The following is a 57,671-nucleotide window of genomic DNA, read 5'->3' as shown; positions in this document are numbered from 1 at the left end:
CGACGAGTCGTGGGCCGAGCACATCGGCAAGCCGCTCACGAGCGTGCCGCCGCCCCCCGGCAGCACCGCCGACTCGTGGGCCGCGCACTTCCGCAGCGCCGCGGAGGCGTCGTTCGCCGAGGTCGGCATCCGCTACCGCGGCATCAGCCAGACCGAGCAGTACCGGGCGGGCGCGTACACCGAGCAGATCCTGCACGCGATGCGCCACCGGCGCGAGATCGACGCGATCCTCGCGCAGTACCGCACGCTGCCGGCCGCGAAGGACGAGGACGAGGCGCTGCAGGCCGCGCTCGATGCCGGCTCCGGCGCCGCGAGCGAGGACGACGGCTCGGCGGGCACGCAGTACTACCCGTACAAGCCGTACTGCACCTCGTGCGGCAAGGACCTCACGACCATCGAGGCGTACGACGACGACTCGACCGAGCTGACCTACTCGTGCCAGTGCGGGCATCGCGAGACGGTGCTGCTGCGCGAGTTCCGCTCCGGCAAGCTCGTCTGGAAGGTCGACTGGCCGATGCGCTGGGCCTTCGAGCGGGTCGTGTTCGAGCCCTCGGGCGTCGACCACCAGTCGCCCGGTTCGTCGTTCCAGGTCGGCCTGCAGCTCGCGCCCGTGTTCGGCTGGGAGCGCCCGCTCGGCCCCATGTACGCGTTCGTCGGCTTCGGCGGCGTCGCGAAGATGTCGTCGTCGCGCGGCGGCGCGCCGATCCCGGCTGACGCGCTCGCGGTCATGGAGGCGCCGGTGCTGCGCTGGCTCTACGCCCGCCGCCGCATGAACCAGTCGTTCGACGTCGCGTTCGGCTCCGAGCTGCAGCGCACCTACGACGAGTGGGATGCGCTGCTGCGCAAGGCGGACGCCGGCACCGCGCAGGCGGCCGAGCTCGCCGCGCTCGAGCGGGCCACCGCCACGGCGCACGAGCGGCTGCCCGAGACGCCGCGCCGGGTCGCGTACCGGACCCTCGCATCCGTGGTCGACATCACCTTCGGCGACGAGGCGCAGATCCTGCGCATCCTCCGCGGGCTCGACGCGGATGACCCCATCGTCGAACTCGACCCGCTGCGCCCGCGGCTCGACAAGGTCGAGGCGTGGGTCGCGACGCACATGCCTGCCGACGAGCACACGGCGGTGCGCGAGACGCCCGACCGCGAGGCGCTCGACGACCTGACCGAGGTCGAGCGGGAGGCGCTGGGGCTGCTGCTCGAGGGCGGGATGGGCCTGCCGCCGATCGAGGAGGCGTGGACCCTCGACGGCCTCACGCACCAGACCTACGGCGTCGCGAAGGTGCAGCGCGGGCTCGAGCCCGACGCGATCGTCAAGGGCGACAAGCAGCTCTCGGCGGCGCAGCGCGCGTTCTTCGCGCTGCTCTACCGGCTGCTCGTCGGCCGCGAGACCGGTCCGCGGATTCCCACCCTGCTGCTCGCGATCGGCTCCGAGCGGGTGCGCTCGCTGCTGACTGCCTGAGCGGGACTGGCGCCAGCCGGGAGACGGCTGCGCGCGTCGCGTGCGAACGGAGAGCAGGATGAAGGGATGCTGACCCCGATCGTTCCCGTTCCCCGAGTGCTGGTCGTCGAGGACGAGGAGCAGCTCGCCCGGCTGGTCGCGGCCTACCTCCGGAGGAGCCGGTTCGACGTCCGGACCGCACGAGACGGCGCCGAAGCCATCGCGGTGGCGCGACAGTGGCATCCAGACGTCGTGGTGCTCGACGTCGGTCTTCCGGGCGCCGACGGCATCGAGGTGTGCCGCACGCTTCGAACGTTCTCCGACTGCTACGTCGTGATGCTGACCGCCCGCGTCGAGGAGGTCGACAAGCTGGTCGGCCTCTCGGCCGGCGCGGACGACTACGTCACCAAGCCGTTCAGCCCACGCGAACTGGTCGCCCGCGTGCAGACGATGCTGCGTCGGCCGCGTGTGCGGGCTGCGGGGACGGCGGGTTCGCCGCTGACTGTCGGTGCGCTCGCGCTGGACCCAGCGGGACGGGAGGTCCTCGTCCACGGCGAGCCGGTGCAATTGACGAGGACGGAGTTCGATGTCCTGCTCGCGCTCGCCAGTCATCCCGGGCTGGCGCTCTCCCGCAGACAGATCATCGATGCGGTGTGGGGGCCGGGCTGGGTCGGAGACGAGCGTCTCGTCGACGTGCACGTCGGCCATCTGCGCCGCAAGCTCGGCGATGCCACCGCCTCGCCCCGTCTCATCCTCACCGTGCGCGGTGTGGGCTACCGGATCGGCGCGGGTCGGTGAGCGATTCTGCCTTCGACGGTGGCGCGGCGCAGCGACGCGCGCCGGGGCTGCGCGCTCGATTGCTCGCGGCGATCGCCCTCGCCGTGCTCGTCGGCTTCCTGACGGCGTGGGCCGTCGCTTCGGCGATCGGGCCGCCCATCTTCCACGCGCACCTGCTCGAGTCGGGCACGGCAGACCCAGTCGTGAATCAGCACGCGGAAGCAGCGTTCCGGACCGCCTCCGGGTTGAGCCTGGCGCTGGCGCTGGTCGCGGCTGCCGTCAGCTCGATCATCGTCAGCGCATCCATCGCCCGACGCATCGAGCGGCGGCTGGCCGGGGTGCGTCGCGCCGCCGAACAGGTCGCGGTAGGCGACTACGCGGCTCGCGCCCCGCTGCTCGGCATGGGCTCGGAGTTCGACGAGCTGGCCGGCGCCTTCAACACCATGGCGGCCGACCTGGCCGGGATCGAAGCCGCCCGCACGCGCATGCTCAGCGAGCTGGCTCACGAGATGCGGACGCCCGCTGCCGTCTTGGAGGCCTATCTCGAGGCCATCCGCGACGGCGTCGTGCACGCCGACGAACCCACCATCGAGATGCTGCGAGCGCAGGTCGCGCGACTCACCCGCCTCAGCCACGACATCGCTCTGGTCACCACCGCCGAAGAGGGGCGGCTCGCCATGCGGCGGGCGCGCCTGCCCGCACGCCGGCTCCTCGAGGGTGCTGCCGCTCAGGTCGTCGGTCGCGCCGCCGACGCCGACGTCCGGTTCAGCGTCGACGTCGCTCCCAGCGCTGAGGGGGCCCTGCTCGACGCAGACGTGGACCGGCTGGGCCAGGTCCTCACCAACCTGCTGGACAACGCGCTGCGCCATACACCGGCGGGAGGCCACGTGCGCCTCGGTGCGGACCGCGTGGGCGACCGGCTTCGGATCACCGTGTGCGACGACGGCGAGGGCATCCCGCGGGAGCACCTGCCGCGCATCTTCGATCGCTTCTACCGTGTCGATACGGCACGCGATCGGGCGCACGGCGGCTCGGGCGTCGGGCTCTCGATCGTCCGGTCGATCACAGAAGCCCACGGCGGCTCTGTCAGCGCCCGCAGCGACGGTCTCGGTCGAGGGGCCGTGTTCGCCGTCGAGCTGCCCGTGGTGACCGACCGCCACGGAGCGGGCGGAGCCGGCGGGACCGGATCATGAAGGTCCTGTGAAGACCGTACCCCGGGGGACCGCTGGCTCCCGATCCGCGATAGACATGACAGCGAAGCTCAGTGCGGGCGCCTCGGGCTCGGTGCGGCGGACCACGGTCAGACACGCCGCGAGCCTCGGTGGCGCACACAGCCGCTCTGCGAATGCGTCAAGGAGAGATGAAGATGATGAAGAACATGCGCAAGCTCGGTGTCGTCGCCGGTACCGCCATCGCGGTGAGCCTCACACTCGCCGCGTGCAGCGGCGGGGGCAGCACGACGCCGAGCCCGGCACCGACGAGTGCCGCGTCGACGGCGCCGGCGACTGGGGACGCCAGCGAGACCCACAACGACGCGGACACGATGTTCGCCCAGATGATGATCGTCCACCACGAGGGTGCCATCGAGATGGCCGACCTGGCCGTCGAGCAGGCGGAGAGCGAAGAGGTCCGTTCCCTCGCGGAGGGCATCTCCGCGGCCCAGGGGCCGGAGATCGAGAAGATGACCTCCTGGCTCGAAGCCTGGGGCGAGGAGACCGCGCCCATGGGTGGGATGGATCATGGCGGCATGGACATGGACGGCATGAGCCAGGAAGAGGCCATGGCGGACCTTGAGAGCCTCTCAGGAGGCGAGTTCGACCGCCGCTTCCTCGAGCTCATGGTGGCGCACCACAAGGGCGCCGTGGAGATGGCCCAGACCGAGCTGCAGGATGGCGAGAACCCCGAGGCGCTCGAACTCGCCGAGCAGATCATCGCGGACCAGGAGGCTGAGATCGCGGAGATGGAGCAGCTGCTGACGACGCTCTGACGCGACAGGGCGATCCCTCGGCCTGTCGCGCCATCCGAGCCGCCGCAGGCTGAGCCGGCCAGCAGCAGTCCACCGCCCACGGCCGACTGCTGCTGGCATAGCGACATTTAGGGCGCCAGGCCTGGATGATGCAGGACCTCACGACCGATGCTGAGGGGAACGAGACGGCATGAGTGACAAGACGCAGACCGCCGTGATGGAGGTGGCCGGTGTCCACTGGGCGTCGTCGAAGTCGATCGCGGAGGCGAGCCTGTCTCGCCGGCCGGGTGTGGTGAGCGTGGAAGCGAATCCCGTCTCGCAGAGCGCGAACGTCACCTTCGACCCGAAGGTGACGTCGATCGCTGACCTGACCGAGTGGATCCGCGACTGCGGCTATCACTGCTCAGGCCGGTCCGTGCCCGACCACATCTGCGATCCGATGGACGCCGTCGCCGGCGCTGAGGGGGCCGACGCCTCGGCCCACACCGGTCATGCCAGCACCACGTCGGCTGGCCAGCGCCAGCCCGTCACCCGCGACGCGCAGGAGGTCATGGGTCACGGAGGCGGTCACGGCGTGTCGATGGAGTCGATGATCCGCGACATGCGGAACCGGTTCCTGGTTGCGGCGCTCCTCTCGGTGCCGATCACGCTGTGGTCCCCCATCGGTCGTGAGGTCTTCGGCTTCACCCTCCCTGCCCCGTTCGGTCTGCGCGACGACGTCTTCGCGCTCATCCTGTCGCTGCCGGTGATCTTCTACTCGGCCTGGATCTTCTTCGACGGGGCCTACCGGGCGCTGAGAGCCCGGACGCTGGACATGATGGTCCTGGTCTCTGTCGGTGTGGGGGCCGGTTGGCTCTACAGTCTCATCGTCACCTTGACCGGCGGGGGCGAGGTCTTCTATGAAGCCGCCACCGTCCTGGCGACGTTCGTGCTGCTGGGCCACTGGGTGGAGATGCGAGCCAGGGGCGGCGCCAATGACGCGGTGCGGACGCTGCTGGAACTGGCGCCCTCGAAGGCTGTGGTGATCCGCGACGGCGAGACCATCGAGCTTCCCACCGCCGAGGTGATGCCGGGGGACCTGATGCTGGTGCGCCCTGGCTCGAAGATCCCCACGGACGGCGTGGTCGAGACGGGCGAGTCCGAGATCGACGAGTCCATGGTGACGGGCGAGAGCCTGCCGGTCGCCAAGTCTGCGGGTGCCGAGGTGATCGGCGCCTCGGTGAACACCACCGGAACTCTGAGAGTCCGGGCGACCAGGGTCGGGGCGGACACCGCGCTGGCGCAGATCGTCGCCCTCGTCCAGGAGGCCCAGAACTCGAAGGCCCCGGGCCAGCGGCTGGCGGACCGGGCAGCGTTCTGGCTCGTGCTCGTGGCGCTGATCGGAGGGTCGGCCACGTTCCTCGCGTGGTGGCTCGCAGGCGCGGACGTTCCGCAAGCCATCCTCTTCGCCATCACCGTCGTGGTCATCACCTGCCCGGATGCCTTGGGCCTGGCCACGCCGACGGCGATCATGGTCGGCACGGGACTCGGTGCCAAGCGCGGCGTGCTGTTCAAGAACGCCACCGCACTGGAGACCGCGGCAGGCATCGACACCGTCGTGATGGACAAGACCGGCACGCTGACCAAGGGTGAGCCGGAAGTCACCGACTTCATCGCCCATGGCATCGACGAGGACGAACTGCTGGCACTCGTCGCCGCCGTGGAACGGGAATCAGAGCACCCGCTGGCCGGTGCTGTCGTCGACTACGCCGTTGCCCGCGGCGTCCGCTCGGTGGCGGCCACCGCATTCCGGAACGTCCCCGGTCACGGCGCCGGGGCGACCGTGGACGGAAGGAAGGTCTTCGTCGGCAACCGGAAGCTGATGGTCGCCGAAGGCATCGACATGGCACCCGTGGCCGACGAGCGGGAGGTCCTCGCCTCGACAGGCCGCACCGCGGTGCTCGTCGCTGTGGACGGCAGAGCCGTCGGCGTCATCGCCCTGGCCGATGCCGCGCGGAACACCGCCGCCCCCGCTGTGGCGGCCCTGCACGAAGCCGGCATCGAGGTCGTCATGCTCACCGGCGACAACGAGGCGACCGCGAAGCGGATCGCCACCCAGCTCGGCATCGACACCGTCATCGCAGAGGTGCTGCCTGGCGACAAGTCCGAGAAGGTGAAGGAGCTGCAGAAGGCCGGCAAGCGGGTCGCCATGGTCGGGGACGGCGTGAACGACGCCCCCGCGCTCGCGCAGGCCGACCTGGGCATCGCCATCGGCGCCGGCACCGACGTGGCGATCGAGACGGCCGACGTCGTGCTGATGCGCTCCGACCCGCTGGACGTCCCGATCGCGCTGACCATCGGCAAGGGCACGGTGCGCAAGATGCGGCAGAACCTTGCCTGGGCGATCGGGTACAACGTCATCGCGCTGCCGATCGCCGCCGGCGTCTTCTACCCGGCCTTCGGGATCATGCTCAGCCCCGAGATCGCCGCGATCTCGATGTCCGGTTCCAGCGTCATCGTCGCCGTGAACGCCCTCCTGCTGAAGCGCTTGCGTCTTCCGGAGCCGGGGGGAGCCGCCGAGAGCGCGGAGCACGGCGATCCGCTCCGTCAGCCCAGCGGCGTCCGGTAGTCGTCGCGGCACCGTGGCGGACCAATGCCCCTAGAAGCAGGAGATCTCATGAGCGCTCAGAGCCAGCCCGGTCCGGTACCCGTCCTCGACCCCCAGCAGCCGGATCGCATCCACGCCTGGTGGCGGGCGGCCAACTACCTGTCGGTCGGCCAGATCTACCTCATGGACAATCCGCTGCTCCGCGAGCCGCTGCTGCCGGAGCATGTCAAGCCTCGACTGCTGGGCCACTGGGGAACGACCCCCGGACTGAACTTCATCTACGCGCACCTGAACCGGGCGATCATGGAACGCGACCTCGACACGATCTACGTCATGGGCCCGGGGCACGGCGGACCAGGACCCGTGGCGGCGGCTTGGCTCGAAGGCACCTACAGCGAGATCTACCCGAATGTGTCGCAGGACGCGGTCGGGATGCAGCGGCTGTTCCGTCAGTTCTCGTTCCCCGGCGGCATCCCGAGCCACGTCGCCCCCGAGACCCCGGGCTCCATCCACGAGGGCGGGGAGCTGGGCTACGCCCTGTCCCACGCGTACGGGGCGGCGTTCGACAACCCGGACCTGATCGTCGCCGCCGTCGTCGGAGACGGCGAGGCGGAGACGGGTCCGCTCGCTGCGAGCTGGCACTCGAACAAGTTCATCGACCCGGCCCGCGACGGCACCGTGCTCCCGATCCTGCATCTGAACGGCTACAAGATCGCCAACCCGACGGTGCTGGACCGGATCGACCGGGATGAGCTGGACGGCCTGCTGCGGGGCTACGGGCACACGCCGTACTACGTGGAAGGGGATGATCCCGCTCAGATGCACCAGGACTTCGCCAGGATCCTGGACGCCAGTCTGGACGAGATAGCGGAGATCAAGCGTCGAGCCCGGGAGGACGGCAGGAACGAGCGTCCCCGCTGGCCGATGATCGTGCTGAGGTCCCCGAAGGGCTGGACCGGACCCGCCGAGGTGGACGGGAAGAAGGTCGAAGGCTCCTGGCGCTCCCACCAGGTGCCCTTCAGCGCCGCACGCGAGAACGACGACCACCGACAGGTGCTGGAGGACTGGCTCCGCAGCTACCGGCCTGAGGAGCTCTTCGACGAGAGCGGCGCTCCGGTGGAGGCGATCCGCACGCTGCACCCGGAGGGCATCCGGCGGATGAGCGCCAACCCCCACGCGAACGGCGGCCTGCTGCTGCGCGAGCTGCGGATGCCGGCGTTCCGCGACTACGCCGTCCCGGTCACGGAGCCCGGCACCGGTGCGGTCGAATCCACGCGCGTGCTCGGCCAGATGCTGCGAGACGTCATGGCCTTGAACTCGGACAACTTCCGGGTCTTCGCCCCGGACGAGAACAACTCCAACCGGCTGGATGCGGTGCTCGATGCGACGGACCGGACCTGGAACGCGCGGACGGTGCCGGAGGACGATCACCTCTCCCGGGACGGTCGCGTCATGGAGATCCTGTCCGAGCACACCTGCCAGGGCTGGCTCGAGGGCTACCTGCTGACCGGGCGACACGGGTTCTTCTCGTGCTACGAGGCGTTCGTGCACATCGTCGACTCCATGTTCAACCAGCACGCCAAGTGGCTCGACACCGCGAACGGCATCGCCTGGCGCCGGCCAGTCGCATCGTTGAACTACCTCCTGACCTCGCACGTGTGGCGGCAGGACCACAACGGCTTCTCGCACCAGGATCCGGGATTCATCGACCACGTGATCAACAAGAAGCCCGAAGTGATCCGCGTCTACCTCCCGCCCGACGCCAACACGCTGCTCTCGGTCGCCGATCACTGCCTGCGGAGCCGCCAGTACGTCAACGTGATCGTGGCCGGCAAGCAGCCCCAGCTGCAGTACCTCGACATGGACGCCGCCATCGTGCACTGCACCAAGGGAATCGGCATCTGGGATTGGGCGAGCTCGGACGCGGACGCCGAACCAGACGTCGTGATGGCCTGCGCGGGGGACGTGCCGACGATGGAGACATTGGCGGCCGTCGACATCCTGCGCACGCGCTTCCCCGACCTGCGGATACGTGTGATCAACGTCGTGGACCTGATGCGCCTGCAGGACGACGCCGAGAATCCGCACGGACTGACGGACCGCGACTTCGACGCGCTGTTCACCACGAGCGCGCCGGTGATATTCGCCTACCACGGCTACCCGTGGCTGATCCACCGGCTCACCTACCGGCGCACCAACCACCACAACTTCCACGTCCGCGGATACAAGGAGGAAGGCACCACCACCACGCCGTTCGACATGTGCGTGCTCAACCAGATCGATCGATTCAACCTGGCCATCGACGTCATCGACCGGGTGCCGCGGTTGCGCGGCACCTCCGCGCACGTGCGCGAGGAGCTCAAGGGCAAGCTGCTCGAGCACCGCCAGTACATCCGCGTCCACGGTGAGGACATGCCCGAGATCACGAGCTGGCAGTGGTCGCAGATTCCGGGTCCTGCGAGCCAGCCGCTGGAGGAACCCGTCTAGCATGCATGCGTCCAGCCGAGCCGACGACGCGAGCGAGCCGGAGCAGACCGGCCACGGTGCCGCGGTGCCCTACGAGGCGGTCCTGTTCGACATGGACGGCGTGGTCACGCAGACCGCAGCCGTTCACGCGGCCGCGTGGAAGCAGCTCTTCGATGAGGTCCTCCAGGATCCGCGCATCTCCGGAGCTGACGTGCTGCAGCCGTTCGACGAGGACGCCGACTACCGCCGCTACGTCGACGGCAGGCAGCGCGAGGACGGGGTGGTGGCATTCCTCGCGTCGCGTGGCGTCCGGCTGCCCGCAGGCAGCCCGGACGACGCACCGGATGCGTGGTCGGTCTTCGGGCTCGGGGCCCGCAAGAGCGCACTGTTCCTCGAAGCAGTCCGCCGCGACGGCATCGCAGCCTATCCGGGCACCGTCGCCCTGCTACGACGGCTGCGGTCGGCAGGGGTGCCTGTCGGTCTGGTCACGGCCAGCCGCAACGCCCTCGCCTCGCTCGCCGCTGCGGGGCTCGATGTCGCGTTCGACGTCATCGTCGACGGGCGGACCGCGGCGGAGGAGCAGCTGCCCGGCAAGCCGGATCCGGCGATGTTCCTGGAGGGCGCACGCCGCCTGGGTGTGCAACCGCGACGCGCGGTCGTCGTCGAGGACGCGGTCTCCGGTGTCCAGGCGGCCCGCCGTGGCGGCTTCGGCATGGTGGTCGGCATCGAGCGGACGGGGGATCGCGAGCAGCTGGAGCTGGCGGGTGCCGACGTCGTGCTCGGCGACGTCTCGGAGCTGGACCTGGGCGCCGCCCACACCGATCCCTGGACCCTGGTCTACGAGGGGTTCGACCCGGCGCACGAGGGCCACCGGGAAGCCCTGACGGCTCTGGGCAACGGATACATGGCCACCCGGGGCGTGCGCCCTGAGCGCCGCGATGACGGTGTGCACTACCCAGGCACGTACTTGACCGGGGTCTACAACCGGGCGGTCGGCGTGATCCATGGTCGCGAGCTGGAAGAGGAGCACCTGGTCAACGTCCCCGACTGGCTCCCGCTGGACGTCCGCATCGGCGACGCCCCGTGGTGGTCGACTGGTGAGGTCGGGGTCTCGGACGAGCGGAACGAGCTCGATCTGCGCCGGGGTGTGCTGACGCGCCGCGCCACCCTCGTCGGTCAGCACGGGGAGCGTCTCACTGTCGTCCAGCGGCGGCTCGTCGCCATGCACAGCCCCCACCTCGCGGGCCTGGAGACCACCATCACGGCCGATGGCTTCAGCGGCACCGCCAGCATCCGCGTCGGCATCGACGCATCCGTCACGAACCGCAACGTCAGCACCTATGCCGGCACGCGGCACCTGACCGATCCTGTGTTCGCCGAGACGGCCGACGACACCGTCCTGTGCGAGGTGACCACGCGACAGAGCCGGATCGGCATCGCTCTCGCAGTCCGGACGACGTTCGACGACGCCGCAGCCGTGACGCCCCACGATGTCGAGCTCGATGGCGGAGGCCATTGGCGGCGGTACGACCTCCGACTCGCCGATGGACGGCCGGTGACGATCGACAAGACGGCGGCCGTGGTGACGTCGCGCGACCGAGCGATCACGGCTCCGGGCACCGCCGCGCTCGCAGAGCTCGCGCGGCACGACGGCGGCTTCGGAGCGCTGCTGACGGAGCACGAGGCGGCATGGCGGCGCCTGTGGAACGGATCCGCGGTCAGCTTGGATTCCGACCGGCACTCCCGCCTGATCCTGAACCTGCACGTGTTCCACCTGCTGCAGACGATCTCCGCGCACAGCGCGGCCCTGGACGCCGGCGTCCCTGCCCGGGGCCTGCACGGGGAGGGCTACCGCGGGCACGTCTTCTGGGACGAGCTGTTCGTCCTGCCCGTCGTCGGGATGCGGCACCCCCGGCTCAGTCGGGCTCTCGTGGAGTACCGCTGGCGGCGGTTGCCCGCCGCCAGGGCGGCCGCCCGCGCGCAGGGCCTCGAGGGGGCGCTCTTCCCGTGGCAGAGCGGCAGCGACGGGCGAGAGGAGACACCTCGCCAGCTGTACAACACCCGCTCCGCCCGATGGATGCCGGACAACTCAGCGCGTCAGCGCCACGTCGGAATCGCCGTCGCCCTCAACGCGTGGCAGCACTTCCAGGCCACCGGCGACCGGGACTGGCTCGCCGCTCGCGGCGCGGAGATCATCGTCGAGGTCACCCGGATGTTCGCGTCGTCGGCGCGCTGGGACCCGGCCACCGACAGGTACCACCTCGACGGCGTGATGGGACCCGATGAGTACCACGACGGCTACCCGGAAGCCCCTGGAGCGGGCCTGCGAGACAACGCGTACACCAACGTGCTGCTGTCCTGGCTCTGCGACCGGGCGGCCGATGTCCTGAGCGAGCTGCGGGGCCACCCCGGCGACGACGTCGCCGACCGCCTGCGCATCGCCCCGGAGGAGATCCGCCGGTGGGCCCGGCTCGGCAGCCGTCTCGCGGTGCCCTTCCACGCCGACGGCGTGATCAGTCAGTTCGACGGCTACGAAGACCTTCTGGAGCTCGACTGGTCCCGCTATCGCGCCACGTACGGCAACATCGGGCGGCTCGACCTGATCCTCGAGGCCGAGGACGACATGACCAACCGGTACAAGCTGTCGAAGCAGGCGGATGTCCTGATGCTGATCTACCTCCTGGGTCCGGCAGGCGTGATCGAGCAGCTTCGTCGCCTCGGCTATCGGTGCACCGAGGAGGAGCTGGAACGCACGGTCGACTACTACCTCCCCCGCACCGCGCACGGCTCGACGCTCAGCCGAGTCGTGCACGCCTCCGTGCTGTCGCGCTTCGATGAGGTCCGGGCCTGGTCGACGTTCCGGGACGCCTTGGTCGCGGACCTGGACGACACGCAAGGCGGCACGACCCGGGAGGGGATCCACCTGGGAGCCATGGCCGGGACGATCGACATCGTGATGCGCGCCTTCGCGGGCCTGCGGGTCGAGGCGGATGCGCTGACCTTCGACCCGAGGCTGCCAGCCCACCTCGGACGAGCAGGCTTCCAGGTCAGGTACCGGGGCCATCGGATCGACGTGTCTCTGCGCGCCGATCTCCTGTCGGTCTCCCTGCAGCCATGCCGCGCGGCGCCCGTCCGGATCGGCGTGACGGGACGCTACGCGCTGCTCGCGGGCGGCGAGGCGCGGGAGTTCCCGCTGGCACGCCCATCCGCGGAGGACGCAGCGGCCCGACCTGCGTGACGCGCCACAGATCACGAACCGGAGGGATCGGCAACGAGCGGGACGACACCGCCGGGACGGTGCAGGACTCCATGGGCGGTCTCGACATCGAGGTGGACACGACGAGGTCTGCGCCGCTCGCTCTCGATCGCCGAGCCCGCGGCGGGGCGGTAGGCTGAGTGCATGCCTGAGAGCTGGTGGGGGAACGCGATCTTCTCGCTCGTCCCGACGATCGTGCTGGGGCTGATCTTCTGGATGATCATGCGGATGATCATCCGCGGCGATCGCACCGCCCGCCTCAAGTACGACCAGGTCGAGGCAGAGGAGCGCGCGAAGGCCGGCCTGCCGCCCCGAACCATCCATCGCGGGCAGACGGCTGACGAGACGACGGCGGATCCGCTCGCAGTCCGCGCGGCGGACGACCCGCCCGGTGCTGTGCCCGACGGTCGCTCGCGCGCGTAGGACACACCGGCTGACGGTCGCGATCGCCGGTACGAGTCGCGCGGCCGCGCGCGCCTGACGGTGCTCGACCTCCCGGCGACGGCCCCGGCCGCACCGCGGTGCGGCTCGGTTGCCGCTCGTTCCCCGATCGAACCCGCGGTGCAGCCCGAGCGGTGCGCCGGCGCCGGTGCAGCTCCGGGAACCAAGCCCAGTTCGCCCGGCTCGTCGAGCGCGCGGAGCCGACCCCGCTCAGCCGGCGGCGACCGGCTCGCGCGAGGGCGTCGCGAGCGGCGCCCGCGGCTCCAGCAGTTCCGCCCCCGGCGCGCCGATGGTCGACCGCTGCTGCTGCGCGAGCAGGAAGTGCACCGCGAGGTAGGCGATGCCGAGCGCGAGCGCGGTGATGCCGAACGAGAGCCAGTCCTCGCCGGCGACCGGCTGCGCCGACGCGAATGCCGACGTGCCGGTGAGCGCGAGCGGCACCATGATGAAGACGTTGTTCGCGGTGTGCAGCACCGAGGCCGACTCCAGCCCGCCGGTGCGGTAGGTCAGCATCGAGCAGGTCAAGCCGACGAGCGAGAGCTGCAGCGTCGCGGAGATCGACGGATGCGTGTGCAGGGCACCGAAGAGCAGTCCGGTCGCGAGACCGGTCCAGATGGCGTTGCCGAGCGGGCCGCGCAGCAGCCACGGACCGACCGCCGTCGAGACGAGCGCGAGCAGCGACAGCCACCAGGTCGCCGGCTGCAGCAGCATGACGGCGAGCACCGGCAGCAGCATGACGAGCGCCGGCACGTAGCGGTGCCGCAGCCAGCCGCCCATCATCTGCGGCAGCAGCCCGCGGAACGTGAACTCCTCGCCGGTCGCCTGCAGCGGAGTGGTCAGCAGCACGACCGCCACGAGCCCCCAGTTGGGGTTCCACTGCCACTCGACGCTCGGATCCATCGCGAGCGAGATGCCGATGTAGACGGCGAAGATGGGCACGATCACGATCGCCGATCGAGCGACGGCGCCCCAGCGCCAGCGCCCGGCCACGCTCGAGGCGAAGCCCGCTGCGCCCTTGCCGAACGCCGCCATCGCGACGATCGCGCCAGGGATCATCGCCGCCCACGCCATGTTGACGCCGGCCATGCCGAGCGGCGAGCCGATGATCTCGCCGAGCGCCTCGGCGGCGATCTCCGGGTCTGCGGCGGTCGAGGGGTCGAGCTGCGAGAAGAACTCCACGAAGCCCGGCATGAGCAGCGCGAGCGACACGACCTGGCCGCCGAAGAAGAACCCGATCGCGATCGCCCACGCGAGGAACCAGCGGCCCACCCGTCGCTCGAGCGGCTGGAACGCCATCGCGTAGGGCTGCCCGTCGACCGGGAGCGCGGCGGGAAGCAGCGCGGGCTTGGAGGGCGGCGGAGGCTGCGGCGCGAAGCCCGGCTGGCCGTACGGCGCCGGATACGACGGATGCCCGTAGCCCGGCTGGCCATACGGCGGTTGGCCGTACGCCGGCTGGCCGTAGCCCGGCTGGCCATACGGCGGCTGGCCGTAGCCCGGCTGCCCGTACGCCGGCTGGCCGTAGGAGGGCTGCCCGTATCCGGGCTGCTGCCCGTAGCCCGGCTGCTGCCCGTAGCCGGGCTGCTGCTGCCCGTACTCCGGCTGCTGCTGCGGCGTGCCCGACGGGCCCCCGTAGCCCTGCTGCGGCTGCTCCGGCCCGCTCCAGCTCATGTCTCGCGCTCCTCGTGTCCTGCGTCCTGGCGAGGCTATCCGGCGTTCCCATGCGCCACCTTCGGATGCGCCGCCCGCGTCGCGATCGGAGCGCATCCGAACCGTCGCGCCTAGAGCGAACACGGCCCATCGCGCAGAGCCGCGCGGCTACGCTCGCAGTCAAGGAAGGGAGCCAGCGATGTTCGAGAGATTCACCGACCGCGCTCGCCGCGTCGTGGTCCTCGCCCAAGAAGAGGCGAAGCTGCTCAACCACAACTACATCGGCACGGAGCACATCCTGCTCGGCCTCATCCACGAGGGTGATGGCGTCGCCGCGAAGGCTCTCGAGCAGCTCGGCATCTCGCTCGATGCCGTGCGCGCACAGGTCCAGGACATGATCGGCACCGGCAGCCAGCAGACGACGGGGCACATCCCGTTCACGCCGCGCGCCAAGAAGGTGCTCGAGCTGAGCCTCCGCGAGGCGCTGCAGCTGGGCCACAACTACATCGGCACGGAGCACGTGCTGCTCGGCCTCATCCGTGAGGGCGAGGGCGTCGCCGCGCAGGTGCTCGTCAAGCTCGGCGCCGACCTGAACCGCGTGCGGCAGACGGTCAACCAGCTGCTCGCCGGCTACCAGGGCAAGGAGACGACGGCTGTCGGCGGCGAGCAGACGCAGCAGCCTGACGCCAAGGGCTCGCAGATCCTCGACCAGTTCGGCCGCAACCTCACGCAGGCCGCGCGCGACGGCAAGCTCGACCCCGTCATCGGTCGCGAGAAGGAGATCGAGCGGGTCATGCAGATCCTCTCGCGCCGCTCCAAGAACAACCCGGTGCTGATCGGCGAGCCCGGCGTCGGCAAGACCGCTGTCGTCGAGGGCCTCGCGCAGGCGATCGTCAAGGGCGAGGTGCCCGAGACGCTCAAGGACAAGCAGGTCTACACGCTCGACCTCGGCAGCCTCATCGCCGGCAGCCGCTACCGCGGCGACTTCGAGGAGCGCCTCAAGAAGGTGACGAAGGAGATCCGCACCCGCGGCGACATCATCACCTTCATCGACGAGATCCACACGCTCGTCGGCGCCGGCGCCGCGGAGGGCGCGATCGACGCGGCCAACATCCTGAAGCCGCTGCTCGCCCGCGGCGAGCTGCAGACGATCGGCGCGACGACGCTCGACGAGTACCGCAAGCACTTCGAGAAGGATGCGGCGCTCGAGCGGCGCTTCCAGCCCATCCAGGTGCAGGAGCCGTCGGTCGCGCACACGATCAACATCCTCAAGGGGCTGCGCGACCGCTACGAGTCGCACCACAAGGTGACGATCACCGACGGCGCGCTCGTCGCGGCCGCGAACCTGGCCGACCGCTACGTGCAGGACCGCTTCCTGCCCGACAAGGCGATCGACCTGATCGACGAGGGCGGCGCCCGCCTGCGCCTGTCGATCCTCTCGGCCCCGCCCGAGCTGCGCGAGTTCGACGAGCGGATCGCCGGCGTGCGCACCCGCAAGGAGTCGGCGATCGACGGCCAGGACTTCGAGGCGGCCGCCCGTCTCCGCGACGAGGAGAAGGAGCTGCTCGGTGAGCGGCTCCGCACCGAGAAGCAGTGGCGCAGCGGCAACGGCGGCCCGACCGGCGTGCTCGACGAGGGCGTGATCGCAGAGGTGCTCGCGAACGCGACCGGCATCCCGGTGTTCAAGCTCACCGAGGAGGAGTCCGCTCGCCTCGTCTTCATGGAGAAGGCGCTGCACCAGCGCGTCATCGGCCAGGAGGAGGCCGTGAGCGTGCTCGCGAAGACGATCCGCCGCCAGCGCGCCGGCCTCAAGGACCCGCGCCGCCCGTCGGGCTCGTTCATCTTCGCCGGCCCCACGGGCGTCGGCAAGACCGAGCTCGCCAAGGCGCTCGCCGAGTTCCTGTTCGACGACCAGGACGCGCTCATCTCGCTCGACATGTCGGAGTACAGCGAGAAGCACACCGTCTCGCGGCTGTTCGGTGCCCCTCCCGGGTTCGTCGGCTTCGAGGAGGGCGGCCAGCTCACCGAGAAGGTGCGCCGGAAGCCGTTCTCGGTGGTGCTGTTCGACGAGATCGAGAAGGCGCACAACGACATCTTCAACTCGCTGCTGCAGATCCTCGAGGAGGGTCGACTCACCGACGGCCAGGGCCGGGTGGTCGACTTCAAGAACACCGTCATCATCATGACGACGAACCTCGGCACCAAGGACATCTCCGGCGGTCCCGTCGGCTTCGTCCTCGAGGGGTCGAGCCATGGCGACTACGAGCAGATGCGCGCCAAGGTCCGCGAGGAGCTGAAGCGCAACTTCAAGCCGGAGTTCCTGAACCGCGTCGACGAGACGATCGTCTTCCCGCAGCTCAGCAACGACGAGCTGCTGCAGATCGTCGACCTGTTCATCAACCGCCTCCGCGAGCGCCTGCTCGACCGCGACATGACGATCGAGCTGACCGAGGCGGCCAAGCGCCGGCTCATCCAGGTCGGCCACGACCCGGCGCTCGGCGCCAGGCCGCTGCGTCGCGCAGTGCAGCACGAGATCGAGGATGTGCTGAGCGAGAAGATCCTGCACGGCGAGCTCGGTTCCGGGGAGCACGTCACGGTGGACTTCGCCGACAACGAGTTCGTGTTCACGCACACGAGCCCCGAGCCGCACACGCCGGAGCTCGCGCCCGCCGACGCCTGATCGGAACGCACGAAGAGGGGACCCCGCGAGGGGTCCCCTCTTCGCGTGTCACCGCGAGTTCACCGGCCGGTCACGATTGGGGCTCGCCACGGGCAACCGGGCTCCATAGAGTCGGTCCTGGTGCGACGGATGCACCTCCCCCCTTGTTCCCCTGCACTCGGAGATCCTGTGAACAACAAAGCGAAGCGCTCGCTCGCGGCCGGAACGGCCTGCGCGCTGAGCCTCGGGCTGCTCGTCAGCGGCCCGGCGGTCGCGACGGCCGCGCCCATCGTGGTCGACCCGGCGACCACCGCGGTCGTCAACCTGCTGCACTTCAACGACTTCCACGGTCGCCTCGACGCTGCGACGACGGTGCAGTTCGCCGGCACGATCGAGCAGCTGCGCACCGACTACCCGACTTCGACCGTGCTGCTCTCCGGCGGCGACAGCATCGGGGCCTCCAACTTCACCTCCGCGTCGCAGGACGACGAGCCGACGATCGAGGTGCTCAACGCCATGGGCGTCGACGCGTCCGCGGTCGGCAACCACGAGTTCGACAAGGGTGTCGACGACCTCACCGGTCGCGTGGCCGACCTCGCCGACTTCAGCTACCTGTCCGCCAACGTGACGCTCGACGGCGCACCGATCGGGCCGGCGTACGAGCTGCTCGAGATCGACGGCATCACGGTGGGCGTCGTCGGCGCCGTCACAGAGCAGACGCCGAGCCTCGTCGACGGCTCCGGCATCGTGGGCGTCGAGTTCGGCGACCCGGTCGCCGCCGTCAACGAGGTCGCTGCCGCGCTCTCGGACGGCAACGCCGCGAACGGCGAGGCCGACGTCATCGTCGCCGAGATCCACGAGGGCTCCCAGCTCACCCTCGCGCCGAACGCGCCGCAGGCGGAGCAGCAAGCGCTGCTCGGGCCGGACGCGGCCGCCGGCGGCGTCTTCGGCAGCATCGTCAACGGCCTCTCCGCTGAGGTCGACGTGATCTTCAACGGTCACACCCACCGCACCTACTCGTGGCTCGCCCCCGTCCCCGGCGCGCCCGGCGAGACCCGCCCCGTCGTGCAGTCGAACGAGTACTCGAACCTGCTCGGCCAGGTCGTGCTGGCCGTGGACCGCGCCACCGGCGACGTGTCGGTCGAGGGCCTCACGAACCACGCGCGCACCGCGACGCCGGCCGCCGAGCTCGTCGCCACGTACCCGCGCGTCGCCGAGGTGAAGACGATCGTCGACCAGGCGGTCGCGGAGGCCGCGATCATCGGCAACGTCGAGGTGGGCACGATCAGCGGCCCGATCACCGTGCCGGCACTGTCGAACGGCAACCGCGGCGAGGAGTCGACCGCCGCCCAGATGGTCGCCGACATGTACCGCGACCAGCTCGCGAGCGACGCCCGCGGCGGCGCCGAGATCGGCATCGTCAACCCGGGCGGGGTGCGCGACAGCTTCCTGTACGAGCCGACCGCGCCCGAGACGGAGCCCGGCGTCGTGCGCCTCGCCGAGGCCGACACGATGCTGCCGTTCATCAACAACCTGTGGACGATCACGCTCACCGGCGCGGAGCTCGACGCCGTGCTCGAGGAGCAGTGGCAGCGCTCGATCGACGGCGTGCCGTTCACGTCTGGCCGCACCTACCTGCAGCTCGGCCTGAGCGACAACGTCACGTACGTCTCCGACCCCTCCCGGCCGCTGGACGACCGTGTCAGCGACATCGCGATCGACGGCGCGTTCATCACGCCCGAGCAGGAGATCCGCGTCGCCAGCTCGTCGTTCCTCGTCGGCGTCATGGGCTCGAACCCCGGCGACAACTTCTGGTCGTTCGCCGAGGGCACCGATGAGCGCGACTCCGGTCTCGTCGACCAGGATGCGCTGCTCGCGTACCTCGCGGACAACCCGGGTCTCGCTCCCGACTACTCGGTGCGTCACGTCGACCTCGTCGGCCTGCCCGAGACCGTCGCCCCTGGCTCGGAGCAGACGGTCGAGGTGCGGCAGGTCGACCGCATCCGCTCGCTCGGCGCGGAGGCGTCCACGACGGTGGAGATCGTCGACGGAGCGGGCACCGTGCTCGGCTCGGGCGACGTGGTCGTCACCAACGATGCGAAGGGCGCGCCGCTGACGACCTCGGCGACCGTGACCTTCACGGTGCCGCCGGCGGCGCCCGGTGCGCTCGCTCCGGCCGTCCAGACGCTCGCGGTGCGCGCCGACAACGGCACGTCGATCCCGTTCGAGCTCGAGGTGCTGCCGACCGATCGCATCGCGGGAGCGGACCGCTTCGAGACGGCGGTCGAGATCTCCGAGGCCGGCTACCCCGACGGCGCACCCGTCGTCTACGTCGCGAGCGGCGAGGTGGCGCCGGACGCGCTCACCGCGGCGCCCGCCGCGGCGCACGAGGGCGGCCCGCTGCTGCTCGTCCGCAAGGGCGAGATCGCGGAGGGCGTGCTCGCTGAGATCGCGCGCCTCGGCGCAGAGCGGGTCGTGATCGTCGGCGGCGAGCCCACGGTCGGCGGCGCGGTCGAGGACGCGATCGCAGGGCTCGAGTCGGTCACGACGGTCGACCGCGTCGGTGGCGTGGACCGCTTCGAGACGAGCCGCATGGTGGCTGAGTACGCGTTCGAGTCGGCCGAGGGCGCCTTCGTCGCCACCGGCCTGCGCTTCCCGGACGCGCTCTCGGCCGGCGCGGCGGCGGGTCACCTCGACATGCCGCTCCTGCTGGTCGACACCCGCACGGCCGTCCCGGCTGCGGCGGTCGAGACCCTCAGCGACCTCGGGATCCGCAAGGTGCGCATCGTCGGCGACATCAACGCGGTGCCGTCCGCGAACGCCGGTCAGCTCGTCGACGCCGGCTTCACCGTCCGTCGCCTCGGCGGTGCCGACCGCTACGCCACGAGCGCGATCGTCACGATGTCGGCGTTCGACGCAGCGCCGAACGGCGCGTACCTCGCCTCCGGGACGAGCTTCCCCGACGCCCTCGCGGGCAGCGCGGTCGCCGGTGCGCAGGGTTCGCCGCTGCTGATCAGCGTCAGCACGTGCGTGCCGCAGCGCATCCTCGACGAGCTCGAGCGCCTGCAGCCCGCGTCGGTGACGCTCCTCGGCGGCGAGCCCTCGCTGTCGATGGACGTCGCTCGGCTCTCGGCGTGCAGCTGATCGACTGATCGCCCGAACGGCGGTGGGGCGGGGCTTCGGCCTCGCCCCACCGCCGTCAGCGCGTGTGGGCGGCTGCGCCTAGCCTCCCCGCATGAGCCGGATCATCTTCGACACCGCGACGACCCTCAACGGCTTCCTCGCCGACGACGAGCACTCCCTTGCCTGGCTGTTCGCCGTCGACGGCGGCGACGACCCCGATGAGACGCTGCTGCCGCAGGGCGCGACCGTCATGGTCGAGGGCTCCCACACCTACGAGTGGGGGCTGCGCGCATGGGCCGAGTCCGACCAGCGGGAGGATTGGCAGGCGTTCTATGGCGACCGTCCGGTGTTCGTCTTCTCGAGCCGTGAGCTGCCGGTGCCGGAGGGCGCCGACGTGCGCTTCCTGCGCGGGACGGTCGCCGAAGCGCTCCCCGAGCTGCGCGCGGCGGCAGGCGACGGCGACATCTGGGTGGTGGGCGGCGGCGACCTCGCCGGCCAGTTCCTGGATGCCGGCGCCCTCGACGAGATCGCCATCTCCATCGCACCGGTGGCGCTGCCGAGCGGTGCGCCGCTGCTGCCGCGCCGCGTCGAGTCCGACCGCCTCACGCTCATCGAGACGCGGCAGGTCGGGCAGTTCGCTCGCTTGGTCTTCGCGGTCGACAGGACGCGGTGAAGCGTAGGCTCGACAACCGTGACCGTCGACGCACCCGCTCCCGATGCATCCGCTCGCCATCGCTCCGACCTGGTGGTCCGGCAGGCCCGCACCGGTGACGTGCGCGCGATGCGCGACCTCATCGAGCCCTATGTGCGCCGGCGCATCCTGCTCGGCAAGGAGCTCGTCACGCTCTTCGAGGCGGTGCAGGAGTTCGTCGTCGCCGAGCGCGACGGCCAGGTGGTGGGATGCGGTGCCCTCCACGTGCTGTGGGAGGACCTCGGCGAGGTGCGCACGATCGCCGTCGCCGAAGGCGCGCTCGGCAAGGGTGTCGGCCACGCCATGCTCGCGGCGCTGGAGGAGCGGGCCGTCGACCTGGGGCTCTCGCGGCTGTTCTGCCTGACCTTCGAGACCGAGTTCTTCGGGCGGCACGGATTCGAGGAGGTCGCCGAGCAGGTCGTCGGCCCCGACGTGTTCGCGGAGCTCGTGCGCTCGCCTGACGGCGGCATCGCGGAGTTCCTCGACCTGGCCCACGTGAAGCCGAACACGCTCGGCAACACGCGCATGCTCAAGCAGCTCTGAGCCGCCGCTCGCCTACCCTGGATCCGTGGGCCAGGCGACGAGTGCGAAGCGACGTGCGGCCGTCCGCCGACGCCGCACGCTGCTCGTCCTCCTCGCGATCCTCCTCGCCGTCGCGATCGCGCTGCTCGTGTGGCGGCCGTGGGAGGCGCCCGAGACCGAGCTGCCGCCTGCGCCGAGCGAGACCGCGGCCGCAGCCACGCCGACGCCCTCGGCGACCGAGTCGCCGACGCCCAGCCCGACGCCGAGCGGGCCGTTCACGCCCGTCGGCGACGAGACCGGCGAGCCCACCGAGCCGTGCGCGCCCGAGCAGATCGCGCTCACGCCGGCCGTCGACAAGCCCTCCTACGCCGCCGACGAGCGCGTGCAGCTGTCGCTCACGATCGAGAACACCGGCGAGGGCGCCTGCTCGCTCAACGCCGGCACGACCGTGCAGGAGTACGAGATCCGCACCGGCGACGAGGTCGTCTACCGCTGGTCGGACTGCGCCGCCGATGTGCAGGACAACGTCGTGCAGCTCGAGCCGGGCGTCCCGCAGTCGACCGTGCCGATCGAGTGGGACCGCACCGCCTCGTCGATCGAGACCTGCACGGCCGAGCGGCCGCAGGTCGACGCCGGCGGCGCGACCTACAGCCTCTCCGTGCGAGTCGGCGACTACGCGAGCCGGCAGGGTGTGCAGTTCGTGCTGGAGTAGGGGGCGCGGGGGCGCTGGCCGGGCTTCGGCTGGAGTCAGGCGGCTGGGTCTCGATACGCGCGCGGCTTCGCCGCGGGCTACTCGACCTTGAGCCCTGCGGCCGCAACGCCGCTCCGCGGCATTGCGGCCTGCGGGCTCAAAACTCCGGCACGCCGACCGGCTCGCGCGTCGCCGACTGGCGTCGGCCCTCGCTGATCGTCTCGGGGATGGCGTTCCGCACGAGCGCGACCGACTCGTCGACGACGCGGTTGTAGCCGAGTCGACGGGCCTCCGTCACCCGCCGCTTCGCCGCAGATGCGGCGCGGATCTCGCCGGCGAGCGAGATCTCGCCGATAGCGGCGAGCCGGTGGGGGAGCGCCACGTTGCGCTCGGCGCTCGCGATGGCGAGGGCGATCGCGAGGTCGGCGCCCGGCTCGGTGAGGCGGATGCCGCCGACGGTCGAGACGTAGACGTCGGAGCCGCCGAGGTGCAGCTCGGCGTGCCGCTCGAGCACCGCGAGCACCATCGCGACGCGCGAGGCGTCGACGCCGTTCACGACCCGGCGCGGCTGCGCGGTCGACGCCTTCACCACGAGCGCCTGCACCTCCACCGGGATGGCGCGCCTGCCCTCGAGGGCGACGGTCACGCACGTGCCCGCGAGCGGCGTCGCCGAGCGCGAGAGGAACAGTCCGGAGGGGTCCGGCACCTCGACGATCCCGTCGCCGGTCATCTCGAAGCAGCCCACCTCATCCGTGGGCCCGAAGCGGTTCTTCGACGCGCGCACGAAGCGCAGCGCCGTCTGCCGGTCGCCGTCGAAGTGCGCGACGACGTCGACGAGGTGCTCGAGCAGGCGAGGGCCCGCCACCGAGCCGTCCTTCGTGACGTGGCCGACGAGCAGCAGCGGCACGCCGGCATCCTTCGCAGCGCGCGTGAGCGCCGCCGCGACGTCGCGCACCTGGCTGGGCCCGCCGGCGAGCGCCTCGTTCTCGGCGTTCGCGACGGTCTGCACCGAGTCGATGATGACGAGCTCCGGGGCGGTGTCGCGGATCTGGCCGAGGATCGTCGCGAGGTCGGTCTCGCTCGCGAGGTAGAGCTGCGGCTCGAGCGCGCCGGTGCGCTCCGCGCGCAGCCGCACCTGCGCGAGCGACTCCTCCCCGGAGACGTAGAGCACGCGCCTGCCGGAGCTCGCCGTCTTCGCGGCGACCGCGAGCAGCAGCGTCGACTTGCCGACGCCAGGCTCGCCCGAGCACAGCACGACCGCGCCGGGCACGATGCCGCCGCCGAGCACCCGATCGAACTCCGCGACCCCGGAGGGCCAGCGCGGCGCGTCGGCCGTGCGCAGCTCGGTGATGGGGCGCGCGGCCCGGTCGGCGGCGACCGCGGCAGGGGTCACGCGGCGCGCCTGCACGCCCGCCTCGCCGACGGTGCCCCACTGCTGGCACTCGCCGCAGCGGCCCACCCACTTCAGGGTCGTCCACCCGCACTCGGAGCAGCGGTACGCGGATGGTTTGGCCATGCGAGCGAGGCTATCGGCCGCCACCCACTGCGCCTCCGCGGCGCTCCCCAGCGGGCACATCCCCGCCGGCGACACGCCGGGACCGACCGGCGGGCGCGTGCTCTCGCCTCGTCGATCCCAAGGATTCCGCCAGAACCGGCGGTCGACCGACTAGCGTGACCCCATGCTCACCGTCGGCTCGATCGTGATCCGCTGCTCCGACCTCGAGCGCCAGCTGCTGTTCTGGACCGCTGCGCTCGACTACGAGCCGCGCGTCCCGCTCGACGACGACTTCGCCCTGCTGCGGCCCCGCTCGGGCACCGGCCCCAACGTCTCGCTCGACCTCATGCGGGCCGAGCGAGTGCTGCCGCCGCGCATCCACCTCGACCTGTACGCCGACGACCAGGCCGCCGAGGTGGAGCGCCTCGAGGCGCTCGGGGCGCAGCGCGTGCACTGGCCGAAGCGGCCCCCGGACGCCGACTACCTGATCATGGAGGACCCGGAGGGCAACCGCTTCTGCGTCGTCGACGCCTCACCGGGGGTCGCGGCATGACCGCCCACGTGCGCGAGGCGACGGTCGCCGACTCCGCCGGCATCGCGCGCGTGCGCATCGAGACGTGGCGCGCCGCCTACCGCGGCCTCGTGCCGCAGGAGGTGCTCGACCGCTTGAGCGTCGAGCGCGAGACGATCCTGCGCATCGAACGCTGGGACGAGCACCACGCGCACGAGGGCGCGCACGACCTCGTCGCCGTCGCCGACGGCGAGGTGGTCGGCTGGGCGTTCGCCGGGCCGGCGCGCGACCCCGATCCGCCCGCCACGGGCGAGCTGTACGCGATCTACGCGATCGCCGAGCGGTGGTCGCGGGGCGTGGGGCACGCGCTGCTCGCCGAGGTCGAGCGGCGGCTCATCGCCGACGGGCACGAGGGCGCCTATCTGTGGGTCCTCGACGGGAACGCTCGCGCAGCGGCCTTTTACGAGTCGCACGGCTGGCATGCCGACGGCGGCCGGAAGGTCGAGGAGGGGATGCACGAGGTGCGGCGGATCCGCACGTTCAGCGAGCGGTTGGGATCGGCCCCCTCGCTCGTGTAGGATCGTCCCTTGGTGACGTGTCCGAGCGGCCGAAGGTGCCACTCTCGAAAAGTGGTGTGGAGTAACCCTCCACCGTGGGTTCAAATCCCACCGTCACCGCCATACGGCTGAGGCCCCGACGCTCCCGAGGAATCGGGGGAGCCGGGGCCTCCGTCGTGCGCGGTCGACTACAGCGCCTCGTAGGAGCTCGACGCGCCTCGCGCGGCCCCCGCCGTCTCGATCTCGGGATGGCGGCGGAGGATCACCCATCGCATGACGCGGACGGTGATCGCGACGAGCAGGACGAACATCGCGGCGGCGGCCGCGACGAGCAGGATCGCTGGGAGGTCGGCGAGGATCTCGTCGAAGGCTCCGGCGGGGTGGGCGACGTTCGGGAGCGAGTGCTTCGTGATGATGCTCAGAACGTACCCCATCCGCGCCGCGTCGGAGCCGACGAGGTCGGAGTCTGGGGAGCGATGGGCGCCGCCACCTCGTCAGGCGGAGGGCGCGTCCCGGCGGTCGAGCAGCATGAGCTCCTCAGGGGCGGGCACCGGCACGAAGCCGACGCGCTCGTACACGGCGTGCGCGTCGTGCGTCGCGAGCATCACGCGCTTCAGCCCCATCGGCGCGAGCGTGTCGACGACCGTCCGCGCGAGCAGCTGGCCCACCCCCTTGCCGCGATGGGCACGATCGACGTAGACGTCGCACAGCCAGCCGAACGTCGCGCGGTCCGTCACGACACGGCCGTAGGCGCACAGCGCGCCGCCGCCGTCGAAGACGCCGAAGTTCAGCGACCCCTCGGCCGCGCGCTGCACCGTCTCCCGGGAACGGCCCATCGCCCAGTACGCGTCGGTCGAGAGCCAGCGGTGCACCGTGTCGAGATCGATGCGCGCGAGATCGGTGTCGACGGTGAAGGGCTGCTCAAACGTCACGCCAGGACTATACGCACGGGGCGGCGGCGGGGTGCGTACGGGTGCTCGAATGGATGATCCACCTGTCTGCCGGAGCCACATTTGCTTTGGTCAATCGGACCGGTTCAGTGGGTCGCATCATCGACTCGTTCAGGGAGCAGTCACGCGGTACAGGAAGCGAGTAGACCTATGGCGCCGTTTCAATTAGTGTCTGCCTAGCATCGGTCCGCGCCGATGCTAGAGCGGATATCTCAATGACGGAGCCCGACCTGTCGTCCGACCCCAATAAAGCAGCGAACGAGAAACCCGAGTTGGTGACCCTCATTGTGTCCGCGCTCGGCACCGATGTAGCAGGGGTCCTCGCTGAGCTTGAGGTCGCGCTGCGTTCCGTCAGCTATCGCCCCGAGCAGGTGCGGGTGAGCGACCTGCTACGCAGGAACCCGGCGGAGTTCGGAGCCAAAGAGCGCGAACCGGAGCAGTCGGAACCCGAATGGCTCATGAGCCTTGGTGACCAACTCCGCTTGAGCTGGGAACGAACGGACGCAGCCGCGCTGATGGCGATGATCGAGATGCGCCGGATGCGAGAGGTCGCTGTAGGAGGTGACGACGGCTCGGCGCTGCCCGAGCGGGCGGGGGTCGCAACCATTCTGCTGTCGGCCAAACGCCCCGAAGAGATCAAAACACTGAGACTGGTTTACGGGTCACGGCTGTTTGTGATCGGCGTATCGTCTCCGGAGCGCGATCGACGCAAGTACCTGCTGCGGAGGCTGGCTGAGCAAGGTTACGGAGAGTCCAACGCCGACCAAGTGGCCGAGGCCGAACGACTTCTTAGCCGTGATGAGGCGGACGAAGACAACCTCGCATGGGGGCAAAGCTTGCGCAAGGCATTTGCCAAGTCCGACGCGTTCGTGCGCCTGCGGCATGGAAGTCCCGCGAGCGGCGCGGTGCAGCGACTTGTCGACCTTTGGTTCGGGAAGGCGTTCGAGACGCCTTCTCGCGACGAGCAAGCGATGTTCCACGCGTACGCTTCGCGATTTCGCTCGGCCGCGACCGGTCGACAAGTGGGCGCGGTCGTCGTTGACGCCGAAGGGGAAGTGTTGGTTACGGGAACTAACGACGTACCAAAGCCCGGAGGTGGGCAGTACTGGAGTGGCGATGAACCGGACCACCGCGACTTCAAGCTTAGGTACGAGACGAACGATGTCGGCAAGCGAGGTGTCCTGCGAGACGTCCTGGATCGGCTTGCCTTGAGCGGATGGTTGTCGCAAGAGCGGTCCGCAACTCCTTCGGCCGAGCGCGCAGATGCTGCCATTTCCGAGGGGGGTCCGCTCGAGGGAAGTAAGATTACCGACCTCCTCGAATTCGGCCGCATCATGCACGCTGAAATGGCGGCGATTTGTACCGCAGCTCGAAGGGGCACGGCGATCGGCCGGGGTGTGCTGTATACCACGACGTATCCGTGCCACGAATGTGCCCGCTTGATCATTGGTGCTGGTATTACGAGGGTCGTCTACATCGATCCCTACCCGAAGTCTCAGGTTGAGCTGATGTATGAGCACCTGATTGCTGAGGCGCCAGATGCCGACTCTCCCGATCGCGTGACCTTCATGCCGTTCGAAGGCATCGGTCCCGCTCTGTTCCCACGGGTGTTCCAGATGCGTCAGCGGGGGCGCGACCTCAGGGGAGCGTTCGAGGCTTGGAAGCCCTCACCGTTGGCCGTATGGGGTCCCGACGTGCCCCCGGGTATCGAGCTGGAGGCCTTGGCACTCAACGAGCTGGCAAGGGTGGCGGTCGACGGGGACGACACGGCGTCCGATGACGGTTCTGCGAGCATGTCACCGGCTCAGACTTGACTAGAGTCGTAACAGCGGCTGGCTGGAGCGGCGGCTGCGGCAACAGATTCGGAGAGATGACATGCCCGAACGACCCGAGTTAAGTCTTCGCCGAGAGCTGGCCAAGGTGGTCAAGGAAAACACGCGTCGCAGCGAGGCTGAGAAGCGCCAGATGTCGATGATTGCCTCGCGGCTAACTTTTGCTTCGACAGCACGTCGCGACTCGAAGTAGCCACCCACTTAGGTTCGATTAGCGGCGGCGCCCGGGACCCGGCCGGCCGGACCTGCCCGGTCCACCGGGCCGGCGCGGCCGATCCGGTCGAGCCGGCTGCCTCGGCTTCGACGAGGGCGGCTTCCCGCCGGTGGCCGACTGGCCCGGTTCGACCCTGTGCTCGCGATCGGCGCTGTGCTCGCGGTCGGTGCCGCGCGACGAGCCCGCCCTGCGGCCGCGGGCGATGCCGATGAGCTCCTGGTGGAGTGGGGAGTCTGCCGCCTGGAGCCAGGCGAGCGCGATCGTCGTGGACGGCAGGTCGGTCACGACGCGGTGCCGCGTCTGGTCGCCGCCGAGGGCGCGCGCGACGGACATCGGCAGGATCGCCAGCCCAGCACCGGTCGCGACGACCTCGAGCAGCTGCGCGGAGGTCATGCCGTCGGCGGTCAGCATCGTCTCGCCCGCGAGGTCGGCGATCGTCACGCTCTCGAACGCGACGATCGGGTGCCCCTTCGCCGAGACCACGACCGGCAGCTCCTCGTAGAGCTGCACGACGTGGAGCTGCGGCGCGTCCTCGGGCGGCAGCGGCAGCCGCGCCAGCACCGCGTCGACGCGGCCGTCCCGCAGCGCGCCCACCGCATCCGCCTCGTCGACGGCCACGAGGTCGATCGGCACGTCGGGCATCCGCTCGCGCCACACGCGCATCCACTTCGCGGGCGTGACGCCGGGCACACCGCCGAGCCGGAACCGATCCATGCGCCCAGTCTGACGGGTCGAGCGGCCGTCATCCCGCTGGAGGGCGCTCGCAGCCGCGCATTGCGCCTGCGTGAGCGCTCGAGCGGGGCGAGCGCGCGGGTCAGACGCGCTCGAGGAAGGCGACGACGTCGGCGAGCTCCTCGGCGACGATCGAGTGCGCGCGGTGGTAGGTGCGGCGGTCGACGTCGAAGTGGGCGTCGAGCCAGGGGGCGGAGCGCTCGATCTTGTCGCGGTGGATGACGTCGTCGAGGTCGCCGATCGTCGTCAGCAGCGGGATGCGCGGCTCGCGAGCGGCGAGCTCGGCGTCGCCGGGCAGCTCGCCGTCGTGCACGAAGGAGGCGAGGTGCACGATCGACGAGAACCGCTGCGGCGCGAGGCGCGCGAGCTGCACGGCCATGGCGCCGCCCTGCGAGAAGCCCAGCAGGTGCACGCGCTCGAAGCGGCGATCGAGGCCATCGAGCCACCGCAGCACCGCCTCGGCGGAGGCGTCGATCAGCGAGTGGTCGTCGCTGTCGACCGGCGAGAAGTCGAACCAGGCGAAGCCGCCGCCGTAGGGGAGCGGGGCGCGCAGCGACGCGATCGTGAGCGCCGACGGCAGGTGCGGCGCGAGGCCGAACAGGTCGCCCTCGTGGGAGCCGATGCCATGCATGACGACCAGCAGCTCGCCGGCCCCGGACTGCGGCTGGCCCTCGCGCCAGCGCACCGCATCCGCGTCGATCTGCTGCATGGGAGCTCCCTCCGGCAGGCGGAGCCCGACTGCTCGCGCCATCGTGAACACCGTAGCCTCGAAGCATGGAGCAGGGCACATGACGAGCACCTCGGCGACCACCCGGGTCATGCCGTCCGCGCGCGCACAGGGCGGCTCCCGTCCGCCCGCGCGAGCACGCGGCGGCGCCCGGCCCGTGGCGCGCGGCAAGCGCATCGGCCGCGTCGTCTCGCTCGACGCCGCCCGCGGCCTGCTCGTGCTCGCGACCGTCGCCTGGCTCGCCGCGCCGCGCCGGCCGTTCCCCGCCTCGGAGCCGTGGGGCGCGGTCGGGCTCGACGGCATCGCGCTGCCCGCCTTCGCGGTCATCGCGGGCTGCGCGTTCGCGATGGCGCAGCACCGCCAGTGGACGAGCGGCGGCCGCGTGCTCGGCCGCGCGGCGCTGCTGCTGATCGCGGGACTCGTGATCGCCGCTGTGGCGGCCCTCATCAGCGGTGCCGCGGCGGGCATCCCCTTCGACGCCGCAGCAGGCACGCTCGGCGGCCTGGAGCGGCTCCGCGTCGTCGGGCCGCTGCTGCAGCTCGGCATCGCGACCGCGGTGCTCGGACTGCTGGGCCTGCTCGCGAGCACCTGGGTGGGCTGGGCGTGGGCCACCGTGGTCGCGACGGCCATCGGCGCCGGCACGCTGTGGCTCACCACCGGCCTGTGCGGCGAGCTGAGCGACGCGTGCAGCCCGGCGACGCTGCTCGTCGGCGGCGTGGCGGATGCGGCGGGCGTCCCCGCGGACCCGCAGATCACGCAGGCGGTCACCACCGTCGTCGCCGGGCTGGGGCTGTCGCTGCCCGCCGCCGCAGGCGCGGCGCTCGTGCACGCGCTGCTGCGGGCCCGCAGCGTGAACGCGCATCAGCGGGCGCGCGTCGTCGGCTACGGGCTGCTCGCCGCAGTCCTGTTCGGCGTGCTGGGCATCCTCGCCTACTTCACGCCCACGGTGTGGGGGCAGCAGCCGCTCGAGCCGGCGACCGCCCTGTGGACGCCGCCGCTGACGCTCGCCGTCGCGAGCCTCGCCTCCGTGCTCGCGGCCGCGGCGCATCCGTCGGTCGACACCGACCTCCGCGGCGGCACCTCGGCGCTCGGCGCGTTCGCCGAGCCGTTCGCAGCCGTCGGGCGCATCAGCCTCCTGGCCGTCGGCACGACGCTCGCGGCGCGCACGCTGCTCGAGGCCATGCCCGACCCGGATCCCGTGGGCTCGTTCGCGTCCCTCGGCGACATCCCGTCGATCGTGCTCGGCATGCTCGTCGCGGCGGTCTGGCTCGGGCTCGCGCTGTGGGCGGATCGCGGCGGCCGCCGCCTGCGGCCCTGACCCGCCTCGCGCGTCCCCGCGTCGCGCGACTGCGGAACGCACACGCGCTGCAGGCACAATGGGGCCATGGCTGTGCGCACCCCCGACCCGAATCCCGGCTGGCTGAGCGATGAGGAGCTGCAGCACGCGCGCGAGCGCCTGCCGATCCTCTACGTCGAGGCGATCCCGGTGCGGCTCGACGGCATCGGCCAGGTGACCGAGGTCGGGCTGCTGCTGCGCATGAACGAGCACAGCCAGATGACGCGCACGATCGTCTCGGGCCGCGTGATGCGCGGGGAGCGCGTGCGCGACGCGCTCTACCGCCACCTCGAGAAGGACCTGGGGCCGATGGCGTTCCCGCAGCTGCCGGCGAGCCCGGTGCCCTTCCACATCGCCGAGTACTTCCCCATCCACGGGGACGGGCTCTACTCCGACGACCGGCAGCACGCCGTCTCGCTCTGCTACATCGTGCCGGTCACCGGCACGTGCGATCCGCGGCAGGACGCCCTCGAGCTCACGTGGCTCCGCCCCGAGGCCGCAGCCTCAGAGCTCGTCGCCTCCGAGATGGAGGGCGGCCGCGGCAGTCTCGTGCGTGCCGCGCTCGCCCACTGCGGGGCGCTCCGGTAGCACCGGATTCGGGATGCGCTCGGCTGTCGTCCGTAGGCTTGCACCATGAGCACCGCCTACCAGGTGACCCTCGAGTGGGGCCCCGCCGGCATGCGCGCCGCGACGGCCGACGTCGTCGTCGTCGCCGATGCCGACCGCGGGCCCGCGACGGCCGAGCTGCACGACCTGGCCCCGCGCACGTCGCTCGTGCTCGATGCGACGATCGCGAGCGCATCCGCCGTCGCCCGCGCGGCGCGCGACGAGCAGGAGCGGCGCGGCGACCGGGTCTCGATCGCGATCGTCGCGGCTGGCGAGCGGTGGGCCGACGGGTCGCTGCGTCCGAGCGCCGCCGACCTGCTGGTCGCCGGCCGGGTCGTCGACGAGCTCGCGGAGCTCGGCATCGACTTCCACAGCCCGGCGTGCGCCGCCGCGTGCGCCGCCGCCGTCCACCTCCGGGGCGCGACCGACGCCCTCATCGCGGCCGACGCGGCCGCGCTGCAGCCGACCCACGATCGAGCAGGAGCCGCCCGATGACCTGGCAAGCCGACCCCGCCCGCTACGACCGCATGCAGTACCGCCGCGCCGGCACGTCCGGCCTGAAGCTGCCGCTGCTGACGCTCGGCCTCTGGCACAACTTCGGCGACGACGTGCCGCTCGAGCGCCAGCGCGACCTGCTGACGACCGCCTTCGACCGCGGCATCACGCACTTCGACCTCGCGAACAACTACGGGCCGCCCTTCGGCGCCTCCGAGCTGAACTTCGGCCGCGTGATGGCGAGCGACCTGAAGCCCCACCGCGACGAGATCCTCGTGACCACGAAGGCGGGCTGGGACATGTGGCCGGGGCCGTACGGCATCGGCGGCAGCCGCAAGTACCTCATCGCGAGCCTCGACCAGTCGCTCGAGCGCATGGGGCTCGACCACGTCGACATCTTCTACCACCACCGCCCCGACCCCGAGACGCCGCTCGAGGAGACGATGGGCGCGCTCGACCACATCGTCCGCACCGGCCGAGCGCTGTACGTCGGCGTCTCGAGCTACTCCGCCGAGGACACGCGTCGCGCGCACGAGATCCTCGCCTCGCTCGGCACGCCGCTCACGATCCACCAGCCGTCCTACTCGATGCTGAACCGCTGGATCGAGCGGGAGGGCCTGCTCGACACGGCGGGCGAGCTCGGCGTCGGCGTGATCGGCTTCACCGCGCTCGCGCAGGGGCTGCTGACGGGCAAGTACCTCGAGGGCGTGCCGTCGGACTCGCGGGCCGGGCGGGGGAGCGCGCGCAAGCCGCTCGACCCGAACGTCTCGCCGGAGGCGATCGAGCGCATCCGCGGCCTCGGACGCATCGCCGACGAGCGGGGGCAGTCGCTCGCGCAGCTCGCGCTCTCGTGGGCGCTGCGCGACCCGCGCGTGACGTCGCTCACGATCGGCGCCTCGCGCGTCGAGCAGCTCGAGCAGAACCTCGGCGCGATCGAGCGCCTCGACTTCACCGACGCCGAGCTCGCCGCGATCGACAAGCTCGCGCAGGACGAGCCGGGCGTCGACCTCTGGGCGCAGGCGCGCGACTCCAGGAGCTGACGCAGGCCGACACCCGCGCCGATCTGCGGGTGCGGCGCGCCCGCACCCGCAGATCCGTGCGGCTCCCCGGCTGAGGCCGGCATCCGTCGCGGGCGACACGCGGGTGTCGCGTGTGGGTGGCCGCGGCTACCGTGTCGCCCATGACGGCGACGCGGCCACGGACATCCGGCGAGCGCACGTTCCTGCACGTGCTCGTCAACACGGCGCTCGCGAACGTCACGACGAGCTTCCTCTGGTTCGCGCTGACCTTCTGGGTCTACCTCGAGACGCGGTCGGTGCTCGCGACGGGCATCATCGGCGGCGCGTACATGCTGTTCGTCGCGTTCGGCAGCATGCTCTTCGGCACGATCGTCGACCACCATCGCAAGCTGCGGGTGATGCAGCTGTCCGGCCTCATCACGCTCACGGCCTTCGCGCTCGCGGGCGCGATGTACCTGCTGCTGCCGGAGTCGGCGCTGCTCGACCTGGCGGCCCCGTGGTTCTGGCTCTTCACGGCGATCATCCTGGGCGGCGCAGTGGTCGAGAACATGCGCAACATCGCGCTGTCGACGACCGTGACGATGCTCGTGCCCGACGAGCGGCATGCGAACGCGAACGGCCTCGTCGGCACCGTGCAGGGCATGACCTTCATCATCACGAGCGTGTTCTCCGGCCTCGCGATCGGCCAGCTCGGCATGGGGTGGACGATCGCGATCGCGATCGCCTTCACCGCGTTGAGCCTCGCGCACCTCGCGACGCTGCGGATGCCGCAGGACGTCGTCGCGCTCGAGGCCGGCGACACCGCTCGCGGCGTCGACCTGCGCGGCTCGATCCGAGCCGTGCTCGCAGTCGGCGGCCTGTTCGCGCTCATCATCTTCTCGACGTTCAACAACCTCATCGGCGGCGTCTACATGGCGCTGATGGATCCCTACGGGCTCGAGATCTTCTCGGTCGAGATGTGGGGGCTCGTGCTCGGCGTCACGGCGACGGGCTTCATCATCGGCGGCCTCGTCATCGCGCGCTTCGGGCTGGGCAAGCGCCCGATCCGCACGCTGCTGCTCGTCGTCGTGGCGATGGGCGTGCTCGGTGCAGCGTTCGCGATCCGTGAGCACTGGTGGCTGTACGCCGGCGGCATCTGGCTCTACATGTGCTTGATCCCCGCCGCGGAGGCAGCCGAGCAGACGATCATCCAACGGGTCGTCCCGCTCAGCAGGCAGGGTCGCGTGTTCGGGTTCGCGATGGCGTTCGAGTCGGCGGCCGCCCCGATCACGGCGTTCCTGATCGCCCCGATCGCCGAGTTCTGGATCATCCCGTGGGCGCGCTCGGACGAGGGCAGCGCGACGCTCGAGCCGTGGCTCGGGACGGGCACCACTCGCGGCATCGCGCTCGTCTTCCTCGTCGCGGGCATCATCATGGTCGTCGCCGGGGCGCTCGCGCTGCTGACGAAGTCGTACCGGCAGATCAGCGCGTCGTACGAGGCCTCGGCGCCCGAGGCTGACGCCGCTCAGGAGACCGGGTCGGTTGCGACGGATGCGTCGGATGCTTCGGTGCTGCCCGACGGGCCGTCCGCGATGCGCTCGGCGACCGACGGCGGCAGCTCCGGCGAGCCCCGGTAGGGCGCGTCACGCCGTCACGCGCCGCGCCGTCGGCGTCAGGCCGTTGCGACGCGGCGCTGCCAGCGGATCTCGACCACCCGTCGGGCGGCGCGCGTGCACGCGCGGCACGCGTAGCGACCGCGCGGCGCGCGGAAGCGCACATGCTCGTGGCCCCCGGGGCACGAGCCGACCCAGCCCGCCCGCTCGGCCGCGATCTCGCCCTGGTGCGTGCGGCCGCCCACGTAGCCGAGCTCGCGCGCCGTGCGCTGCCAGCGCGGTCCGTGCCCCGCGGCCGGGCCGGCCATCGCGTGCGCCACCTCGTGCAGCAGCGTCTGGTGCACCTCATCGTCGTCCCACCGCGCCGCGAGGTGCTTCGAGACGGTGATGCGCCGCTGGGTGTAGTTCGTCAGTCCGGCGCGCTTCGCGGCGCGGTCGAAGCCGAAGGTCCAGCCGTCGTCGAGGTGCAGCCGGATGAGCGCCTCGGCCCACACGCGCACGCGCTCGAGATCCGCCACCGCGCTGCTCCTTCCGGTTGTGACACCGACCTGGCCGGTCCCTGCATCGACCCGGCGAGCATCCCATCCGCTGCCGACGCGGCGCGAACCGCCGGCGCCCGCCTGTGGATGAGCGTCAGCGCCCGCCCCAGATCGGGTGCGTCGCGCGCGGCACGTCCTGCTCCGCGCGGATCGCCTCGGTCTGAGCGCGGTCCATGGCCACGAGCAGGGCGACCTCCGCCGCCTGCAGCTGCTCCGCCGGCAGCTCGGCCTCCCGGCACAGCTCGACCGCCACGGTGAAGTCGACGCAGGCCTCGTGCCACTGGTGCAGCGCGAAGTGCACGGTGCCGCGCTGCTGCAGCGCGTGCGCCCAGAGCTCGACCCAGTCGTTCGAGCGCGACTCCGCGATGAGGGCCGTGCACTCACGCAGCGCCGTGTGCAGGTCGCCGCGCGTCTGCACGACGGATGCGCGCAGCAGCCGCGCCTCCGCGACGCGGTCGCGGGATCCCGACGCGCGCGCCATCGACACCGCCTCGGTCGCGGCTGCGAGCGCCTCGTCGAGCCGACCGATGCTCTCGAGCAGCCACGCGCGCTCCGATACCGCGGCGAGCGAGCGCTCGCGGCCGAGCTGGCGCAGCCTGCGGGCGACCGCCCCGACATCGACGGCGTTCCGCAGCGCGGTCTGGTCGTAGCCGATCGACTCGCTCATCCCGACATCGTCGCGCATCGGGGCTCGATCTCGGGGAGCACGCGCCGCGCGCCGCCACGAGCCCGCGGCGCGAAGCCCCAGGATCTCAACGTCGCCGGTGGTCGATCGGCCCCGCATGCGGCGCCAGTGACCACCGGCGACGTTGAGAATCCGGGTCAGCCGAAGACGCCCCTGCCGGGCGCGGGGCTCGGGGTCGCGTCAGCGTCGCGGGCGGGCAGCGCGCCGCCGAGGAAGCGCCGCAGCTCCGCGCCCGCGACGACCTTGCCCGGTAGCGGGTCGCGGCGCAGCGCCCGGCCGAGCGCGTCGAGGTCGGGCAGCTCAGGACCGGCGACCGCCACGACGTTGCCGAAGCGCCTGCCCTTCAGCATGCCGGGGTCGGCGAGCGCCGCCGCCGACTCGTGCACCTCGAGCAGCGCCGCGAGCTGCCGCTTCGCGAATGCGAGCGTGCGGTCGTCGGCGATGTTCACGACCACGACGCCGCTCGGCGCGAGCAGGTCGCGCACGAGCGCGTGGAACTCGACGGTCGTCACGTGGGCCGGCGTCTGCGAGCCGGAGAACACATCCACCACCACGAGGTCGACTGCGCCGCGCAGCCCGCCGGGCAGTCGCGACAGCTGCTCGCGCGCGTCGCCGTAGCGCACGCGCACGCTCGCGCCCCGCGGGAGCGGCGCCACCTCGCGCACGAGCTCGACGAGCAGCGGCTCGAGCTCGATGACCTGCTGGCGGGAGCCCGGCCTGGTCGCCTCGACATAGCGGGGGAGGGTGAGCGCGCCCGCGCCGAGGTGCACGGCGGTGATCGGCCCGGCGGGCAGCTCGTCGATGACGTGGCCGATCTGCTGCACGTACTCGTAGACGAGCAGCTCCGGCCGCTCGGGGTCGACGTGCGACTGGGGGGTGCCGTCGACGACGAGCTGCCAGCCCGCGGATGCGTACCGCATCTCGGCGTGCAGGCCGCTCGAGAGGCGGCGGCTGGGGGTGCTCACGACGACCATCCTCCCGTGCCTGACGGCCGAGCAACCGCCCGGCCGGGACCCGCTAGCATCGTGCCCCAGGGCTGCGCGCGCCGACACGCCGAGGCGACTGGACATGGGTCGACCTGCGGCGTAGTGTGGCTAGTTGCGCTCACAGACATCCCCTCTGCCTTCATATTGCGGTCGGCGCGCGCCCGGACAGGGCGCTTCAGGGTGTTGACGAGTCTCTCACCGACGACACGATCCCGGGAAGACCCGCAACCCTTCCCGGCCCGGAGGTATCTGCCTTGGCTGAACTGAGCCCCAAGACCGGTCGGCGCGCAAGCCGACTGAGCTTCGCGCACATCTCGGAGACCCTGACGGTCCCCGACCTGCTGGCGCTCCAGACCGAGAGCTTCGAATGGCTCATCGGTGACGACGCCTGGAAGGCGCGCCTCGACCTGGCGAACGCCGAGGGTCGCGACGACATCCCCGCGCACTCGGGCCTCGAGGAAATCTTCGAGGAGATCTCCCCGATCGAGGATCTGAGCGAGAAGATGCAGCTCTCCTTCTCGGAGCCGGTGCTCGACGTGCCCAAGTACACGATCGACGAGTGCAAGGAGCGCGGCAAGACCTACGCCGCGCCGCTGTACGTCTCGGCCGAGTTCATGAACCACGAGACGGGCGAGATCAAGTCGCAGACCGTCTTCATGGGCGACTTCCCGCTCATGACCGAGAAGGGCACGTTCATCGTGAACGGCACCGAGCGCGTCGTCGTCTCGCAGCTCGTGCGCAGCCCCGGTGTCTACTTCGAGCGCACCCCCGAGAAGAACTCCGACAAGGACGTCTACTCGGCGCGCGTCATCCCCAGCCGCGGCGCCTGGCTCGAGTTCGAGGTCGACAAGCGCGACGCCGTCGGCGTGCGCATCGACCGCAAGCGCAAGCAGTCGGTCACGGTCTTCCTCAAGGCCCTCGGCATGACCGCCGAGGACATCGCCAAGGAGTTCGCCGGCTACGAGTCGATCATCGCGACGCTCGAGAAGGACGCGCCGATGACGAAGGAGGACGCCCTCCGCGACATCTACCGCAAGCTGCGTCCGGGCGAGCAGGTCGCCGCCGAGGCCGCCCGCGCGCTGCTCGACAACTTCTACTTCAACCCGAAGCGCTACGACCTCGCGAAGGTCGGCCGCTACAAGATCAACCGCAAGCTCGGCATCGACGTGCCCATGAGCGACTCGGTGCTCTCGGTCGAGGACATCGTCGCGACGATCAAGTACCTCGTCGCGCTGCACGCCGAGCAGACGACCCTCCCGGGCGTCCGCAAGGGCGAGCCCGTCGAGATCCGCCTCGACGTCGACGACATCGACCACTTCGGCAACCGCCGCATCCGCGCCGTCGGCGAGCTCATCCAGAACCAGGTCCGCACGGGCCTGGCTCGCATGGAGCGCGTCGTCCGCGAGCGCATGTCGACGCAGGACATCGAGGCGATCACGCCCCAGACGCTCATCAACGTGCGTCCGGTCTCGGCTGCGATCAAGGAGTTCTTCGGCACCTCGCAGCTGTCGCAGTTCATGGACCAGAACAACCCGCTCGCGGGCCTGACCCACAAGCGCCGCCTGTCGGCGCTGGGCCCGGGCGGTCTGTCGCGTGAGCGCGCCGGCGTCGAGGTGCGAGACGTGCACCCGTCGCACTACGGCCGCATGTGCCCGATCGAGACGCCGGAAGGCCCGAACATCGGCCTCATCGGCTCGCTCGCGACCTTCGCGCGCATCAACTCGTTCGGCTTCATCGAGACGCCGTACCGCCGGGTCGAGAACGGCGTCGTGTCGGCGAAGATCGACTACCTGACCGCATCGGAGGAGGACGAGTTCGTCGTCGCCCACGCGAACAACCGCCTCAACTCGAAGCAGCAGTTCATCGAGGAGCGCGTCGTCGCCCGTCGCAAGGGCGAGGAGGTCGAGCTGGTCGTCCCGACCGAGGTCGACTACATGGATGTCTCGCCGCGCCAGATGGTGTCGGTGGCGACGAGCCTCATCCCGTTCCTCGAGCACGACGACGCGAACCGCGCCCTCATGGGCGCGAACATGCAGCGCCAGGCGGTGCCGCTCGTCCGCAGCGAGTCGCCGTTCGTCGGCACCGGCATGGAGGGCTTCGCCGCGATCGACTCCGGCGACGTCATCACGGCGGATGCGTCGGGCGTCGTCGCAGAGGTCTCGGCCGACATGGTCTCGATCCAGCTCGACGAGGGCGGCACGCAGCAGTACTTCCTGCGCAAGTTCGACCGCTCGAACCAGGGCACGTCGTACAACCACCGCGTCATCGTCTCGGCGGGCGACCGCATCGAGGCCGGCGAGGTCATCGCCGACGGTCCCGCGACCGACCAGGGCGAGCTCGCGCTCGGCCGCAACCTGCTCGTGGCGTTCATGCCGTGGGAGGGCCACAACTACGAGGACGCGATCATCCTCAGCCAGAACCTCGTGAAGGACGACGTGCTCTCGTCGATCCACATCGAGGAGTACGAGGTCGACGCCCGCGACACCAAGCTGGGCAAGGAGGAGATCACCCGTGATCTCCCCAACGTCGGCCCCGACCTGCTGGCCGACCTCGACGAGCGCGGCATCATCCGCATCGGCGCCGAGGTCGTGCCGGGCGACATCCTGGTCGGCAAGGTCACGCCGAAGGGCGAGACCGAGCTGAGCGCCGAGGAGCGCCTGCTCCGCGCGATCTTCAACGAGAAGAGCCGCGAGGTCCGCGACACGTCGCTCAAGGTGCCCCACGGCGAGCAGGGCACGGTCATCGCGGTCAAGCAGTTCCGCGCTGAGGACGGCGACGACGAGCTGGGCTCGGGCGTGCACGAGAAGGTCGTCGTGTACATCGCGCAGAAGCGCAAGATCACCGAGGGCGACAAGCTCGCGGGCCGCCACGGCAACAAGGGCGTCATCGCGAAGATCCTGCCCGAGGAGGACATGCCGTTCCTCGCGGACGGCACGCCGGTCGACATCGTGCTGAACCCGCTGGGCATCCCGAAGCGCATGAACTTCGGCCAGGTGCTCGAGACGCACCTCGGCTGGATCGCGAAGACGGGCTGGAAGGTCGAGGGCGTGCCGGAGTGGGCGGAGGGTCTCGACCCGCGCACGCTCGAGGCGCCCGCCGACACGAAGGTCGCCACCCCGGTGTTCGACGGCGCGACCGAGGAGGCCATCATCGGCCTGCTCGACGCGACGCTCCCCACCCGCGACGGCCAGCGGCTCGTCGACGGCTCGGGCAAGGCGAACCTGTTCGACGGTCGCTCCGGTGAGCCGTACCCGTACCCGATCTCGGTCGGCTACATGTACATCCTCAAGCTCCACCACCTCGTCGACGACAAGATCCACGCGCGCTCGACGGGCCCGTACTCGATGATCACGCAGCAGCCCCTGGGCGGTAAGGCCCAGTTCGGCGGCCAGCGCTTCGGCGAGATGGAGGTCTGGGCGCTCGAGGCGTACGGCGCCGCCTACACGCTGCAGGAGCTGCTCACCATCAAGTCGGACGACATCGTCGGCCGCGTGAAGGTGTACGAGGCGATCGTCAAGGGCGAGAACATCCAGGAGCCCGGCATCCCCGAGTCCTTCAAGGTGCTCATGAAGGAGATGCAGTCGCTCTGCCTGAACGTCGAAGTGCTCAACGCAGCCGGCGAGCTCGTCACCCTCCGCGATGACGAGGACGAGGCACTGCGCACGGCCGAGGAGCTCGGCATCAACATCTCCAGGCCGGAGATGTCGTCGATCGACGACATCTGATCCGCCGCGAACTGAATCTTCAGACAAGAGGGAAATGCATTGATCGACGCAACCACGTTCGATGAACTGCGGATCGGCCTGGCCACGGCCGACCACATCCGTGCCTGGTCCTACGGCGAGGTCAAGAAGCCGGAGACCATCAACTACCGCACGCTGAAGCCGGAGAAGGACGGCCTGTTCGGCGAGCAGATCTTCGGCCCGTCGCGCGACTGGGAGTGCGCGTGCGGCAAGTACAAGCGCGTGCGCTTCAAGGGCATCGTCTGCGAGCGATGCGGCGTCGAGGTCACGAAGTCGTCGGTGCGCCGCGAGCGCATGGGCCACATCGAGCTCGCCGCTCCCGTCACGCACATCTGGTACTTCAAGGGCGTGCCGAGCCGTCTCGGCTACCTGCTCGACATGGCGCCGAAGGACCTCGAGAAGGTCATCTACTTCGCCGCGTACATGATCATCAGGGTCGACGAGGCAGCCCGCCACGAGCGCCTGCCCCAGCTCGAGCAGGAGCTGCGCCTCAAGACCAACGAGGTCGAGAAGCGCCGCGACGCCGACATCGCCGAGCGCCTCGCGCAGCTGGAGGCCGACGTGGCCCAGCTCGAGGAGGAGGGCGCGAAGGCCGACCAGAAGCGCAAGGTCCGCGACGCCGGTGAGCGCGAGATGGCGCAGCTGCGCAAGATCGCCGACGACCAGATCGCTCACCTCGAGCGCGTCTTCGACGACTTCCGCACGCTGAAGGTCGGCGAGCTCAAGGCGGAGGACGCGGTCTACCACGACCTCGTCGACCTCTACGGCGAGTTCTTCGAGGGCCACATGGGCGCCGAGGCGATCAAGCTGCGCCTGCTGGCGTTCGACCTGGCCGCCGAGTCGGAGGACCTGCACAAGCAGATCGCCGAGGGCAAGGGCCAGCGTAAGATCCGTGCGATCAAGCGCCTCAAGGTCGTCAACTCGTTCCTGCAGACGGGCAACAGCCCGGCTGCGATGGTGCTCGACGTCGTGCCGGTGATCCCGCCGGAGCTGCGCCCGATGGTGCAGCTCGACGGTGGCCGCTTCGCGACGAGTGACCTGAACGACCTCTACCGCCGCGTCATCAACCGCAACAACCGACTCCGCCGCCTGCTCGACCTCGGTGCTCCCGAGATCATCGTGAACAACGAGAAGCGCATGCTGCAGGAGGCGGTCGACGCCCTGTTCGACAACGGCCGTCGTGGCCGTCCCGTCACGGGCACGGGCAACCGCGCGCTGAAGTCGCTCTCGGACATGCTGAAGGGCAAGCAGGGCCGGTTCCGCCAGAACCTGCTCGGCAAGCGCGTCGACTACTCGGGCCGCTCGGTCATCGTGGTCGGCCCGCAGCTGCAGCTGCACCAGTGCGGCCTGCCGAAGCAGATGGCGCTCGAGCTGTTCAAGCCGTTCGTCATCAAGCGCCTCATCGACCTGGGCCACTCGCAGAACATCAAGCACGCGAAGCGCATGGTCGAGCGGTCGAAGCCGCAGGTCTGGGACGTGCTCGAGGAGATCATCCGCGAGCGCCCCGTGCTGCTGAACCGCGCGCCCACGCTGCACCGCCTCGGCATCCAGGCCTTCGAGCCGCTGCTCGTCGAGGGCAAGGCCATCCAGCTGCACCCGCTCGTGTGCTCGGCGTTCAACGCCGACTTCGACGGCGACCAGATGGCTGTCCACCTGCCGCTGTCGGTCGAGGCGCAGGCCGAGGCCCGCGTGCTCATGCTCGCGTCGAACAACATCCTGAAGCCGTCCGACGGCCGCCCGGTGACCCTGCCGACCCACGAGATCGTCTCGGGTCTGCACCACCTGACGACGCTGAAGGCAGAGGGTGTCGGCAAGGGCCGCGCGTTCTCGTCGGTCGCCGAGGCGATCATGGCGATGGACCAGGGCTCGCTCGACCTGGGCGCGCCCGTGCGCATCCGCCTCGAGGGCCTGGTCTTCCGCGACCAGGACCGCCCCGAGGGCTTCGTCGACGGCGAGCCGTTCCTGCACGAGACGACCCTGGGTCGCGCGCTCTTCAACGAGCTGCTGCCCGAGGACTTCCCGTACGTCGCTGAGGTCGCCGCGAAGCCGCTCATCTCGCTCATCGTGAACGCGCTAGCAGAGCGCTACCCGAAGACCGTGGTGGCAGCGACGCTCGACAAGATCAAGGACGCCGGCTTCTACTGGGCCACCCGCTCCGGCATCACCGTCGCGCTCTCCGACGTCATCACGCCCGCCCGCAAGAGCGAGATCGTGGCTGCCGCCGAGGAGTCCGCGAGCAAGGTCCAGGGCAAGTTCGAGAAGGGCCTCATCACCGACTCGGAGCGTCGCACCGACCTCACCGAGCTGTGGACCAAGGCCACCAACGAGGTGCAGAAGGCCACGCAGGAGGCGTTCGACGAGGACAACTCCATCTACCGCATGGTCACCGCCGGCGCGAACGGCAACTGGATCCAGGTGCGCAACATCACCGGCATGCGTGGTCTGGTGACCAACCCGAAGGGCGAGGTCATCCCGCGTCCGATCATCTCCTCGTACCGCGAGGGCCTGACGGTGGCGGAGTACTTCATCGCCACCCACGGTGCCCGCAAGGGCTCGGCCGACACGGCGCTCCGCACGGCCGACTCGGGCTACCTGACGCGTCGTCTCGTCGACGTGTCGCAGGACGTCATCATCCGTGAGGACGACTGCGGCACCGAGCGAGGCCTCGACGTGCCGATCGCCGAGACGATCGACGGCCAGCTGATGCTGCACGAGAACGTCGAGTCGGCGGTCTACGCGCGCAACCTGGCGACGGATGTCGTGGCACAGGACGGCACGGTCCTCGCGACCGGCGGCTCGGACATCGGCGACCGCGAGATCCGCGCGTTCATCACGGCCGGCGTCGAGACGGTCAAGGTGCGCTCGGTGCTCACGTGCGAGTCGGCGGTCGGCGTCTGCGCCCACTGCTACGGCCGCTCGCTGGCCACCGGCAAGCTCGTGGACATCGGCGAGGCGGTCGGCATCATCGCCGCCCAGTCGATCGGCGAGCCCGGCACGCAGCTCACGATGCGCACGTTCCACACCGGTGGATCGGTCGGCGCGAGCGACATCACGCAGGGTCTGCCCCGCGTGACCGAGCTCTTCGAGGCCCGTACCCCGAAGAACTCCTCGCCCATCGCCGAGGCCGCTGGTCGAGTGCGCATCGAGGAGGACGAGAAGTCGAAGCGCATCGTGCTCACGCCCGATGACGGCGACGAGGAGTTCGCCTACCCCGTGCTGCGCCGCGCCACGCTCGAGGTCGCCGACGGCGACCGCGTCGAGCAGGGCCAGCAGCTGCAGGTCGGCTCGGTCGACCCCAAGGAGGTGCTGCGCGTGCGCGGCGTCCGCGAGGTGCAGAAGCACCTGGTGTCGGGCGTCCAGGACGTGTACCGCTCGCAGGGTGTGCCGATCCACGACAAGCACATCGAGGTCATCGTCCGCCAGATGCTCCGCAAGGTCACGGTCGTCGACCACGGCGAGACGACCCTGCTGCCCGGTGAGCTGGTCGACCGCTCGAAGTACAACGAGATCAACCGTGCCGCGCTGACCGAGGGCAAGAAGACCGCCTCGGCCCGCCAGGAGGTCATGGGCATCACCAAGGCGTCGCTCGCGACGGAGTCGTGGCTGTCGGCCGCCTCCTTCCAGGAGACGACCAAGGTGCTGACCGAGGCCGCCCTGGCCGGCAAGCGCGACCCGCTGCTCGGCCTCAAGGAGAACGTCATCATCGGAAAGCTCATCCCGGCCGGCACCGGCCTGGCGCGCTACCGCGACGTCTCCGTCGAGGCGACCGAGGAGGCGAAGGCGGAGCGGTACCCGAACCGCCTGTTCGCCGACGCGGGCAGCGTCGACGAGGCCGACCTCTCCTACCTCGACTTCGACGCCTTCACCGGCGGCGAGCTCGGCGAGCAGGAGCCCGGCCAGTACGTTTGAGCGCGGAACGCTCAATGCGACGCAGTCGCGTTGAGCGTGCAGCGCTCAAGGTCGAGTAGCACGCGGCCGGAGGTCGCGCGCGTATCGAGACCCAGCGGTCACAGGGGGTCGCACCCGAGAGGTGCGGCCCCCTTCGCCGTCCCCCAGAGTGGTCGGCAAATGTCCCGGTGGCGGTGCGCCGCCCCGACGCGCCCCCGCCCCGTGCCTAGAATCGCCTCTCGACGCGGCACCGTGCCGCCGCAGGAGGTACGACCATGAGCGACGAGCAGCACACGTCCTGGCGCGATCGCTTCTTCGGCAGTGGACCCGCCAAGGAGCCCGCGCCCGAGGCGCCCGAGGCCAGGGACGACGCGCAGCACTCCGCCGAGCTCGCTCCGGACGAGGCCGAGGTCGCCGCGACGTCGGTCGCCGAGCACGACGAGCACCAGCCGCTCGTCGAGCACGATGCGGAAGCGCACCAGTCGATGGCCCAGCAGGAGCGTCAGTCGACCTCCGACGCCGACCGCTCGGCCGACAGCCCCATCGAGCCGACGGTGATCGCGCCGTCCACGCTGCGCGGGCCCTCGCACTCCGCCGCGCACCCCGACGACACGGTGCGCACCGACACCGCGCGGTTCGATGCGCACCGCGATGCCGCGACCAGCTCGCTCGAGCGTGTCGACGACCCCAGCGCCGATGGCGCGCGGGGTGATGACGCGCCGACCCAGGCGATGCCGACCGAGCCGCCGCCCCTCGTGGAGCCCCGCCGTCCGTCGTTCGGGCTGCGCCGGCAGGCGCCCGTCGATGCAGCGGCGATCGACACGACAGCGGTCGATGCAGCGGCCGACGACACGGCGGCCGTCGACACGGGTACTGACAGCGGCGCGAAGGGTTGGGCCGCACCCGCACCCGCGCTCGGCGGGCTCGCTGCCGCCGGCGCGACGGGGGCGGGAGCCTCCGTCGCTCGCGACGAGCGCCGCGAGCGCGAGTTCGTCGAGCCCGAGCCGACGCAGGCGATCGAGCAGCAGCGCGACGACGACTCGACGCGGGCGATCGACACGGACCCGACGCGAGCGATCGACACGGACTCCACGCGAGCGATCGACACGGACTCGACCACCGACACCGGCGGCGCAACCCGCGTGCTGCCCACGCAGGAGCCCGCTGCCGAGACGCGCCCGCAGCGCTTCGGCATCGTCAGTGACGGCGATCGCGCGCCGTCGACGATCCCGGTCGACGACGAGACCGCCTCGGCGACGGCCGCGGGCGGCACGCCGATCGTGCTCGTCGAAGAGCCGGTGCCGCCGCGCCGCAAGGGTGCTCGCGCCGTCGGCTTCGCCGTCGCGCTGCTCGCGACGCTCATCTTCGCGATCCTCTTCGCTGCGGCGTTCTTCGCCGTCGGCTACCTCTTCGACCGCGCGTTCGACCCGACGGAGACGCTCCAGACCCTCTGGCTCCGGCCGTCGTTCCTGCTGCCGGTCATCGTCTTCTTCCTCGCCTACTGGATCGTGACGCTGGTCGTGAACCGCGCCGGCTGGTGGGCGCACGTGCTCGGCGCCTTCATCGTCGCGCTGCTCGTCTACGTTGCCCACATCGGCGGCGCCTACATGGAGGCGCAGGGCGGCTGGGCGGGCTACACCGCGCTGCCGGGCATCGACGCGCAGGCGCTCAGCCAGCTGCTGCTCGCTCCGCTGTCGGTGCTCGCGTTCGTCATCGCCCGCGAGGTGCCGGTCTGGGTGGGCGGCATCGTCGCGCGTCGAGGCCGCAAGGCCCGCGAATGGAACCGCAAGGCGATGGACGACTTCAACGCCGAGAACGCAGAGCGGCTCGCGATGTACGAGCGAGCTCGCGGCTGACGCCGAGCACGCGCTCACGAGGGGGAGGCCCGAGCGGCCTCCCCCTCTCGCTTGCTGCAAAGCGATCCTCACTTCCCAGGACAGGACTTCTGCATGTCTGGCAGAATGTGCACGACCCCTCTCGCTCGACGCGACAGCCATGCGACCGGGTCCTGAGAGAGAGAGTCCAGAGTGCTTCGGTGGGTCACGCGCCATCGCAAGTCGACGGCCGCAGGTGCGCTCGTCACGGCGGTCTCCGTCGCGCTCGGGATCGTCGCGTTCACCTACGACGGCTTCACGACGACGGACGTCGAGCTCAACGACGGCGGCGTCTGGGTCACGAAGCAGGATTCGCAGCAGCTTGGCCGCATCAACGTCCAGGCTGAGGAGCTCGACGCCGGACTGATCTCGCCGACCGCGAACTTCGACGTGCTGCAGGACGACGACAGCGTCCTGCTGCACAACCGCGAGGCCTCGTCGGTCATGATCGTCGATCCGGTGCAGGTCATCACCGGAGCGGTCGTGCAGCTGCCGCCGCAGGGGGAGATCGCGCTGAACGGCGGCACCGTCGTCATCGTCGACCCCGCCGACGGCAACCTCTGGGCGATGCCGTTCGCCGACATCGGCGGCTACTCGGCGCAGAACACCGAGCCGCTGCTCGAGCTCGGCGAGGGGGCCGCCGCCACCGTCGACCGCGACGGCACCGTCCATGCAGTCTCCCCGCGCGACGGCCAGCAGGTCTCCATCGAGACGCTCCCCGAGGGCGGCCTCGACGAGCCGCGCGTGCGCGACCGCGGCGAGCTGCGCGCCATGCAGGACCCGATCGTGACCGCGGTGGGCGGCCAGGCCGTCGTGCACGACCCGGGCACCTCGACGCTGCTCGTGCCCGGCGGTGCGGTCGAGGTGCCGGCGGATGCGGCGGTGCAGCTGGCCGGGGACGCGTCCGACCGCGTGATCCTCGCCACGCCGACATCGCTCATCCGACAGCCGCTCGGCGGCGGCGACGCGGAGACCCAGCAGCGACCGGGCGGCGGCGAGGCCGTGCCGCCCGTGCAGCTGGGCGGCTGCGTCTACGCGGTCTGGCCCGGCAGCGCCCAGCTCCTGCGTGACTGCGGCGACGACGCGCGCGATCTCGACCAGCCGGTCGACGGCATCGACGGCTCGCCCGCCGTCTTCCGCATCAACCGCGACCAGGTGGTGCTCAACCAGTACGTCCAGGGCGCCTCCTGGCTGCTCGCCGACACGCTCGTGCTCGTCGACAACTGGGATGACCTCGTGCCTCCGCAGTCGGACGAGCAGAGCGACGAGGAGGACTCGGAGTCCACCGAGGACCTGCTGACCAACCAGCCGCCGCCCATCAACGAGGAGAACTCGCCGCCGGTCGCCAACGACGACGACTTCGGCGCCCGCGCGGGCCGCTCCACGCTCCTGCCCGTGCTGTGGAACGACTCCGACCCCGACGGCGACGTGCTCACCGCGCGGGTGCTCGGCGACCTGCCGCAAGGGGTGCAGGCGGCCCCGGTCGCCAACGACTCGCAGCTCCAGGTCGAGCTGACGCCGGACGCGGCGCAGGGCTCGTTCACGCTCGACTACCGCGTCACGGACGGGCGCGGCGGCGAGGCGGACGCCCGCGTCACGGTGCGCGTGCGCGGCGAGGGCGAGAACTCGGTGCCCGAGCCGATGCGCGAGCAGGCATTCGCGGTCGAGCAGGGCGGCGAGTACGAGTACCAGGTGCTGAGCGAGTGGTTCGACCCCGACGGCGACGACATGTACCTGCGCGGCGCGACGACCGACTCCGGCGACACGATCCAGACGGATCCGTCCGGTCGCCTCATCTACACGGCCACCGGAGAGGTCGGCATCCAGACGGTCGTCGTCACCGTGTCGGACGGCAGGGCCGAGACGACGGCCGAGATCCTGGTGGACGTGCGCGATCGCGGCGACGCACCGCCGCTCGCGAACGCCGACTTCATCTCGACGATCGAGGGCAGGGAGGTCACGGCCCGTCCCCTCCTCAACGACTTCTCGCCGTCCGGCAGGCCGCTGCGGCTCGCCTCGGTGGAGCCGAACCCCAGCCTCCAGACGACCGTCGACCTGGACGCCGGCACCGTCCGCGTCACGGCCGGCGCGGTCGGCAGCCACTACCTCACCTACCTGGTGGCCGACGGCGCGCTCTCGAGCACCGGCCGCATCCGCGTCGACATCCGCACACCCGACGACGAAGCACGGCCGGTCGCCGTGCGCGACACGGCGCTGCTGCCGCAGCAGGGGACGGCGCTCGTCGACCTGCTCGCCAACGACGTCGACCCCGCGGGCGGCGTGCTGGTCGTGCAGCAGTTCACGATCGAGAGCGCGGCGCCCATCACGGTCGAGCTGCGCGACCGCCGGATCGTCAGCATCGTCGACAACCGGCTCGAGGCACCCTTCCGGTTCACGTACACCGTCTCGAACGGGCGATTCTCCGAGACCGGCACCGTCGAGGTCATCCCGGTGGCGCCGCCCACGCAGGCGCGTCCGCCCAAGGCCGTGGACGACCAGGCCACCGTGCGGGCGGGCGACTACGCGACCGTCCCCGTGACGGCCAACGACTTCTCTCCCGACGGCACCCCGTTCGAGCTGGCGCGCATCGTCGAGACCAGCTTCGCCTCCGAGGAGGAGGGCGTCGCGTTCCTCTCCGAGGGCAAGCTGCGCGTGCACGCGCTCGAGGCGGCCCCGACGCGGGCGACCGTCACCTACGAGATCGCCGACGGCTTCGGCAACCGCGACTCCGCGACCGTCGCGGTCACGATCGTGCCGCGCGAGGCGGAGCAGAACGCGCCGCCCGCGCCCGAGACGGTCACGTCGCGCGTGCTCGCGGGATCGACCGTGCGCATCCCGATCCCGCTCGACGGCATCGACCCCGACGGCGACGGCGTCGAGCTCGTCGGCTACGACACCGCGCCGGAGGGCGGCCGGGTGCTGACGACCGTCGGCCCCGACTACTTCGACTTCGAGGCGTTCCCCGACAGCGCGGGCACGGTCGAGTTCACGTACCGCGTGCGGGACCGCTGGGGCGCCGACGGCACGGCCACCGTCATCATCGGCATCGCGCAGGCGGCGGATGTCAACCAGACGCCGTTCGCGCAGACCGACATCGTGACCGTCCGGCCCGACCGCGCCGTCGCGATCGCGGTGCTCGAGAACGACTCGGATCCCGATCAGGATGCGCTCACCCTGCAGTCCGACCGGCTCGAGCTGCCCGACGAGCTCGAGGGCGCCGTCGTCAACGCCGAGCGCAGCACCGTCGACCTGCGGTCGCCGTCCGAGCCCGGCGACCACCAGTTCACCTACGGCGTCGTCGACGCGCGCGGCGCCGCGACCACCGGCACGGTCATGGTGACCGTCGCGGAGGACGCCCCGCTGCAGGCGCCCGTCGCCCGCGACGACCCGCTGCCGCGCGACGAGCTCGAGGTCGACGTGCCGCTCGACGTGCCGGTGCTCGAGAACGACCTCGACGCCGACGGCGACCCGAGCGACCTGCAGCTCTCGGTGGTGACCGGCCCGGGGAGGGTTGTGGGCGGCACGATCCAGGTCACGCCCAGCGACGCCTTCCAGGTCGTCACCTACCGCGCGACCGACCTCGACGGGCTGACCGCGGAGGCGTTCGTCTCCGTGCCGCCCGTGCGCGACCGTGCGCCCTTCCTGACCTCGACCGAGCCGCTCCAGGTGCGCTCCGGCATCGCCCAGGAGATCCCGCTGCGCGACTACGTCACGGTCTCGACGACGAACGCGCCACGCATCACCACGGGCGAGAAGGTCACCGCGGTGAACGACGACGGCAGCGGGCTGGTCGTCGGCACCGACACCCTGCGGTTCCAGTCGCTGCCGGGCTACACCGGACCCGCATCCATCACGTTCGAGGTGACCGACGGGACCGGCCCCGACAACGGCAACACCGCGACCCTCACCATCCCGATCGACGTGCTGCCCTCGAGCGTCATCGCGCCGACGTTCGCGGGCGCCGTCGTGCGAGCCGAGGCGGGTGAGCGGGAGGCGTCCTTCGACCTGCGCGACGCGACCGTCGACCCCGACCCGGGCGACATGGACGCCATGCGGTTCGAGGACCGTGGCGGCTCGATGGCCGGCGTCGAGACCCGCCTGGCGGACGGCGTCTTCGTCGCGACCGCCGCCGCGAACGCCGCACCCGGCGCCTCCGGCGCGTTCCAGATCGCCGTGATCGATCCGCACGGCAACGAGACGCCCGGCACGGTCATCGTCGAGGTCGTCGCGAGCAACCGTCCGCTCGCGCAGGCGCGGCCCGACACGGCCGAGGCGACCGCGAGCATCCCCACCACCGTCGACGTCGTCAGCGACGACTTCAACCCCTTCCAGAACGACGGGGTCCCGCTCCGCATGGTGTCCGCGGAGATCGTCGGCGGTGGCGAGGGCAACGTGTCGAACACCGATCGCGAGGTGACCGTCACTCCTGGCACCGACTTCTCGGGAGTGCTCACCGTGCGGTACACGGTGCAGGACGCGACCGAGCGGATCGAGCGGCAGGTGAGCGGCACACTGACGCTCAACGTCAAGGCGCGGCCCGAGGCGCCTCCGCGCCCGAACGTCGACGCCGTCGGCGACTCGCAGGTGACGCTCACGTGGGCGCCGCCCTCTGCCAACGGCGCACCCATCACCGGCTACATCGTCCAGTCCACCGACGGCGCGATCAGCTTCCCGTGCTCGTCGACCACCTGCACGGTCACCGGGCTCGTGAACAACACGACCTACGTGTTCCAGGTGATCGCGCAGAACGAGGTGGGTGACTCCGACCCCTCGGCGCCCTCGAACCAGGCTCGACCCGACGTGCGACCCGAGCAGCCCGCGCCGCCCGCGGTCACGCGCGGGGACACGCAGGTCATGCTGTCGTGGCAGCCGCCGGTGAACCGCGGATCGCCCATCCAGGGCTACGTCGTCGAGATCTCCCCGCCCGCGCCCGGCGGCGTCGTGCAGCAGCAGGCGGCCGGCACGAGCCACACCTGGACGGGGCTCCTCAACGGCACCGCCTACACGTTCCGCATCCAGGCCGTGAACCTCGCGGATGAGCCGAGCGAATTCTCCGCGTACTCGCAGTCCGTCACACCCGCCGGGCCGCCCACGCAGGTGCAGGGCGTCAGCGCCACGCCGAACCGGTCGATCCCGGGTGAGGTGCAGATGCAGGTGACGTGGACCGCGCCGAACCCGAACGGCGCCGCAATCACGGGCTACACCGTGACGCCGTCGAACGGTGCGGCCGCCGCGCAGACGACCGGCACGACGGCGAGCTTCCGCTTCGCGGCCACCGGCGAGGACGTGACCTTCACCGTCACCGCGACGAACGACGCGGGCACGAGCCAGCCGTCTGCGCCGTCGGCTCCCGTGCGCGTGATCACCGCGCCCGGAGCGCCGTCGATCGCGCACGTGCGGGACAACGACGGCTCGAGCACCATCTCGGTGACGCCGGGAGCGACGAACGGCGCGCGCGCCAACGAGGTACAGCACTACGTCGTGGTGGACGGCGCCCGCCGAGGGGCGCCGATCGGCACGGGGACGCAGGAGATCGGCGGCCTGCCGAACTCGAACACGGGCTACGCCATCCAGGTCGTCGCGGTGACGATCATCGACGGCACCGCCTACCCCAGCGATCCCTCGAACACCGTGCGGGCCAGGCCCTTCGGCCCTCCGCCCGCGCCGATCATCCGCATCGAGTCGGGCACCGAGCAGGTGACGTACCACTGGCGCTCCGGCGGTGAGAACGGGCGCCCCATCGCGTACATCGAGTGGACGCAGAACGCGAACGGCGCGAACCCCAAGCGCGTCGACCCGGTCCCCGGGTCGCAGACGCAGCAGCTGCCCGGCGGGAGCGAGGCCTACATGACCGCGCTCGCCGTCGACGTCGACGGCAACCGCAGCGCGCTGTCGAGCGCCGGGCCCGTCGTCGCGAAGGAGCGGCTCAACCCGAGCGTCTCCCTCGGCAAGGGCGGCGTCGCCCACGCGGGCTCGTGCCAGGGCGCAAACGGCGAGCAGTGCCGGTGGTACCAGCTCAACTGGAGCGACTTCGAGCCCGGCGTCTACAACTTCACCTGCCACAACACCGGCTCCGCCAATGGTCCGAGCAACCCGTTCGAGACGGGCAGGGTGAACCTCACCACGCGCAGCGGCAGCACCATCGCCGAGTACCAGGGCGAGCCGGGCGACGCCAACACGTGCTTCTCGGGCTACGCAGGCGAGGCGTGGATGCGAGTCTGGGGCAACGGGGTCGACCTCAACACCCCGAGAGTGAACTGGCCATGATCAAGATGGGAACACCATGAGCACCACCATGACCCGCGAGCAGGCCGCCTGGTTCGCCGAGACGTTCACGCGCCTGGTCGGCAACGTCGGCACCGTCGTGCTCGGCAAGGACGAGGTCATCCGCCTCGCCTTCACCGCGATGCTCGCGGAGGGCCACCTGCTGCTCGAGGACGCCCCGGGCACCGGCAAGACGCAGCTCGCGAAGTCGATGGGCGCGACCGTTCAGGGCACGAATCACCGCATCCAGTTCACGCCCGACCTGCTGCCGTCCGACGTCACCGGCGTCACCGTCTACGACCAGAAGACCGGCGAGTTCGAGTTCCACAAGGGGCCGATCTTCGCCTCGATCGTGCTCGCCGACGAGATCAATCGCGCGAGCCCGAAGACGCAGTCCGCGCTGCTCGAGGTGATGGAGGAGGGACGCGTCACGGTCGACGGCACGCCGTACAGCGTCGGCCGGCCGTTCATGGTGATCGCCACCCAGAACCCGATCGAGCAGGCCGGCACGTACCGCCTGCCCGAGGCGCAGCTGGACCGCTTCCTCATGAAGACGTCGATCGGCTACCCCGGACGCGAGCAGACGGTCCGGATCCTCGCGGGCTCGGCCAACCGCAACGCGTCCTCGACGGTGCAGCCCGTCATCACGACCGGCGCGATCGCCGAGATGATCGACCTCGCGGCGACCGTGCACGTCGACGACGCGGTGCTCGACTACGTCGCGCAGCTCTCCGAGCACACGCGCGAGTCGAAGGACACCCGGCTCGGGGTGTCGGTGCGCGGCGCGATGGCGCTCGTGCGGGCCATCAAGGTGCTCGCGGCCAGCAAGGGGCGCGCGTTCGTGCTGCCCGACGACGTCAAGGAGCTCGCGCAGGCCGTGTGGGCCCACCGCATCGTCCTCGACCCGGAGGCGGAGTTCTCGGGCGTCACCGGCGACCGCATCATCGATCGCGCGCTCGCCGACGTCTCGGCGCCGCAGGACCGGCAGCACGCTGCATGACGCAGGCGCCCCCGCGGGCGACCTCCACTCCCGCACCTGACCCCGACACCGGGACGACCGGCACGTCCACCGGCCCGGCGGCCGAGACGACGCGGCTCCGTCGCGCCGTCGAGCGCGATCGCACGCCGCTCCAGCGCGCGCGAGTGCGGATCGTCGGCGAGGAGTCGGTGGTCACCGACGGCGCCCAGCGCGCCGCGGCGTGGCTCCGCCGCGTCGTGTGGCCGGTGCTCGAGCCGATCACGGGCTTCGGCTGGGCGGTGCTGGTGGGCACGATCGCGATGCTCGCCGCCGGCATCGCGCTCGGCTGGAAGGAGCTCATCGTGATCGGCATCGCCGGCGCGCTGCTGCTGCTCGCCGCCATCGCCTTCATCATCGGCCGCAACCGGTACCGCATCGAGCTCGACCTGGCCTACACGCGCGTCGTCGTGGGGGAGCGCGCGCTCGGGCGCATCGAGATCCACTCCGCGTCGCCGAAGCCGCTGCTGCCCGCCACCATCGAGGTGCCGGTCGGTCGCGCGCTCGCCTCCTTCCACCTGCCGCGGATGCGTCCGGGCGACGTCCACGAGGACGTGTTCGCGATCCCGACGAGCCGTCGCACGATCCTCCAGGTCGGGCCGGTGCGCTCCGTGCGCGGCGACCCCGTCGGGCTGCTGCGCCGCCAGGTCAAGTGGACCGACCCGGTCGAGCTCTTCGTGCACCCGAAGACGGTGCAGCTCGACGAGACCGCACCCGGGCTGATCCGCGACCTCGAGGGCATCACCACCCGTGACCTGACGAACAGCGACATCGCGTTCCACGCGCTCCGCGACTACGTCGCCGGCGACGACCGCCGCTACATCCACTGGAAGTCGTCGGCGCGCACCGGCCAGCTCATGGTGCGCCAGTTCGAGCAGACCCGGCGCAGCGTGCTCGCGCTCGGCCTGTCGACGTCGACCGACGACTACGCCGACCCGCTCGAGTTCGAGACCGCGATCTCGATCCTCGGCTCGCTCGGCACCCAGGCCGTGCGCGACGAGATGGACGTCGTCGTGCAGACGTCGCGCGGCACCCTCCCCGCCACGACCGGCAAGCGGCTGCTCGACGCCCTCTCGGGCGTGGAGTGGTCGCCGCGGCACGACCGCTTCCTCGACCTCGCCGCGACCGTCGCGCGGGAGCACGCCGGCGCATCCGTGATCATGCTGCACGCCGGCGCGCCGGTCGACGCGGCGCTCGCCCGCCGCGCGCGCACGCTGCTGCCGACCCAGGCGAGAGTCATCGTCTTCACCGTCGTGAAGGGCGCGAAGCCGAGGCTGCAGCCGATCGGCGACGTCGCGCTCGCCACCCTCGGCTCCGTGAGCGACCTGCCGCGCATCATGCGAGGGGTGGCGCTGCAGTGACCGACCCCTCCATGCGCGACCGGCTGCTGCCGCGCACCCCCCGGCAGGCGGCCGTCGACTGCGCCGCCGTCCTCATCGTCATGCTCGCCGCGACGCTGTCGTTCGGGCCCGTCTTCGGCGGCACTGCCTACCTCGTCGCCGGGCTCGGCGCCGCGGTGCTGGGCATCGCCGTCGGTGTCGCGACCTCGTTGCGCCCGCTCCGCGGCTGGCTCCTCACGGCCGCCGGCATCGTGCTCGCGCTCGTGCTCTTCGGCCCCGCGCTCGCGGTGCCCCGCTCGACGATCGCCGGCGTCATCCCCACCCTCGACGCGTGGCGCGAGCTGCTGCTCGGCGTCGTCTACTCGTGGAAGGGCCTGCTGACCGCCGAGCCGCCCGCCGAGGGGTTCCCGAGCCTGCTGGTGGTGCCGTTCCTCACCATGCTGCTGTGCTCGAGCGTCGCGACGGTGCTGGCCCTGCGACTGCGCCGCGGTGCGCCGTTCGCGATGCTGCCGGGCGTGGTGGCGCTGGTCGTCGGCATCACGTTCGGCACGAAGATCGCCTTCTGGCCCGTGGTGCTCGGCGTGGTCGTCGCGGGCGTCATCGTCGCGTGGTGCGCGTGGCGGCGCGCCAGCTGGCGCACCGGGCTGAACGACGAGGTCGAGGTCACGAACGACTCGCGCCATCGCGGTCGCGCTCGGCGCGACCGCACGCGTGGCGCCGTCGCGATGATCGCCGGATCGCTGCTCGTCGCAGGCCTCGTGAGCATCCCCATCGAGCCGCAGGACCGCGCGGTGCTCCGCGACGTCGTCGAGCCGCCCGTCGAGCTCGCGGAGTACCCGAGCCCGCTCGCCGGCTACCGCAACTGGCTCAAGAGCTTCGAGGACGAGACGCTCCTCACCGTCTCCGGGATGCCGGAGGAGGGCCGCTTGCGGCTCGCGACGTTCGACCACTACGACGGCACCGTCTACGCCGTCGCGGGATCGCAGCAGTCGAGCGGGTCCGGATCGTTCGCCCGCATCGGCGACGAGGTGGTCGTGCAGCAGTCGGGCGACCCGGCGACCGTGCGCGTCGAGGTGCAGGACTACTCCGGCATCTGGGTGCCGGATGTCGGCTTCATGCAGTCGCTGCGCTTCGAGGGCCCGCGCGCCGACGACCTGCAGGGATCGCTCCACTACAACGGCCAGACGGGCACTGCCATCGCGCTCGACGGGCTCGGCGCGGGCGACGCGTACGAGCTCGACGCCATCGTGCCGGCGCAGCCGTCGCCCGACGAGCTCGAGCGCGCCACGGTGACGGACGTGCAGGTGCCGGAGCCCGCGATCGTGCCCGACCTGCTGCAGGCCTGGGTCGTGCAGCACGGCGTCAACGGACGCACCCAGCTCGAGAACATCCAGGCGATGCAGCGGCTCATGCAGGCCGGCAGCTTCAGCCACGGCCTCGAGGACGACACCATCCCGTCGCTCGCCGGCCACGGCGCCTCCCGCGTGCAGTCGATGTTCGAGCAGGAGGTGCTCGTCGGCGACGACGAGCAGTACGCCGTCGCGTTCGCGCTCGCGCTCTCGCGCATCAACGTGCCGTCGCGCGTCGTCATGGGGCTCTACCCCGACGACGGCTTCCCCGGCGGCGACCAGCCGGTCGAGCTCACGGGCGGCGACATGCACGCGTGGGTGGAGGTGCCGTTCGAGGGCCTCGGCTGGGTGCGCTTCGACGCCACCCCGCCGGAGGACCAGGACAACATCCAGCCGGAGCCCGAGCCGCAGCCGGAGCCGAAGCCGCAGGTGCTGCAGCCGCCGCAGCCGCCGGAGGAGCCGGCCGAGATGTCGCCCGACACGGTCGCCGAGGAGGGCCAGGAGGAGGACGAGGAGCTCGAGGACACGTCGTGGACCGGATGGCTCTGGGTCGCCGCCGGCGTGCTGCTGCTCCTGCTCCTCCTGCTGCTGCCCTTCCTCGTGGTCGGCGCGCTCAAGGCGGCCCGCCGCAAGCGCCGCCGTCGCGCCGAGCGCGAGAGCGACCGCCTCGCCGGCGGCTGGCACGAGGTCGTCGACGAGGCCGTCGACCTCGGGCTGCCCGTGCCGGCCGGCGTCACCCGCCGCGAGGTCGCCGCCGTGGTGGAGGGTCGATACCCTCGATCGAGAGCGACCGAGATCGGCGAGTTCGTCGACGAGGGCGTCTTCGGCCCCGGCGAGCCCGACCGGGGCGAGGTGGACGCCTTCTGGCTCGACGTCGAGCGCAGCCTCAAGGGGATGCGCTCCGAGGCATCGGCGCGCTCGCGCGTGCTCGGCCGGCTGTCGCTGCGGTCGTTCGCCCGACGGAGGAGAGAGCGGAGACGCCGATGATCTGGGAGATCGAGGACAGCCGGAAGGTCGTCGAGGGGCTCGACGACGACGGGCGCCCCGACCCTGCCTACGCGGCGGCGCTCGGGCTGCGGCCCGCGCCGCTCGGCCGCCGCGCGCTCGCCTCGGTCATCGAGTTCGTCGTCTACGGCCTGCTGCAGCTGCCGTACTGGATCGTCGCGCTCCCGACCCTGCTGAAGGTCGCCACGGGCTCCCTGCAGCCGTACGGGCTCGCGAGCCACCCGGATCTGGTGTGGATGATCGTCGCGACCGCCGCCTCCGGCGTGCTGACGACCGCCTTCGCGATCGTCCAGATCGTGCTGCACGGCCGCAAGGGCGTGACGCTCGGCAAGGCGCTCACCGGCATCCGCAGCGTCCACGTAGCGACGCTCGAGCGGCCCGGCATCGGCCGTGCCCTGCTGCGCGCGCTCGTCCTGTGGGCGATCTTCCTCGTGCCGATCGTCGGGCCGGTGCTGTTCTTCGTCTCGCCGCTGCTCGACCGCGAGAAGCGCGGGCGCGGCTGGCTCGACAAGGTCGGCCGCACCTGGTTCGTCGACATCAACGCGGGCCTCGACCCGTACCACGACAAGAAGATGCGCATCGCGCGCAAGACGGTCTCGGCGGCGCCCCAGGCGGCCAAGTCCCAGCTGCCCTCGCTCGCGACCCCGGCGGAC

38 protein-coding genes and 1 tRNA gene (2 of these 39 running past the window's edge) are annotated in these 57,671 nt (G+C 71.1%); 30 read left to right on the top strand and 9 right to left on the bottom strand.

The features are described 5' to 3' along the window. The 8 genes from ACLQ21_RS09900 to ACLQ21_RS09865 all read left to right on the top strand — a co-directional run. Window positions 1-1,459 carry the 3' portion of a lysine--tRNA ligase gene (locus ACLQ21_RS09900; RefSeq protein ID WP_425663248.1) on the top strand. The gene continues 293 nt to the left of window position 1, outside the view, so 1,459 of the gene's 1,752 nt are visible here — the last part of the coding sequence; its start codon lies off the left edge, out of view; it ends in the stop codon at window positions 1,457-1,459. Window positions 1,460-1,525: 66 nt separating this feature from the next. Further along, window positions 1,526-2,236 carry a response regulator transcription factor gene (locus ACLQ21_RS09895; RefSeq protein ID WP_425663246.1) on the top strand — a complete coding sequence of 237 codons (711 nt, stop codon included), beginning with the start codon at window positions 1,526-1,528 and terminating at the stop codon, window positions 2,234-2,236. Then, window positions 2,233-3,408 carry a HAMP domain-containing sensor histidine kinase gene (locus tag ACLQ21_RS09890; RefSeq protein ID WP_425663244.1) on the top strand — a complete coding sequence of 392 codons (1,176 nt, stop codon included), beginning with the start codon at window positions 2,233-2,235 and terminating at the stop codon, window positions 3,406-3,408. Before ACLQ21_RS09895 ends, ACLQ21_RS09890 begins: the two co-directional genes overlap by 4 nt. 173 nt (window positions 3,409-3,581) lie before the next feature. After that, window positions 3,582-4,202, top strand: a complete 621-nt coding sequence (locus tag ACLQ21_RS09885) for a DUF305 domain-containing protein (protein WP_425663242.1) — start codon at window positions 3,582-3,584, stop codon at window positions 4,200-4,202. A 169-nt stretch (window positions 4,203-4,371) separates the two neighbouring features. Beyond that, window positions 4,372-6,789, top strand: coding sequence for a heavy metal translocating P-type ATPase (locus ACLQ21_RS09880; protein ID WP_425663240.1), 2,418 nt, complete (start codon window positions 4,372-4,374; stop codon window positions 6,787-6,789). Between the two features lie 48 nt (window positions 6,790-6,837). Next, complete coding sequence (locus ACLQ21_RS09875) at window positions 6,838-9,255, top strand: phosphoketolase family protein (protein WP_425663238.1); 2,418 nt, start codon at window positions 6,838-6,840, stop codon at window positions 9,253-9,255. Window position 9,256: 1 nt separating this feature from the next. Then, a complete protein-coding gene (locus tag ACLQ21_RS09870) occupies window positions 9,257-12,472 on the top strand; it encodes a beta-phosphoglucomutase family hydrolase (RefSeq protein ID WP_425663237.1) in 3,216 nt (1,071 codons plus the stop codon). Between the two features lie 162 nt (window positions 12,473-12,634). Beyond that, window positions 12,635-12,913: a hypothetical protein gene (locus tag ACLQ21_RS09865; RefSeq protein WP_425663235.1), complete on the top strand. Its 279-nt coding sequence runs from the start codon at window positions 12,635-12,637 to the stop codon at window positions 12,911-12,913. A gap of 228 nt (window positions 12,914-13,141) precedes the next feature. On the opposite strand, the gene ACLQ21_RS09860 is transcribed toward ACLQ21_RS09865, so the two are convergent. Beyond that, window positions 13,142-14,599 carry a CPBP family glutamic-type intramembrane protease gene (locus ACLQ21_RS09860; protein WP_425663234.1) on the bottom strand — a complete coding sequence of 486 codons (1,458 nt, stop codon included), beginning with the start codon at window positions 14,597-14,599 and terminating at the stop codon, window positions 13,142-13,144. A 178-nt stretch (window positions 14,600-14,777) separates the two neighbouring features. On the opposite strand from ACLQ21_RS09860, the gene ACLQ21_RS09855 reads away from it, so the two are divergent. The 5 genes from ACLQ21_RS09855 to ACLQ21_RS09835 all read left to right on the top strand — a co-directional run bounded on the left by ACLQ21_RS09855 (window position 14,778) and on the right by ACLQ21_RS09835 (window position 22,285). Then, entirely contained in the window at window positions 14,778-17,258 is a 2,481-nt protein-coding gene (locus tag ACLQ21_RS09855; RefSeq protein WP_425663232.1) for an ATP-dependent Clp protease ATP-binding subunit, read from the top strand. 168 nt (window positions 17,259-17,426) lie between these two features. After that, window positions 17,427-20,381 (top strand): cell wall-binding repeat-containing protein, encoded by a 2,955-nt coding sequence (locus tag ACLQ21_RS09850; RefSeq protein WP_425663230.1) that lies wholly within the window; start codon window positions 17,427-17,429, stop codon window positions 20,379-20,381. 91 nt (window positions 20,382-20,472) lie between these two features. Further along, the gene (locus ACLQ21_RS09845; protein ID WP_425663228.1) at window positions 20,473-21,033 is read left to right on the top strand and encodes a dihydrofolate reductase family protein; all 561 of its coding nucleotides are present in this window, start codon (window positions 20,473-20,475) and stop codon (window positions 21,031-21,033) included. Between the two features lie 18 nt (window positions 21,034-21,051). Next, the gene (locus tag ACLQ21_RS09840; protein WP_425663226.1) at window positions 21,052-21,594 is read left to right on the top strand and encodes an amino-acid N-acetyltransferase; all 543 of its coding nucleotides are present in this window, start codon (window positions 21,052-21,054) and stop codon (window positions 21,592-21,594) included. Between the two features lie 25 nt (window positions 21,595-21,619). Then, window positions 21,620-22,285, top strand: coding sequence for a hypothetical protein (locus tag ACLQ21_RS09835; RefSeq protein ID WP_425663225.1), 666 nt, complete (start codon window positions 21,620-21,622; stop codon window positions 22,283-22,285). 136 nt (window positions 22,286-22,421) lie between these two features. Here the strand turns inward: ACLQ21_RS09835 and radA are convergent, their stop codons facing one another. After that, entirely contained in the window at window positions 22,422-23,780 is a 1,359-nt protein-coding gene (gene radA / locus ACLQ21_RS09830; RefSeq protein WP_425663224.1) for a DNA repair protein RadA, read from the bottom strand. Window positions 23,781-23,943: 163 nt separating this feature from the next. On the opposite strand from radA, the gene ACLQ21_RS09825 reads away from it, so the two are divergent. From ACLQ21_RS09825 to ACLQ21_RS09815, 3 genes are all read left to right on the top strand, one after another. After that, entirely contained in the window at window positions 23,944-24,312 is a 369-nt protein-coding gene (locus tag ACLQ21_RS09825) for a VOC family protein (protein WP_425663222.1), read from the top strand. Further along, entirely contained in the window at window positions 24,309-24,848 is a 540-nt protein-coding gene (locus tag ACLQ21_RS09820; protein ID WP_425663221.1) for a GNAT family N-acetyltransferase, read from the top strand. The genes ACLQ21_RS09825 and ACLQ21_RS09820 overlap by 4 nt, the downstream gene beginning before the upstream one ends. A gap of 11 nt (window positions 24,849-24,859) precedes the next feature. After that, a tRNA-Ser gene (locus ACLQ21_RS09815) sits at window positions 24,860-24,950 on the top strand. Window positions 24,951-25,015: 65 nt separating this feature from the next. Here the strand turns inward: ACLQ21_RS09815 and ACLQ21_RS09810 are convergent. Beyond that, the gene (locus ACLQ21_RS09810; protein WP_425663219.1) at window positions 25,016-25,261 is read right to left on the bottom strand and encodes a hypothetical protein; all 246 of its coding nucleotides are present in this window, start codon (window positions 25,259-25,261) and stop codon (window positions 25,016-25,018) included. Between the two features lie 60 nt (window positions 25,262-25,321). Continuing rightward, on the bottom strand, window positions 25,322-25,759 hold the full coding sequence (locus ACLQ21_RS09805; protein ID WP_425663218.1) for a GNAT family N-acetyltransferase: 438 nt from the start codon (window positions 25,757-25,759) through the stop codon (window positions 25,322-25,324). A gap of 233 nt (window positions 25,760-25,992) precedes the next feature. Here ACLQ21_RS09805 and ACLQ21_RS09800 point away from each other — a divergent pair, with 233 nt between their 5' ends. Beyond that, window positions 25,993-27,591 (top strand): deaminase, encoded by a 1,599-nt coding sequence (locus ACLQ21_RS09800; RefSeq protein WP_425663216.1) that lies wholly within the window; start codon window positions 25,993-25,995, stop codon window positions 27,589-27,591. A 229-nt stretch (window positions 27,592-27,820) separates the two neighbouring features. On the opposite strand, the gene ACLQ21_RS09795 is transcribed toward ACLQ21_RS09800, so the two are convergent. After that, window positions 27,821-28,537 (bottom strand): LysR family transcriptional regulator substrate-binding protein, encoded by a 717-nt coding sequence (locus ACLQ21_RS09795; RefSeq protein ID WP_425663214.1) that lies wholly within the window; start codon window positions 28,535-28,537, stop codon window positions 27,821-27,823. Window positions 28,538-28,637: 100 nt separating this feature from the next. After that, window positions 28,638-29,264 carry an alpha/beta hydrolase gene (locus tag ACLQ21_RS09790; protein ID WP_425663212.1) on the bottom strand — a complete coding sequence of 209 codons (627 nt, stop codon included), beginning with the start codon at window positions 29,262-29,264 and terminating at the stop codon, window positions 28,638-28,640. Between the two features lie 79 nt (window positions 29,265-29,343). Here ACLQ21_RS09790 and ACLQ21_RS09785 point away from each other — a divergent pair, with 79 nt between their 5' ends. From ACLQ21_RS09785 to ACLQ21_RS09765, 5 genes are all read left to right on the top strand, one after another. Further along, window positions 29,344-30,600, top strand: a complete 1,257-nt coding sequence (locus tag ACLQ21_RS09785; protein WP_425663211.1) for a hypothetical protein — start codon at window positions 29,344-29,346, stop codon at window positions 30,598-30,600. A 66-nt stretch (window positions 30,601-30,666) separates the two neighbouring features. Further along, complete coding sequence (locus ACLQ21_RS09780) at window positions 30,667-31,206, top strand: NUDIX hydrolase family protein (protein ID WP_425663209.1); 540 nt, start codon at window positions 30,667-30,669, stop codon at window positions 31,204-31,206. A 45-nt stretch (window positions 31,207-31,251) separates the two neighbouring features. Continuing rightward, window positions 31,252-31,719, top strand: coding sequence for a 2-phosphosulfolactate phosphatase (locus ACLQ21_RS09775; RefSeq protein WP_425663207.1), 468 nt, complete (start codon window positions 31,252-31,254; stop codon window positions 31,717-31,719). Continuing rightward, window positions 31,716-32,759 carry an L-glyceraldehyde 3-phosphate reductase gene (mgrA, locus tag ACLQ21_RS09770; RefSeq protein ID WP_425663205.1) on the top strand — a complete coding sequence of 348 codons (1,044 nt, stop codon included), beginning with the start codon at window positions 31,716-31,718 and terminating at the stop codon, window positions 32,757-32,759. The genes ACLQ21_RS09775 and mgrA overlap by 4 nt, the downstream gene beginning before the upstream one ends. A 140-nt stretch (window positions 32,760-32,899) precedes the next feature. Continuing rightward, window positions 32,900-34,354, top strand: coding sequence for an MFS transporter (locus tag ACLQ21_RS09765; RefSeq protein WP_425663203.1), 1,455 nt, complete (start codon window positions 32,900-32,902; stop codon window positions 34,352-34,354). 35 nt (window positions 34,355-34,389) lie between these two features. On the opposite strand, the gene ACLQ21_RS09760 is transcribed toward ACLQ21_RS09765, so the two are convergent. The 3 genes from ACLQ21_RS09760 to ACLQ21_RS09750 all read right to left on the bottom strand — a co-directional run bounded on the left by ACLQ21_RS09760 (window position 34,390) and on the right by ACLQ21_RS09750 (window position 36,474). Next, window positions 34,390-34,848 carry a SprT-like domain-containing protein gene (locus ACLQ21_RS09760; RefSeq protein WP_425663201.1) on the bottom strand — a complete coding sequence of 153 codons (459 nt, stop codon included), beginning with the start codon at window positions 34,846-34,848 and terminating at the stop codon, window positions 34,390-34,392. A gap of 115 nt (window positions 34,849-34,963) precedes the next feature. Further along, the gene (locus ACLQ21_RS09755; protein WP_425663200.1) at window positions 34,964-35,536 is read right to left on the bottom strand and encodes a hypothetical protein; all 573 of its coding nucleotides are present in this window, start codon (window positions 35,534-35,536) and stop codon (window positions 34,964-34,966) included. Window positions 35,537-35,691: 155 nt separating this feature from the next. Further along, window positions 35,692-36,474: a spermidine synthase gene (locus ACLQ21_RS09750; RefSeq protein WP_425663432.1), complete on the bottom strand. Its 783-nt coding sequence runs from the start codon at window positions 36,472-36,474 to the stop codon at window positions 35,692-35,694. 320 nt (window positions 36,475-36,794) lie between these two features. On the opposite strand from ACLQ21_RS09750, the gene rpoB reads away from it, so the two are divergent. The 8 genes from rpoB to ACLQ21_RS09710 all read left to right on the top strand — a co-directional run. After that, window positions 36,795-40,265, top strand: a complete 3,471-nt coding sequence (gene rpoB, locus ACLQ21_RS09745) for a DNA-directed RNA polymerase subunit beta (RefSeq protein WP_425663198.1) — start codon at window positions 36,795-36,797, stop codon at window positions 40,263-40,265. 39 nt (window positions 40,266-40,304) lie between these two features. Continuing rightward, window positions 40,305-44,192, top strand: a complete 3,888-nt coding sequence (gene rpoC / locus ACLQ21_RS09740; RefSeq protein WP_425663196.1) for a DNA-directed RNA polymerase subunit beta' — start codon at window positions 40,305-40,307, stop codon at window positions 44,190-44,192. A gap of 254 nt (window positions 44,193-44,446) precedes the next feature. Beyond that, window positions 44,447-46,027 (top strand): hypothetical protein, encoded by a 1,581-nt coding sequence (locus ACLQ21_RS09735; RefSeq protein WP_425663195.1) that lies wholly within the window; start codon window positions 44,447-44,449, stop codon window positions 46,025-46,027. Window positions 46,028-46,198: 171 nt separating this feature from the next. After that, window positions 46,199-52,312: an Ig-like domain-containing protein gene (locus ACLQ21_RS09730; protein ID WP_425663194.1), complete on the top strand. Its 6,114-nt coding sequence runs from the start codon at window positions 46,199-46,201 to the stop codon at window positions 52,310-52,312. 16 nt (window positions 52,313-52,328) lie between these two features. Continuing rightward, the gene (locus tag ACLQ21_RS09725) at window positions 52,329-53,309 is read left to right on the top strand and encodes an AAA family ATPase (protein WP_425663192.1); all 981 of its coding nucleotides are present in this window, start codon (window positions 52,329-52,331) and stop codon (window positions 53,307-53,309) included. Next, a complete protein-coding gene (locus ACLQ21_RS09720) occupies window positions 53,306-54,685 on the top strand; it encodes a DUF58 domain-containing protein (protein WP_425663190.1) in 1,380 nt (459 codons plus the stop codon). Before ACLQ21_RS09725 ends, ACLQ21_RS09720 begins: the two co-directional genes overlap by 4 nt. Beyond that, a complete protein-coding gene (locus tag ACLQ21_RS09715) occupies window positions 54,682-57,000 on the top strand; it encodes a transglutaminaseTgpA domain-containing protein (protein WP_425663188.1) in 2,319 nt (772 codons plus the stop codon). The genes ACLQ21_RS09720 and ACLQ21_RS09715 overlap by 4 nt, the downstream gene beginning before the upstream one ends. Then, window positions 56,997-57,671 carry the 5' portion of an RDD family protein gene (locus ACLQ21_RS09710; protein WP_425663187.1) on the top strand. Its footprint extends 816 nt past the window's final position, so 675 of the gene's 1,491 nt are visible here — the first part of the coding sequence; the start codon lies at window positions 56,997-56,999; the stop codon falls past the right edge of the window. Before ACLQ21_RS09715 ends, ACLQ21_RS09710 begins: the two co-directional genes overlap by 4 nt.

It is taken from the genome of Agrococcus sp. DT81.2 (genome assembly GCF_049844935.1).
Taxonomy (GTDB): Bacteria; Actinomycetota; Actinomycetes; order Actinomycetales; family Microbacteriaceae; genus Agrococcus.
This window is presented reverse-complemented; position numbering and strand designations above follow the sequence as displayed.

What these genes read in the sequence shown, in the direction of transcription:
- ACLQ21_RS09895 (WP_425663246.1), top strand. Translation starts at nt 1,526, where the DNA reads ATGCTGACCCCGATCGTTCCCGTTCCCCGAGTGCTGGTCGTCGAGGAC.
- ACLQ21_RS09885 (WP_425663242.1), top strand. Translation starts at nt 3,582, where the DNA reads ATGATGAAGAACATGCGCAAGCTCGGTGTCGTCGCCGGTACCGCCATC.
- ACLQ21_RS09880 (WP_425663240.1), top strand. Translation starts at nt 4,372, where the DNA reads ATGAGTGACAAGACGCAGACCGCCGTGATGGAGGTGGCCGGTGTCCAC.
- ACLQ21_RS09875 (WP_425663238.1), top strand. Translation starts at nt 6,838, where the DNA reads ATGAGCGCTCAGAGCCAGCCCGGTCCGGTACCCGTCCTCGACCCCCAG.
- ACLQ21_RS09870 (WP_425663237.1), top strand. Translation starts at nt 9,257, where the DNA reads ATGCATGCGTCCAGCCGAGCCGACGACGCGAGCGAGCCGGAGCAGACC.
- ACLQ21_RS09865 (WP_425663235.1), top strand. Translation starts at nt 12,635, where the DNA reads ATGCCTGAGAGCTGGTGGGGGAACGCGATCTTCTCGCTCGTCCCGACG.
- ACLQ21_RS09860 (WP_425663234.1), bottom strand. Translation starts at nt 14,599, where the DNA reads ATGAGCTGGAGCGGGCCGGAGCAGCCGCAGCAGGGCTACGGGGGCCCG.
- ACLQ21_RS09855 (WP_425663232.1), top strand. Translation starts at nt 14,778, where the DNA reads ATGTTCGAGAGATTCACCGACCGCGCTCGCCGCGTCGTGGTCCTCGCC.
- ACLQ21_RS09845 (WP_425663228.1), top strand. Translation starts at nt 20,473, where the DNA reads ATGAGCCGGATCATCTTCGACACCGCGACGACCCTCAACGGCTTCCTC.
- radA (WP_425663224.1), bottom strand. Translation starts at nt 23,780, where the DNA reads ATGGCCAAACCATCCGCGTACCGCTGCTCCGAGTGCGGGTGGACGACC.
- ACLQ21_RS09825 (WP_425663222.1), top strand. Translation starts at nt 23,944, where the DNA reads ATGCTCACCGTCGGCTCGATCGTGATCCGCTGCTCCGACCTCGAGCGC.
- ACLQ21_RS09820 (WP_425663221.1), top strand. Translation starts at nt 24,309, where the DNA reads ATGACCGCCCACGTGCGCGAGGCGACGGTCGCCGACTCCGCCGGCATC.
- ACLQ21_RS09810 (WP_425663219.1), bottom strand. Translation starts at nt 25,261, where the DNA reads ATGGGGTACGTTCTGAGCATCATCACGAAGCACTCGCTCCCGAACGTC.
- ACLQ21_RS09800 (WP_425663216.1), top strand. Translation starts at nt 25,993, where the DNA reads ATGACGGAGCCCGACCTGTCGTCCGACCCCAATAAAGCAGCGAACGAG.
- ACLQ21_RS09795 (WP_425663214.1), bottom strand. Translation starts at nt 28,537, where the DNA reads ATGGATCGGTTCCGGCTCGGCGGTGTGCCCGGCGTCACGCCCGCGAAG.
- ACLQ21_RS09790 (WP_425663212.1), bottom strand. Translation starts at nt 29,264, where the DNA reads ATGCAGCAGATCGACGCGGATGCGGTGCGCTGGCGCGAGGGCCAGCCG.
- ACLQ21_RS09785 (WP_425663211.1), top strand. Translation starts at nt 29,344, where the DNA reads ATGACGAGCACCTCGGCGACCACCCGGGTCATGCCGTCCGCGCGCGCA.
- ACLQ21_RS09780 (WP_425663209.1), top strand. Translation starts at nt 30,667, where the DNA reads ATGGCTGTGCGCACCCCCGACCCGAATCCCGGCTGGCTGAGCGATGAG.
- ACLQ21_RS09775 (WP_425663207.1), top strand. Translation starts at nt 31,252, where the DNA reads ATGAGCACCGCCTACCAGGTGACCCTCGAGTGGGGCCCCGCCGGCATG.
- mgrA (WP_425663205.1), top strand. Translation starts at nt 31,716, where the DNA reads ATGACCTGGCAAGCCGACCCCGCCCGCTACGACCGCATGCAGTACCGC.
- ACLQ21_RS09765 (WP_425663203.1), top strand. Translation starts at nt 32,900, where the DNA reads ATGACGGCGACGCGGCCACGGACATCCGGCGAGCGCACGTTCCTGCAC.
- ACLQ21_RS09755 (WP_425663200.1), bottom strand. Translation starts at nt 35,536, where the DNA reads ATGAGCGAGTCGATCGGCTACGACCAGACCGCGCTGCGGAACGCCGTC.
- ACLQ21_RS09750 (WP_425663432.1), bottom strand. Translation starts at nt 36,474, where the DNA reads ATGCGGTACGCATCCGCGGGCTGGCAGCTCGTCGTCGACGGCACCCCC.
- ACLQ21_RS09735 (WP_425663195.1), top strand. Translation starts at nt 44,447, where the DNA reads ATGAGCGACGAGCAGCACACGTCCTGGCGCGATCGCTTCTTCGGCAGT.
- ACLQ21_RS09725 (WP_425663192.1), top strand. Translation starts at nt 52,329, where the DNA reads ATGAGCACCACCATGACCCGCGAGCAGGCCGCCTGGTTCGCCGAGACG.
- ACLQ21_RS09720 (WP_425663190.1), top strand. Translation starts at nt 53,306, where the DNA reads ATGACGCAGGCGCCCCCGCGGGCGACCTCCACTCCCGCACCTGACCCC.